Origin of the sequence: Kitasatospora sp. NPDC059795, from assembly GCF_042732175.1 — a bacterium.
In the GTDB taxonomy this organism is placed as follows: domain Bacteria; phylum Actinomycetota; class Actinomycetes; order Streptomycetales; family Streptomycetaceae; genus Kitasatospora.
Genome location: NZ_JBHWID010000008.1, coordinates 54,537 through 107,723 on the forward strand (window position 1 = coordinate 54,537; position 53,187 = coordinate 107,723).

At 72.0% G+C, this 53,187-nt stretch carries 38 protein-coding genes; 16 read left to right on the plus strand and 22 right to left on the minus strand.

The annotated features are described in order from the left end of the window. Nucleotides 1-136: 136 nt before the first annotated feature. A complete protein-coding gene (locus ACFV4P_RS17950) occupies nt 137-1,042 on the plus strand; it encodes a transketolase family protein (protein ID WP_380472594.1) in 906 nt (301 codons plus the stop codon). A 46-nt stretch (nt 1,043-1,088) separates the two neighbouring features. Here ACFV4P_RS17950 and treZ read toward each other — a convergent pair whose 3' ends face one another. The 3 genes from treZ to glgX all read right to left on the minus strand — a co-directional run bounded on the left by treZ (nt 1,089) and on the right by glgX (nt 7,411). After that, entirely contained in the window at nt 1,089-2,825 is a 1,737-nt protein-coding gene (treZ, locus tag ACFV4P_RS17955) for a malto-oligosyltrehalose trehalohydrolase (protein ID WP_380472147.1), read from the minus strand. After that, on the minus strand, nt 2,825-5,215 hold the full coding sequence (gene treY / locus ACFV4P_RS17960) for a malto-oligosyltrehalose synthase (protein WP_380472148.1): 2,391 nt from the start codon (nt 5,213-5,215) through the stop codon (nt 2,825-2,827). The genes treZ and treY overlap by 1 nt, the downstream gene beginning before the upstream one ends. Nucleotides 5,216-5,287: 72 nt before the next feature. Next, nucleotides 5,288-7,411, minus strand: coding sequence for a glycogen debranching protein GlgX (glgX, locus tag ACFV4P_RS17965; protein WP_380472150.1), 2,124 nt, complete (start codon nt 7,409-7,411; stop codon nt 5,288-5,290). Nucleotides 7,412-7,850: 439 nt separating this feature from the next. Here glgX and ACFV4P_RS17970 point away from each other — a divergent pair, with 439 nt between their 5' ends. Then, nucleotides 7,851-9,104: an SAV2148 family HEPN domain-containing protein gene (locus tag ACFV4P_RS17970; RefSeq protein ID WP_380472152.1), complete on the plus strand. Its 1,254-nt coding sequence runs from the start codon at nt 7,851-7,853 to the stop codon at nt 9,102-9,104. 105 nt (nt 9,105-9,209) lie between these two features. After that, a complete protein-coding gene (locus ACFV4P_RS17975) occupies nt 9,210-9,917 on the plus strand; it encodes an exonuclease domain-containing protein (RefSeq protein WP_380472154.1) in 708 nt (235 codons plus the stop codon). Between the two features lie 16 nt (nt 9,918-9,933). On the opposite strand, the gene ACFV4P_RS17980 is transcribed toward ACFV4P_RS17975, so the two are convergent. The 4 genes from ACFV4P_RS17980 to ACFV4P_RS17995 form a co-directional block, all read right to left on the minus strand. Then, the gene (locus tag ACFV4P_RS17980) at nt 9,934-10,407 is read right to left on the minus strand and encodes a S1 RNA-binding domain-containing protein (protein WP_380472156.1); all 474 of its coding nucleotides are present in this window, start codon (nt 10,405-10,407) and stop codon (nt 9,934-9,936) included. A 158-nt stretch (nt 10,408-10,565) separates the two neighbouring features. Further along, nucleotides 10,566-11,540: a polysaccharide deacetylase family protein gene (locus ACFV4P_RS17985; protein WP_380472158.1), complete on the minus strand. Its 975-nt coding sequence runs from the start codon at nt 11,538-11,540 to the stop codon at nt 10,566-10,568. A gap of 130 nt (nt 11,541-11,670) precedes the next feature. Beyond that, nucleotides 11,671-12,558 (minus strand): phosphotransferase enzyme family protein, encoded by an 888-nt coding sequence (locus tag ACFV4P_RS17990; RefSeq protein WP_380472160.1) that lies wholly within the window; start codon nt 12,556-12,558, stop codon nt 11,671-11,673. Nucleotides 12,559-12,605: 47 nt separating this feature from the next. After that, entirely contained in the window at nt 12,606-14,813 is a 2,208-nt protein-coding gene (locus ACFV4P_RS17995) for an MMPL family transporter (RefSeq protein WP_380472596.1), read from the minus strand. A 507-nt stretch (nt 14,814-15,320) separates the two neighbouring features. Here ACFV4P_RS17995 and ACFV4P_RS18000 point away from each other — a divergent pair. From ACFV4P_RS18000 to ACFV4P_RS18010, 3 genes are all read left to right on the plus strand, one after another. Continuing rightward, nucleotides 15,321-17,483, plus strand: a complete 2,163-nt coding sequence (locus tag ACFV4P_RS18000; RefSeq protein WP_380472162.1) for an MMPL family transporter — start codon at nt 15,321-15,323, stop codon at nt 17,481-17,483. 309 nt (nt 17,484-17,792) lie between these two features. Beyond that, nucleotides 17,793-17,996: a cold-shock protein gene (locus ACFV4P_RS18005; RefSeq protein WP_043913331.1), complete on the plus strand. Its 204-nt coding sequence runs from the start codon at nt 17,793-17,795 to the stop codon at nt 17,994-17,996. Nucleotides 17,997-18,170: 174 nt separating this feature from the next. Further along, nucleotides 18,171-20,018 carry a DEAD/DEAH box helicase gene (locus tag ACFV4P_RS18010; RefSeq protein ID WP_380472164.1) on the plus strand — a complete coding sequence of 616 codons (1,848 nt, stop codon included), beginning with the start codon at nt 18,171-18,173 and terminating at the stop codon, nt 20,016-20,018. A gap of 164 nt (nt 20,019-20,182) precedes the next feature. Here the strand turns inward: ACFV4P_RS18010 and ACFV4P_RS18015 are convergent, their stop codons facing one another. Further along, the gene (locus tag ACFV4P_RS18015; RefSeq protein WP_380472166.1) at nt 20,183-20,626 is read right to left on the minus strand and encodes a MarR family winged helix-turn-helix transcriptional regulator; all 444 of its coding nucleotides are present in this window, start codon (nt 20,624-20,626) and stop codon (nt 20,183-20,185) included. A gap of 107 nt (nt 20,627-20,733) precedes the next feature. Here ACFV4P_RS18015 and ACFV4P_RS18020 point away from each other — a divergent pair, with 107 nt between their 5' ends. The 7 genes from ACFV4P_RS18020 (at nt 20,734) to ACFV4P_RS18050 (ending at nt 35,070) form a co-directional block, all read left to right on the plus strand. Further along, the gene (locus ACFV4P_RS18020) at nt 20,734-21,222 is read left to right on the plus strand and encodes a hypothetical protein (RefSeq protein ID WP_380472168.1); all 489 of its coding nucleotides are present in this window, start codon (nt 20,734-20,736) and stop codon (nt 21,220-21,222) included. A 137-nt stretch (nt 21,223-21,359) separates the two neighbouring features. Further along, complete coding sequence (locus tag ACFV4P_RS18025; RefSeq protein ID WP_073813543.1) at nt 21,360-21,674, plus strand: hypothetical protein; 315 nt, start codon at nt 21,360-21,362, stop codon at nt 21,672-21,674. Beyond that, nucleotides 21,671-22,606, plus strand: coding sequence for a WXG100 family type VII secretion target (locus tag ACFV4P_RS18030; RefSeq protein WP_380472170.1), 936 nt, complete (start codon nt 21,671-21,673; stop codon nt 22,604-22,606). Before ACFV4P_RS18025 ends, ACFV4P_RS18030 begins: the two co-directional genes overlap by 4 nt. Nucleotides 22,607-22,649: 43 nt before the next feature. Then, nucleotides 22,650-23,246: a hypothetical protein gene (locus ACFV4P_RS18035; protein ID WP_380472172.1), complete on the plus strand. Its 597-nt coding sequence runs from the start codon at nt 22,650-22,652 to the stop codon at nt 23,244-23,246. Nucleotides 23,247-23,733: 487 nt separating this feature from the next. Then, the gene (locus ACFV4P_RS18040; protein ID WP_380472173.1) at nt 23,734-28,029 is read left to right on the plus strand and encodes a LamG domain-containing protein; all 4,296 of its coding nucleotides are present in this window, start codon (nt 23,734-23,736) and stop codon (nt 28,027-28,029) included. A 112-nt stretch (nt 28,030-28,141) separates the two neighbouring features. Next, nucleotides 28,142-34,657, plus strand: coding sequence for an RHS repeat-associated core domain-containing protein (locus ACFV4P_RS18045; RefSeq protein ID WP_380472175.1), 6,516 nt, complete (start codon nt 28,142-28,144; stop codon nt 34,655-34,657). A 35-nt stretch (nt 34,658-34,692) separates the two neighbouring features. Then, nucleotides 34,693-35,070 (plus strand): hypothetical protein, encoded by a 378-nt coding sequence (locus ACFV4P_RS18050; RefSeq protein ID WP_380472177.1) that lies wholly within the window; start codon nt 34,693-34,695, stop codon nt 35,068-35,070. Between the two features lie 85 nt (nt 35,071-35,155). On the opposite strand, the gene ACFV4P_RS18055 is transcribed toward ACFV4P_RS18050, so the two are convergent. From ACFV4P_RS18055 to ACFV4P_RS18105, 11 genes are all read right to left on the minus strand, one after another. Next, nucleotides 35,156-36,454, minus strand: coding sequence for a CbiX/SirB N-terminal domain-containing protein (locus tag ACFV4P_RS18055; RefSeq protein WP_380472179.1), 1,299 nt, complete (start codon nt 36,452-36,454; stop codon nt 35,156-35,158). Nucleotides 36,455-36,459: 5 nt separating this feature from the next. Then, on the minus strand, nt 36,460-37,377 hold the full coding sequence (locus ACFV4P_RS18060; RefSeq protein ID WP_380472181.1) for an ABC transporter permease: 918 nt from the start codon (nt 37,375-37,377) through the stop codon (nt 36,460-36,462). Further along, nucleotides 37,364-38,167 carry an ABC transporter ATP-binding protein gene (locus ACFV4P_RS18065; protein WP_380472183.1) on the minus strand — a complete coding sequence of 268 codons (804 nt, stop codon included), beginning with the start codon at nt 38,165-38,167 and terminating at the stop codon, nt 37,364-37,366. The genes ACFV4P_RS18060 and ACFV4P_RS18065 overlap by 14 nt, the downstream gene beginning before the upstream one ends. Nucleotides 38,168-38,318: 151 nt before the next feature. Next, nucleotides 38,319-39,464 carry an aliphatic sulfonate ABC transporter substrate-binding protein gene (locus tag ACFV4P_RS18070; RefSeq protein WP_380472184.1) on the minus strand — a complete coding sequence of 382 codons (1,146 nt, stop codon included), beginning with the start codon at nt 39,462-39,464 and terminating at the stop codon, nt 38,319-38,321. A 231-nt stretch (nt 39,465-39,695) separates the two neighbouring features. After that, entirely contained in the window at nt 39,696-41,009 is a 1,314-nt protein-coding gene (locus ACFV4P_RS18075) for a sulfate adenylyltransferase subunit 1 (RefSeq protein WP_380472186.1), read from the minus strand. Between the two features lie 2 nt (nt 41,010-41,011). Further along, nucleotides 41,012-41,950: a sulfate adenylyltransferase subunit CysD gene (gene cysD / locus ACFV4P_RS18080; protein WP_380472188.1), complete on the minus strand. Its 939-nt coding sequence runs from the start codon at nt 41,948-41,950 to the stop codon at nt 41,012-41,014. Beyond that, nucleotides 41,947-42,513, minus strand: coding sequence for an adenylyl-sulfate kinase (gene cysC, locus ACFV4P_RS18085; protein ID WP_380472190.1), 567 nt, complete (start codon nt 42,511-42,513; stop codon nt 41,947-41,949). The genes cysD and cysC overlap by 4 nt, the downstream gene beginning before the upstream one ends. A gap of 41 nt (nt 42,514-42,554) precedes the next feature. After that, entirely contained in the window at nt 42,555-43,253 is a 699-nt protein-coding gene (locus ACFV4P_RS18090) for a phosphoadenylyl-sulfate reductase (protein ID WP_380472192.1), read from the minus strand. Further along, complete coding sequence (locus tag ACFV4P_RS18095) at nt 43,237-43,413, minus strand: hypothetical protein (protein WP_143200300.1); 177 nt, start codon at nt 43,411-43,413, stop codon at nt 43,237-43,239. The genes ACFV4P_RS18090 and ACFV4P_RS18095 overlap by 17 nt, the downstream gene beginning before the upstream one ends. After that, nucleotides 43,410-45,134, minus strand: a complete 1,725-nt coding sequence (locus tag ACFV4P_RS18100) for a nitrite/sulfite reductase (protein ID WP_380472194.1) — start codon at nt 45,132-45,134, stop codon at nt 43,410-43,412. The genes ACFV4P_RS18095 and ACFV4P_RS18100 overlap by 4 nt, the downstream gene beginning before the upstream one ends. A 188-nt stretch (nt 45,135-45,322) precedes the next feature. Further along, on the minus strand, nt 45,323-45,406 hold the full coding sequence (locus ACFV4P_RS18105) for a putative leader peptide (RefSeq protein ID WP_318264789.1): 84 nt from the start codon (nt 45,404-45,406) through the stop codon (nt 45,323-45,325). Nucleotides 45,407-45,763: 357 nt separating this feature from the next. On the opposite strand from ACFV4P_RS18105, the gene ACFV4P_RS18110 reads away from it, so the two are divergent. Beyond that, entirely contained in the window at nt 45,764-46,840 is a 1,077-nt protein-coding gene (locus tag ACFV4P_RS18110; protein WP_380472196.1) for a YihY/virulence factor BrkB family protein, read from the plus strand. A 375-nt stretch (nt 46,841-47,215) separates the two neighbouring features. Next, on the plus strand, nt 47,216-48,298 hold the full coding sequence (gene rsgA, locus ACFV4P_RS18115) for a ribosome small subunit-dependent GTPase A (RefSeq protein ID WP_380472198.1): 1,083 nt from the start codon (nt 47,216-47,218) through the stop codon (nt 48,296-48,298). A 56-nt stretch (nt 48,299-48,354) separates the two neighbouring features. Here the strand turns inward: rsgA and ACFV4P_RS18120 are convergent, their stop codons facing one another. From ACFV4P_RS18120 to ACFV4P_RS18130, 3 genes are all read right to left on the minus strand, one after another. Beyond that, nucleotides 48,355-48,870, minus strand: a complete 516-nt coding sequence (locus ACFV4P_RS18120) for a methylated-DNA--[protein]-cysteine S-methyltransferase (protein ID WP_380472200.1) — start codon at nt 48,868-48,870, stop codon at nt 48,355-48,357. Continuing rightward, nucleotides 48,867-50,402 (minus strand): DNA-3-methyladenine glycosylase 2 family protein, encoded by a 1,536-nt coding sequence (locus ACFV4P_RS18125; RefSeq protein WP_380472202.1) that lies wholly within the window; start codon nt 50,400-50,402, stop codon nt 48,867-48,869. The genes ACFV4P_RS18120 and ACFV4P_RS18125 overlap by 4 nt, the downstream gene beginning before the upstream one ends. Before the next feature lie 168 nt (nt 50,403-50,570). Continuing rightward, on the minus strand, nt 50,571-51,068 hold the full coding sequence (locus ACFV4P_RS18130; RefSeq protein ID WP_073813505.1) for a MarR family winged helix-turn-helix transcriptional regulator: 498 nt from the start codon (nt 51,066-51,068) through the stop codon (nt 50,571-50,573). Nucleotides 51,069-51,212: 144 nt separating this feature from the next. Here ACFV4P_RS18130 and ACFV4P_RS18135 point away from each other — a divergent pair, with 144 nt between their 5' ends. Further along, nucleotides 51,213-53,012 (plus strand): MFS transporter, encoded by a 1,800-nt coding sequence (locus tag ACFV4P_RS18135; RefSeq protein ID WP_380472204.1) that lies wholly within the window; start codon nt 51,213-51,215, stop codon nt 53,010-53,012. Nucleotides 53,013-53,187: the final 175 nt, after the last annotated feature.

Here is a 53,187-nt window from a genome sequence, read left to right on the forward strand (position 1 = left end):
CGAGAACCGTCAGCCCGAGAACCGTCAGCCCGAGAACCGTCAGCCCGAGAACCGTCAGCCCGAGAACCGTCAGCCCGAGAACCGTCAGCCCGAGAACCGTCAGCCCGAGACCGGGCCGGAGCGGAGACAGCACGCCATGACCACCCCGGAGTTCACGATGCGCGACCAGTTCGCGCTGACCACCGCCGAACTGCTCGACCAGGACCCGCGCACCGCCCTGGTGCTCGCCGACATCGGCGCCGCCCAGTTCCCCGACGCGGCCGCCGCCCACCCCGACCGGGTGGTGAACGTCGGCATCCGCGAGCAGCTGCTGATCGGCGTCACCGGCGGACTGGCGCTGACCGGGATGCGGCCGATCGCGCACACCTTCGCCAGCTTCCTGATCGAGCGGCCCTTCGAACAGGTGAAGCTCGACCTGAACCACCAGGGCGTGGGCGCGGTCCTGGTCAGCGCGGCCGGATCGTACGACTGGCCGGCCGGCGGACGCACCCACATGGCGCCCGGCGACGTCACCCTGCTGGACACCCTGCCCGACTGGAACGTGCACGTCCCCGGCCACCCCGCCGAGGCCGACCTGCTGCTGCGCCACGCCGTCGCGGCCGGCGACAGCCTGCAGTACGTGCGGCTGTCCGCCCAGCAGAACCGCGAGGCCCGGCCGATCGCCCCCGGCCGGTTCCTGACCGTCCGCGAGGGCGCCGGCGGCGTGGTGCTGGCGGTCGGCCCGATGCTGGACGCGGTGCTGGAGGCCACCGAGACGCTGGACGTGACGGTGATGTACGCGACCACCGTGCGCCCGTTCGACGCGGCGGGCCTGCGGGCGGCGGTCGGCGGCCGGGCCGACGTGGTGGTCGTCGAGCCGTACCTGGCCGGCACCTCGGAGCGCGAGGTGCACCGCGCACTGGAGCAACTGCCGCACCGCGTCCTCGGGTTGGGCGTTCCGGTGGCCGAGCACCGACACTACGGGTCGATGCCCGAACACCTGGCGGCGTACGGCCTGGACGCGACCGGCCTGCACGCCCGGATCGCGGCCTTCCTGTGGTGAATCGGCCTGTGGTGACTCGGCCTGTGGTGACGCTGCCGCCGGCGGCTCAGGCCGTGGTGCGCAGCACCGCCACCGAGTCCGGCCCGAGCAGCACCGTGCCGTTCACGCCGGCCTGCACCTCGCCGAACGAGGCCTCCAGCGCGGCGAGTTCGCCCTCCAGCGGGACGGCGACGGGCCTCTCGCCGCCGATCCTGGCCAGCACCCGGTAGCGGCCCCGGTGGACGGCCAGCCAGCCCGCCGCCGCGTCGTGCCGCACCCGCACCGCCGCCAGGTCGCCCGCCGCCAGTTCGGGCGCGGCGTGCCGCAGCCGGATCAGCTCCCGGTACCAGCCGAGCAGTTCGGCGTGCGGTGTGCGGTCGGGCTCGGACCAGTCCAGGGTGGAGGCGCGTACCGTGGCCGGGTCCTGCGGGTCGGGGACGTCCTCGGCGCGCCAGCCGTGCTCGCCGAACTCCCGGCGGCGGCCCTGCCGGACGGCCTCGGCGAGCTGCGGGTCGGTGTGGTCGGTGAAGTACTGCCAGGGCGTCGACGCCCCCCACTCCTCTCCCATGAACAGCATCGGCGTGAACGGCGAGGTCAGCACCAGCGCGGCCGCCGCGGCGAGCCGGCCCGGCGGGAGCGCGGCCGACAGGCGGTCGCCGGTGGCCCGGTTGCCGATCTGGTCGTGCGTCTGCGCGTAGCCCAGCAGCCGGTGCCCGTACGCCGTCGGGAACGGGCGGCCGTGCGAGCGGCCCCGGAACGAGGACCAGGCCCCGTCGTGGAAGAACCCGCCGGTGAGGGTCTTGCCGAGGGCCGCCCACGGGTCGGCCGCGAAGTCCGCGTAGTAGCCCTGCCCCTCGCCGGTCAGCAGCGTGTGCAGGGCGTGGTGGAAGTCGTCGCTCCACTGCGCGGTCAGCCCGAGCCCGCCGGCCGGCCGGGGCGCGGTGGTGCGCGGATCGTTCAGGTCCGACTCGCCGACCAGGAACAGCGGACGGCCGGTCGCCTCCGCCAACTCGTCGACGGCCGCGGCGAGTTCCTCCAGGAACGGCAGCGCCCGGTCGTCCGCCAGGGTGTGCACCGCGTCCAGCCGCAGCCCGTCGATCCGGTAGTCGCGCAGCCAGGCCAGCGCGCTGCCGATCAGGTACGCCCGGACCTCGTCGGAGCCCGGCGCGTCCAGGTTCACCGCCGCGCCCCACGGCGTGTGGTGCCGGTCGGTGAAGTACGGGCCGAACCGGGGCAGGTAGTTGCCGGACGGGCCCAGGTGGTTGTGCACCACGTCGAGGATCACGCCGAGTCCGCGCCGGTGCGCCGCGTCCACGAAGCGCTTCAGCCCGTCCGGGCCGCCGTACGGCTCGTGCACCGCCCACGGCGCCACCCCGTCGTAGCCCCAGCCGTGCCGGCCGGGGAACGGGCAGACGGGCATCAACTCGACGAAGTCGACGCCGAGTTCGACCAGGTGGTCGAGGCGGGCGGCGGCCGCGTCGAAGGTGCCGTCGGCGGTGAAGGTGCCCACGTGCAGCTCGTACACCACCGCGCCCGGCAGCGGGCGGCCCCGCCACGCCGTCTCCGTCCAGGCGAACGCGGCGTGGTCGACGGGGCGGGACAGCCCGTCCGGGCCGAACGGCTGCCGCGGCGAGCGCGGATCGGGCAGCGCCGGGCCGCCGTTCAGCCGGAAGCCGTAGTCGCCGTCGGGGCCGTCCCCGTGCCACCAGCCCGGGTGCGCCGGGTCGCGTTCCAGCAGGTACGGGATCGCCCCGACCTCCACCTCGACGACCTTGGCCTCCGGCGCCCACACTCGGTACCGCATCAGTCCCCCTCCACCAGCAACGCCACCGGCAACTGCTGGAAAAGATACGACAGTTCGACCGGTCCGCCGGTGAAACGGCGGCCCGTCGGCCGGTCCGTCCAGCGGCCCGACGGAAGCTCCAGCAGGGTGCCGCGCCAGCCGCCCGCCCGGTGCAGCCCGTACGGCAGGCGGGTCGCCGCGCCCACCACCCGCCCGCCGCGGGCGAACGCCACCAGGTGCTCGGCCGCCGGGCCCGCAGCGGCCAGCGGGCGGTACGCGCCCAGCGGGCCGGAGCGGCGCAGGTGCAGGGCGGTGGCGGTCAGGTGCAGCTTCTCCCGGGCCAGGTCGCCGGGTCGCGGCGAGGCCGCGTCGGTCAGGCGCACCGCCAGCGCGTCCAGGCCGACCGGCGCCCGGTTGTCCGGGTCGACCAGCGTGTACAGCGGCTCCTCGCCGCCCTGGAACACGTCCGGCACGCCCGGCGCCAGCAGGTGCAGCAGCGCCGCCGACAGCGAGTTCACCCGGGCGAACGGCTCCAGCATGCCGACGAACCCGGCGATCCGCGGGCACAGCCCCGGGTTGGCCAGCGCGTCCCGCACGTACTGGGCGAGCCGCTGCTCGAACGCCTCGTCGGGGGCCTTCCACGAGGTGCGGCGCTTCGCCTCCCGGACCGACTTCAGCACCACGCCCAGCAGCCGTTCCTCGGACAGCGGCCAGGCCGCCAGCAGGGTCTGCCACAGCAGCCACGCCGACGCCCGGTCCGGGCACGGGCCGGCCGCCACCGTCCACGCCGCGCACTCCGCCGCCCACGCCTCCGGCAGTTCCGCCAGCACCGCGAGCCGGGCCCGGGCGTCCGCGCTGCGCTTGGTGTCGTGCGTGGACAGCGCCGTCATCGCCTGCGGCCGGTGCTGCTCCCGGTGTTCGCACCAGCGGTGGAAGTCCGCCGGGGTGACGCCGGGGTGCTCGGGACGGCCGCCGACCTCGTTCAGCGACAGCAGCGCGTTGAAGCGGTAGAACGCGGTGTCCTCCACGCCCTTGGCGGCCACCGCGGAGGCGGTCTGCCCGAAGCGGTGGCAGAACTCGTCCTTCGCGGCCGAACGGCCCAGCTCGCCGAGCGCGAGCCGGCGCACCAGGCGCACGGTGTCGGACGCGCCCCCGGGCGGGGCGAGCGCCTCGGCGGCCTCGGCGGGCGCGGGCTCGCCGGGCACCACGTACGGCCGGTACACCGGGTACTCGGTCAGCAGGGCCTCCAGTGCGTGGCGCACCGCCAGCGGCGAGTGGTCGGCCAGTTCCGGCCCGTCCGCGCAGATCCGCCCGACCAGGCGCACCAGCCGGTCGGTCTCCGCCGACAGCGCCCCGTCCGGAGCGACCATCTCGGCCCGGCCGATCAGCGCCGTCGTCGCCGCGTCCGCCCGGTCGCCGACGTCGCGCCGGTAGGCGGCCGCCAGCCGTTCCGCGCCCAGGTGGTCGGTCAGCACGCCGTCGATGCGGCGCAGCGCGTCGTAGCCGGTGGTGCCCGCGCACGGCCAGTCGGCGGGCAGCCGCTCCTCGCCGGTGAGGATCTTCTCCACCACCGTGTACGCGCCGCCGGTCGCCTCGGCGAGGCGCCGCAGGTAGCCGCGCGGGTCGGCCAGCCCGTCCGGGTGGTCGATCCGGAAGCCGTCCAGGACGCCCTCGCGGTGCAGTCGCAGCAGCACCGCGTGCGTCGCCTCGAACACCTCGGGGACTTCCATCCGCACCGCGATCAGCTCGTTGACGGTGAAGAACCGCCGGTAGTTGATCTGCTCGTCGGCGAGCTGCCACCAGGCGAGGCGGTACCACTGGCGGTCCAGCAGCTCCGGCAGCGGCAGCTGCGCGGTGCCGGGGCGCAGCGGGAACTCGTGCTCGTAGTAGCGCAGCACCTCGCCGTCGACCGTGAGCCGGTCGAGTTCCGCGCCCAGCCGGTCGCCGAGCAGCGGCAGCAGCAGCCGGCCGCGCTCCGGGGCGTCCACCGGGCCGGGCTGGGACGTCCAGTCGATGTCGAACCAGGCGGCGAACGGGTCGTCGGGGCCGTTCGCCAGCACCTGCCACAGCGGCCGGTTCAGCTGCTCCGGCACGGGCAGCGCCATGTGGTTGGGCACCACGTCGGCGATCAGGCCGAGGCCGTGCCGGTGGCAGGCCCCGGCCAGCTCGCGCAGCGCCCGTTCGCCGCCCAGCTGCTCGGCGACCCGGCCGTGGTCGACCGTGTCGTAGCCGTGCGTGGAGCCCGGCACCGCCTCCAGCAGCGGCGACAGGTGGAGGTGGGAGACCCCGAGGGCCGCCAGGTACGGCACGGCCCGGCGGGCGTCGTGCAGGGTGAACTCCGGCTGCAGCTGGAGTCGGTAGGTGGCCGTCGGGAAGCGGGCCGTCGAAGGTCGCGCGGCGACTGACGTCATGGCCCGATCCCTACCCGGCCGGTCCGAGGCGTACCGTGCATTGCCCCGAACGGGTGGTTTCGGCCGGGTTCGCTACGCCGGTCGTTGCAGCACCATCAGCGAGCGGTCCAGCAGCCGCAGGGTGTCGCCGGCCTTGGCGCGGGGGCCGGTCCCGGGGGCGGGGAGGGCCGGCAGCGAGGTGTCGACGACGACCTGCCAGGCCTCGCCGTGGCCGGCCGGGACGGTGAAGGCGATCGGCTCCGCATGGGCGTTGAACATCAGCAGGAACGAATCGTCGACGATCTTGCCGCCGCGCCGGTCCGGTTCGGAGATGGCGTTGCCGTTCAGGAACACCGTCAGCGACTTCGCGTACGAGGTCGACCAGTCCTGCTCGGTCATCTCCTCGCCGCCGGGGGTGAACCAGGCGATGTCGGTGAGGGCGTCGTGGGTGCCGGAGACCGGGCGGCCGTGGAAGAACCGGCGGCGGCGGAAGACCGGGTGGTCGCGGCGCAGCCAGATCATGCCCTGGGTGAACTCCAGCAGCCGGCTGTCGGCCTGCTCGCCGTCCCGGGTCGGCCAGGCCACCCAGGTCAGGTCGGAGTCCTGGCAGTAGGCGTTGTTGTTGCCGCGCTGGGTGCGGCCCAGTTCGTCGCCGTGCGAGAGCATCGGCACGCCCTGCGAGAGCATCAGGGTGGCGATGAAGTTGCGCTGCTGGCGGGCCCGGAGTTCGAGCACCCCGGGGTCGGTGCTGTCGCCCTCCGCGCCGCAGTTCCACGAGCGGTTGAAGGACTCGCCGTCCCGGTTGTCCTCCCGGTTGGCCTCGTTGTGCTTGTCGTTGTACGACACCAGGTCGCGCAGCGTGAAACCGTCGTGGCAGGTGACGAAGTTGATCGAGGCGATCGGGCGGCGGCCGTCGTCCTGGTACAGGTCGGAGGAGCCGGTCAGCCGGGAGCCGAACTCGGCGATGGTGGCGGGCTCGCCGCGCCAGAAGTCACGGACGGTGTCCCGGTACAGGCCGTTCCACTCCGTCCACAGCGGCGGGAAGTTGCCGACCTGGTAGCCGCCCTCGCCGAGGTCCCACGGTTCGGCGATCAGCTTGGCCTGCGAGACCACCGGGTCCTGCTGGACCAGGTCGAAGAACGAGGACAGCCGGTCCACCTCGTGGAACTGCCGGGCCAGCGTCGCCGCCAGGTCGAAGCGGAACCCGTCCACGTGCATCTCGGTGACCCAGTACCGCAGCGAATCCATGATCATCTGAAGGACGTGCGGCGAACGCATCAGCAGCGAGTTGCCGGTGCCGGTGGTGTCCTCGTAGAAACGCTGGTCCTTCGCCAACCGGTAGTACGAGGCGTTGTCCAGGCCGCGGAACGACAGCGTCGGCCCGAGGTGGCTGCCCTCCGCGGTGTGGTTGTAGACCACGTCGAGGATCACCTCGATGCCCGCCGCGTGCAGCGCCTTCACCATCGACTTGAACTCCTGCACCTGGTGCCCGCGGTCGCCCGTCGAGGAGTACGAGGAGTGCGGGGCGAAGTAGCCGATCGTGTTGTAGCCCCAGTAGTTGGACAGCCCGAGGTCGCGCAGCCGGTGGTCGCGGACGAACTGGTGCACCGGCATCAGCTCGATCGCGGTGACGCCCAGCTTCGCCAGGTGCTCGATCACCGCCGGGTGCGCCAGGCCCGCGTACGTGCCGCGGATCTCCTCCGGGATGCCCGGGTGCAGCCTGGTCAGGCCCTTCACGTGCGCCTCGTACACGACCGTGCGGTGGTAGTCGGTGCGCGGCGGCCGGTCGGTGCCCCAGTCGAAGTACGGGTTGATCACCACCGAGTGCATGGTGTGCGGCGCCGAGTCCAGGTCGTTGCGGCGCTCCGGCGCCCCGAAGTGGTAGCCGTACACCGACTCGTCCCAGTCGATGTGGCCGCCCATCGCCTTCGCGTACGGGTCCAGCAGCAGCTTCGACGCGTTGTGCCGCAGCCCCAGCCCCGGCTGGAACGGGCCGTGCACCCGGAACCCGTACCGCTGGCCCGGCTGGACGCCCGGCAGGTATGCGTGCCGCACGAAGGCGTCCGTCTCGCGCAGCTCCACCGCCGTCTCCGCACCGTCCTCGCCGATCAGGCAGAGCTCGATCCGGTCCGCGCTCTCCGAGAACACCGCGAAGTTGGTGCCCGCGCCGTCGTAGGTGGCGCCGAGCGGGTAGGGCTGCCCCGGCCAGACCTGCATGTGTCCTCGACTTCCCTGTGCCAGACGCCGATCGGCGCCCCGCGGGCGGTCACCCGGCGGAGCGCCCGAGCAGGTGCCGGGCATCGGCGACGCGGTGCCCGGCACAGTCCGCATCCTCCTCGCCGGGCGGGCCGACACCGTGCCCATCCGCCTCCATTCGCCCGTTGTTCGCCCGTACGGGTGTCCTGGATGCCGGGCCGGACGGCTTGCCGCGACCGGTCCGTGACGGACCGTCGGCCGGTGCGGGGGGAGCTGTTCGGCCGGTGCGGCGGGAGCTGTCAAGAGGGCTGTGTCACGGCCACGGGGGGCGATACCCTTGATCGTCCGGACCGCGAGAACCCCGGGCCCGCGCGGCCGACGATCGGGGGCCGCGACGGTGGAGCGAAACCGGCGGACACTCCGTCAGCCGGCCGGCGGCGGACGAGAGGTGAGGTGGCGGATGGCGTTCCCCGCCGACGGCGACGGACACGACCCGCGGGCCGGCAGCAGCGAGGCCCCGACGCTGGTCGTCCGCACCGGCGGCGGACGCGGCCCGCTGCCCCCGCAGGGCGGCCCCGCCGAGGGCATGCCCCCCGCCTGGGCCGGCCACCAGTGGGACGACGCCTACCGCAGGGTCCGCCTGGCCGGCCGCGCCTACGTCTGGCTCAACCTCGTCGAACAGCGCACCCGCGCCCTCGTCCACGAAGTGCTGCGCCCCGTCTACGCGCCCGCGCACGGCGAGGAGTGGGTCACCGCCGCCGCCGGACCGGCCGGCGAGGAGTGGGTGCACCGGGCCGCCGCCGTCCGCGAGGTCTCCCGCCGCAAGGGCTACCTGCTCGACCCCGTCGACGACGACCCGCTGGTCTTCCTCACCCTGCCGCAACTGCGCGAACTGATGGTCCAGCACTGGCCGCTGTTCGAACCCCACCTGGTCGACCGGCGCGAGATCGAACTCGCCCTCGACGAGCTGGAGGTCGCCCGGCACGTGGTCTCCCGCAACCGGGCGCTGTCGCAGACCGTCCTCGACCAGACCGAACGGGCCGCCGCCCGGCTGCTCGCGCTGCTCGACGGCGCGCACGGCGGCGTCCCCGCCGACGTGGTCGAGGAACTCGTCGCCGGCCGCTACGCCGACGTGGTCGCCGTCCACCCCGACCGGGTCCGCCTCCAGCGCGACCTGCCCGTCGAGGACCTCCTCGACGGCGCCCGCCGCCTCGACGCCGTCGGCATCGGCCTCGGCATGCTCTGCCAGAACTACACCGGCAAACGACTCGTGCGCCTCGCCACCGAAGGCTGCCGGGTCCGGCTGCTGTTCCTCAACCCCGCGAGCAGCGCCGTCCGCCGACGTGAACGCGAACTCGGCCTCGGGCGCGGCGAGTTGGGGCGCTCGGTGGAGATGAACATCATGCACGTGCGACGGGTGAGGGCCCGGCTGCGCGACCCCGGCTCGTTCGAGATCCGGGTGTTCGACGAACTGCCCCGGTTCACCGCCTACCTGGTCGAGGGCCCGCGCACCACCGGCGCCGGCGGCCGGCGGCGCTCCACCGACCTCGGCGTGATCCAGCCCTACCTGCGCAAGGCCCGCGGCATCGAATCACCCGCCCTCGTCCTGCGCGGCGGCGCCGGACAGGAGGCCGGCGGCACCGAACCCGGGCTGCTGGAGGTCTACCGCGAGGAGTTCGAAGACCTCTGGGGGGACTCCCGCGCAGTGTCCTGACCAGGGCACATGCCCGCGGAACACCGGACGCGCCGTCGGCACTGTCACAGCCGCGCGCGATGATGGTCCGCGTCCTGGCAGTGCCGACGGAAGGAGACACACCCCATGACCTGGTGGAAGGGGCCGCTCACCGGTTTCGACCTGGAGACCACCGGCACCGACCCGGAGGAGTCCCGGATCGTCACCGCCGCCGTGGTCGACACCCTCGGAGGCCGCGTCGAGCGGGTCACCAACTGGCTGCTCGACCCCGGCGTCCCGATACCCGCCGAGGCCACCGCCATCCACGGCATCACCGACACCGAGGCCCGCACCCACGGCCGACCCGCCGCCGAGGCGATCGAGGAGATCGCCCGGGCCCTGCACCAGCGGCTCGCCGCCGGCCGGCCCGTGGTCGCCTTCAACGCGCCCTACGACCTGTCGCTGCTCGACGCCGAACTGCGCCGCCACGGCCGCCCCACCCTCGCCGACCGCCTCGGCGGCCCGGTCACCCCCGTGGTGGACGCCATGGTCGTCGACCGCGCCCTCGACAAGTACCGCAAGGGCTCCCGCACCCTCCAGCGGGTCTGCGAGGTCTACGGGGTCGAACTCCACGACGCCCACGAGGCCGGCAGCGACGCCCTCGCCGCCGTCCGGGTCGCCGTCGCCCTCGGCCACCGCTACCCCGACCAGGCCGGCGACCTGCCGCTCGACGAACTCCACCGGCGGCAGATCGACTGGTACCGCACCTGGGCCACCGACCTCCAGGCCTGGCTGCGCCGCAAGGACCCGGCCGCCACCGTCGACCCGCGCTGGCCGCTCAAGGCGGCCTCCTGAGGGCGGCGGCCGACGATCAGCGGCAGGAGAGCACGAACCGCTGCCGGGCCAGGTCGACTTCGAGGATCCGCACGGTCAGCCCGTCGCCGACCTGAACGGCCCCGCCGGCCGACTCGGCGGCGGGCACCAGCCCCTGGAGGCCGTCGGGCCGGTCCTCGATCCGGACGAGCAGGCCGAACGGGAGCACCCTCGTGACCACCCCGTCGACCGACTCACCGACACGGGTGGCCAGTTGCTCCAACGGGTTGTCCTGTAGCGCCCTCGGCGAGAGGTAGAGCTCCTCGCGGACCAGGTCGGTGCCGAGCACGGCGGCGGTGATCTCCTGGCCCACGCGGACGAGGTCCTCGGGGGTTCCGATCCACCGCCAGGACAGCTCCGGTTGGCGGATTCGCGCGGTGAACCCATCGACGTCCACGAACACGACGGTGTCGGCGATCTCGATGACCGCGCCGGTGACGGCCTGACCGGGGCGCAGGGACTTCAGGAACATCCAGGTCTCGTCGCACGGCGACCAGTCATTGCACCCGGGACCAGAACTCCTCGTCGGCGGGCCGCTGTTTGCCCGGCTCGTCCGAGGACTCCGAGTACGGCGACTGTGCCGAAGAGGCGTCCCGACGGGTCGTCGGGACGCCTCGGCAGGATGGGCTGTCAGGACTGGGGGAAGTCGAAAGTGTAGCCCTGCGCCACCAGCCATGGCAGGAGCTGCTTCAGGGCTGCCACGGTCTGGGCGCGGTCGCCGCCGCCGTCGTGCATCAGCACCACGCCGCCCGGGCGCAGGTTCTGCTGCACGGTGGTGACGATCGACTGCACGCCCGGGCGCGACCAGTCGCGCGGGTCGACCGACCAGCCGAGGGACTTCATGCCCTGGTCGGCGCCGATCTTCTCGTTCTCGGCGGTGAAGTCGCCGCCCGGCGCGCGCCACCAGGTGATCTGCGCGTCGCCGCCGGCGGCGTTCAGGATCTCCGCCTTGGCGTCGGCGATCTCCGCCACCTGCTGCTGGTGCGACTGGGTGTGCATCGGCTGCGGGTGGTCGACGGTGTGGTCGCACAGGCGGTGACCCTCGGCGACGATCCGCTTGACCGCCGCCGGGTTCGCCTTCGCGTTGTCGCCGATCTCGCAGAACGTCGCCTTCGCGTCGTACTTCGCCAGCAGGTCCAGCACCTGGCCGGTGGCCGGGCCCGGGCCGTCGTCGAAGGTCAGCGCCACCGTCCTGCCGCCCGAGGCGGTGTGCGACAGCACGTGCGTGGCCGGGGCGTGGCTCTGCTGCCCGCCGGCCGGCTTCGAAGCGGTGCCGGGGGCGGACGGGGTGGCCGGGGCGGTGCCCGGTGCGGACGGGGTGGCCGTCCGGCTCGGCGTGGTCGGGTCCTGGCTCGGCGTGGCGAACGGGGACGAGGGGCCCTCGCTCGGCGTCGGCCGGGCCGCCACCGAGGAGGTCCCGCTTCCGCCCGTGGTCGCGCTCGTGCTCGTGCTTGCGCTCGGCGACGCCGCCGAGTGCTGCGCGGCGTCCCCCGCCGCGAGGGGGGTGCCGTGGGCGCCGCAGGCCACCAGCACGGCCGGGGCGAGCAGTGCGGTGGCACCGATGAGAAGAGAACGACGACGGGCGGATATGCGGGACTTCACCATGGAACGACTCCTGACGTCGTACCTGTCGCCTGCACGGCGGGGCGTCTGATCGGATACGACGCCAGGTACGACCGAGGTGGTTCCGTTCTTGTGTGCGCTGCGCCACAGGGCGGGCACCGAACGGAAGCGGTCAGAACGCGAACCAGCGTACTGCCGCCTCGCCGTCACGCAGCGAGTCCACCCGGCGACGGAACTCGGCCCGGGCGGACGGGTTTCCGGCCGACTGCTGCGCCACCCAGGCCGCGCTGGCGGTCTCCCGCGCGCCGCGCAGCACCGCGAAGCCCGGCCACTCGCGGACGTCCCAGCCGTAGGCCGAGTTGAACGCGGCGACCTCCTCGGCCGGTACGCCGTAACGGTCCTGACTGAGCGCCAGCACCACGAGGTCGTGCTCGCGGAAGTCCGAGGCCATGTACTCGAGGTCGAGCAGCACCGGGCCGGCGGGGGCGATGTGCACGTTGCGCGGCAGCGCGTCGCCGTGGATCGGACCGATCGGGAGGAAAGGGGTCAATTCGGAAATAGCGGTGACAAAGCTCTCCTTCCGGTCACGGAGGAAGGCCACGTCCGCCGGATCGATGTGACCCTCCGCGGTCGCCAGCCAACTGTCCACCGGCGCGAGGAGATCGCGCCGGCCGAGCGCCACCGGCGGGGCCGGCTCGGCCGGCAGGGCGTGCAGGGCGCGCAGCAGCGGGGCGAGGTCGGCGGGCCGGGCCGGGCGGACGGCGGGCTCCAGCCGGTGCCACAGCGTGACGGGGTGCTCCTGGGCCAGGTGCACCGCAGGGTCGGCGGGGCGGACCACCGGCACGCCCGCGCCGTCCAGCCAGTCGGCCAGCGCGAGCTCGCGGGCGGCGCGGTCGGCCGAGCCGGGGGTGCGGCCGACCTTGGCGACCAGGCCGAGCGCGGGGAGGTCGAAGACGGCGTTCTGGCCGAGCGAAATGAGCGCGGCCCCGGCCGGGTCGATACCGGCCGGGGCGCAAGCCTGCTGCAGGAGGGCCTGGGCCCCCGATTCGTCGAAGATCACCTGCTCATTGTCGGCGAACCGGGGTCCGCGGGGAGGGAGGGGGGCGGTCAGCCGACCAGTTCGTGCTCGTCGTGGCGCCGGTGGGATCCGGTGCCGGCCGGGGCCGGGGAGGGCGCCTCGCCCTCCAGCTGCGGCAGCCAGTGCAGCCAGCGCGGCAGGTACCAGTTCTTGTCGCCGAGCAGGGACATCGCGGCGGGCAGCAGCACGGCGCGGATCACCGTGGCGTCGATCAGGACGGCGACCGCCAGGCCCATGCCCATCTGCTTCATGGACTGCATGGACAGCGTGCCGAAGACCGCGAACACCCCGACCATGATCACGGCGGCGCTGGTGACCACGCCGGCGGTGGTGCGGATGCCGTGGGCGACGGCCGCGCCGGTCGGCAGGCCCCGGTCGTGCGCCTCCTTGATCCGGGAGACCACGAACACGTGGTAGTCCATCGAGAGGCCGAAGAGGATCACGAACAGGAACAGCGGGACCCAGCTCTCCACCGCGCCGACGCCGGCGGTGCCGATCAGCGAGGCGCCGATGCCGTGCTGGAAGACCAGCGACAGCACGCCGTAGGCGGCGCCGACCGAGAGCAGGTTGAGCAGCACCGCGGTGACGGCGATGGACAGCGAGCGGAACGAGCAGAGCATCAGCAGGAAGGCGAAGGCGACCACGAACCCGAAGACCGGGAGCATCGAGTCCGACATCTGCTTGTTGAAGTCGACCGAGCCGGCGGTGGCGCCGGTGACGGGGGCCTCGGTGCCGGGAACCTTGCCGACCGTGGCGGGCACGACCTGCTCGCGCAGCACCTTCAGCGCCTCGGCGGAGGTGGTGTCGTTGCCGCTGCCGTAGAGCGGGATGTCGACCGTGGCGACGTTCTGTTCGGCGTGCATCGTCAGGCCGGTGGGGCCGTGCATCTTTCCGGTGGCGAGGGCCTTGGACTGGAGGTCGGCGAGGGCCTGCGTCATCTCGGGGGAGGAGATGTCCTTCGCCCTGACCACCACGGTGGCGGGGGAGGGGGAGCCGGGGAAGGCGTCCTGGATCCGCTGCGAGGTGGCCACCAGGGCGTTGCCCTTGGGCAGTTGCTGCTCGAACGTCAGGTTGGCGGTGTGCATCGTCAGCGACGGCGCGGCGATCGCCAGCAGGGCGGCGGTGGCCAGGCCGGCGGCGGCCAGCGGGTGGCGCAGCACCGGGGTGAGGATCGTGTTCCAGACCCGGCTGCCCTCGTTGCCGCCCCGGCGCAGCCGGTGCAGGAACGGGACCCTGCCCTTCTCCACCCGGTCTCCGAGCAGCGACAGCAGGGCGGGCAGCACCGTCAGCGAGCCGAGCACGGCGGTGACCACGACCAGGATGGTGGCGAAGGACATCGCCTTGAAGTCGGCTATGCCGGTGAGGAACATGCCGGCCATGGCGACCACCACGGTGATGCCGGAGACCAGCACGGCGCGGCCGCTGGTGGCGGCGGCGATCCGCAGCGCCGTCTCGGCGTCGTGCCCGGCGGCGCGCTCCTCGCGCTCCCGGCGCAGGTAGAACAGGCAGTAGTCGACGCCGACGGCGAGGCCGACCAGCAGCATCACCGAGGCGGCGTCGTTGCTGGTGTGCAGCAGGCCGGAGGAGAGCGCGACCAGGCCGGAGGCGGCGACGAAGGCGGTGATCGCCAGCACCACCGGGAGGACCGCGGCCACCAGCGCGCCGAAGGCGATCAGCAGGATGCCGAGGGCGAGCGGCACCGCCGTCCACTCGGCGCGGGCGAAGTCATTGGTGAACTGGTCGTTGAACCACTTGCCGGCGCTGGCCTCGCCGTACTCCTCGACCACGAACTCGGGGTGCTGCTTCTGCACGCCCGTCACCGCGTCCATCACCGCGGGCACGTTGGCGACGGCCGTGTCGCGGTCCTCCCCGACAACCGTGAACTGGAGCAGCGCCGAGTGCTTGTCCGCCGAGACCGCGCCCGTCTCGTACGGGCTGTGCAGGTCGCCGACCTTGCCGGTGGCCTTTACGGCCGCGGCGACCTGGTCGACGGCGGCCTTGAACGAGGCGTCGTCGGCCGTCACCGTGCGGCTCTGCACCAGGACGGTCTCGCCGGCCGGGGACTTGATGCCCGCGTCGTCCAGGATCTTGGCGGCCTGCGCGACCTGACCCGGCATCGACTCGGACTCGGTGACCTTGGTGGAGCCGTGCACGCCGCCGAGGTAGGCGGCGAGGACGACGAAGAGCAGCCAGCCGAAGACCGCGGTCTTTCTGTGGCGGGCGCTCCAGGCGCCCATCGTGGCGGCGATTCCATGCTTCACGGTAGGTGTCCCCCAGGGGTTTCGGGCGGGTGCGGACCGCCCCGGTCAGTGGGCCCCCGGGCTGCTTCCGGCGGCAGAACAGACGCTATGAGCTGGGGATCTGACGAACCATCCGGCTAGTCACCGACTTTTCCCTGGCCCTGCCCCCAGGGGGGAGTAGGGGGTTATCCCCACCCTCGGGGGAGGGTTCTCCTCCTTGAGGGCAGCCGGGCGTCCACCCTGAGGGGGAGCTGTCTCCACCCCGAGCACGAGGTGGGAAGGGGTGCCGACGGGCGACGATGGATCGGGGCCGGCTCCGTGGCCGCCCCTAGGGGGCGCGCACGAAACCCACTTGCCGGGCGGCAAGTCAGGTCCCGTAGGATGCCCGCTAACACTTACCTGCCGACCGGCTAGGCCCTGCCGAGGGTTTCGCGTGCCGGTCCAGCCGTTGCCCGGTCCCCGTCCCCCGGCTGCGGTGAACCATGCCCAGGAGGCATTTCGAGCATGTTCCACCGACTTGGACACTTCGTCGTCAAGCGGGCGTGGTGGGTGATCATCGCCTGGGTGATCGGCTCCATCGCGCTGGTCGCGGGCGCCCCGAAGCTGAGCGCCTCGACCGACGAGTCAGAGTTCCTGCCGAAGCACTACGAGTCCATCCGGGCCGCAGTGGTCCAACAGGACAAGTTCCCGGCCGAGTTCACCCCCGGCGCGATCCTGATGTTCGAGCGCACCGACGGCGCCGCGCTGACCGACGCCGACAAGGCCGACATCGCCAAGATCACCCAGGGTCTGACCGACAAGCACATACCCCTGGTCGAGCAGGTCATCCCCCCGATGGAGGGGAAGACCATCTCGCAGGACGGTCACTACGCGATGGGCATGGTCTCCATCGACAAGACCAAGATGCAGACCGACGAGTACCCGCTGGCCGCCAAGGACCTGCGTGACGAGGGCAAGGAGCTCGCCAAGGGCACCGCGCTGAAGTTCCAGGTCGGCGGCCAGGCCGCGATGGCGCAGGACCAGAAGGAGTCGTCCAGCGCCACCGACGCGATCACCATGCTCGCCACCATCGTGCTGATCGTGGTCATCGTCGGCGTGATCTTCCGCGGCATCCTGGTCGGCTGGCTGCCGGTGCTGCTGTCGCTGTTCCCGATGATCGCGGCCAGCGGCCTGATCGCCTTCGTCACCGACATCTTCGACCTGAAGTCCTCGCCGATCGCCTCGGCGATCGACATCGTGGTGATCCTCGGCGTCGGCACCGACTACTTCCTGTTCCTGATGTTCCGCTACCGCGAGCGCCTGCGGGCCGGCGACGACCGCAAGGCCGCCGTGGCCAACGGCGTCGCCCGGGTCGGCGAGGCGATCGCCTCGGCGGCCGGCGCGGTCACCGTCGCCTTCGCGGTGCTGCTGCTCTCCGAGCTCGGCATGTTCACCTCGCTCGGCCCGGCGCTGGCCATCTCGGTCATCGTCACCGCGCTGGCCTCGCTCACCCTGACCCCGGCGCTGCTCTCCGTCATCCCGGCGAAGGCCACCTTCTGGCCCGGCCGCAAGTGGATGCAGGAGCCCACGGGCGCCCGCTTCCACAAGCTCGGCAAGGTCGTCGGCCGTCGCCCCGGCATCATCGCGCTGGTCTCCGGCGGTCTGCTGGTGGTCCTCTCGCTGGCCGGCCTCGGCTACAGCGGCACCTTCGACATGGCCAAGAGCATGATGCCGAAGGACAAGGAGTCCATGGTCGTCATGGAGGCCCTGACCAAGGGCTTCTCGGCCGGCGCCGCCGACCCCACGCACGTCTTCGTCACCGGCAAGGACGGCGCCAAGCTCGACGCCGCCCAGCTGGACGGCTTCGGCGCCAAGCTCGGCCAGGTCCCCGGCGTCGCCACCGTCCAGGCCGAGCACAAGCTCAGCGAGGACGGCACCACCGCCGACTTCGTCGTGATGCTCAAGGACTCCGCGGCCAGCAACGCGGCGATCGACACCGTCACCGAGCTGCGCACCGCCGCCCACGCGGACGCGCCCGCCGGCACCGAGGCGCTGGTCGGCGGCACCTCGTCGGTGTACAAGGACATCAACCTGGCGATGACCCACGACTACAAGCTGGTCTTCCCGGTGGCAGGTCTGCTGATCCTGCTGATCCTGGGCCTCCAGCTGCGCAGCGTGGTCGCGCCCTGGTACCTGATGGCCTCGGTCGGCCTCGGCTTCGCCGCGACCCTGGGCGCCACCACGCTGGCCTTCCTCAAGATCGGCTCCGAGCCCGGCCTGATGTTCATGCTGCCGATCTTCATCTACCTGTTCGTGGTGGCGATCGGCACCGACTACAACATCCTGATCATCGCCCGACTCCGCGAGGAGGCCCGCGAGGGCCGCAACCCGCGCGAGGCGGCCAGCGAGGCGGTCCGGCACGCCGGACCGACCGTCGCCGCGGCCGGCTTCATCCTGGCGGCGTCCTTCGCGACCTTCATGCTGGCGGGCAACGTGCTCTTCGCCGAGCTCGGCTTCGCGCTGGCCATCGGCATCGTGCTGGCGGCCTTCGTGATGGCGATGTTCTTCACCCCGGCGATCACCGCGCTGCTCGGCAAGAAGGCCTGGTGGCCCGGTCACGGCGCGATGCCCGACCACGGCCCCGAGGCCGTCGCCGCCCGCGAGCCGCAGCCCGCCGGCCAGGCCTGAACGGCCACGCACGGGTAGCTCCGGACAGCCCTGAGTGAAGGGGCATGCGGTCCAACCGGACCGCATGCCCCTTCGCCGTCCCGTCGAAACACGGTGTGACCAGCGGAACTTTTGCCGCCGTCGACGAAGGGGACCGTGCTATTGTCGAAGCAGTTGCAGTATTGGTTCCCATGAACGTGTGTGTGCGCCTGCTGGTTCCAACCACAGGCGCATTTGTTTTGTCCGGTGTTTAGTCTCCGGATGGGGATCGCGGCTACGTGGGGTGCACGAGGTGTGTGCCCCAACGCCCCAGTGAAAGTGGAGACGGTTATGGCTACCGGCACCGTGAAGTGGTTCAACAGCGAAAAGGGCTACGGCTTCATCGAGCAGGACGGCGGCGGCGCTGACGTCTTCGCTCACTACTCGAACATCCAGTCCCAGGGCTTCCGTGAGCTCGTCGAGGGCCAGAAGGTCGAGTTCGACGTGACCCAGGGCCAGAAGGGCCCGCAGGCGGAGAACATCCGCACCATCTGAGTCCCGGCTCACGCCGACTCTTAGATGTTGTGGGCGAGGGCCCGTACCTCCACAGGTACGGGCCCTCGTCCATGCCGCCCGACGGCCGGGGCGGCCCTTCCTCCCGGACGGCCGACATCCTGCCGACGCGCCGACGCGCGCCGGCCGACGGCCCTCCAGGAAGAGGAAACACGCATGTCAGAGCAGTCCCGTCCGCAGTCCGCACGGTCCGCACAGTCCGCTTCGCGCGGTGAGTCGCGCGGTGAGTCGCGTGGTGACCAGCCCCGCGCGCGGAAGCCGCGCACCGGCGCGTCCCGTGGCGGTGCGCCGCGCGGTGGTTCCGAGGCCCGCGGTGGTTCCGAGGCCCGCGGTGGTTCGTCCCGCGGTGGTTCGTCCCGCGGTGGTTCGTCCCGCGGTGGTTCGTCCCGCGACGGCGAGCAGGCCCGTGCCGAGCGTTCGCGTCGGCCGCGTCGTGGCGCCGTGACGACGGCCGCGCCCGCCGAGGACTTCACGCCCGTGCAGGGCACCCCGTCCCGCCCGCCGGCGGCGAGCTTCGCCGAGCTGAACCTCCCGTCCGGGATGATGAAGGAACTCGGCGCGCAGGGCGTGACCGAGCCGTTCCCGATCCAGGCCGCCACCCTGCCGGACGCGCTGGCCGGACGCGACGTCCTCGGCCGCGGCCGTACGGGCTCCGGCAAGACCCTGGCGTTCGGCCTGCCGTTGCTGGTGCGCACCGCCGGCAAGCGCGCCACCGCCCGCCACCCGCTGGCCCTGGTGCTGGTGCCCACCCGTGAGCTCGCCCAGCAGGTCACCGAGGCGCTCGCCCCCTACGCCGGGGCGCTCGGCCTGCGGATCACCACCGTGGTCGGCGGCATGTCGATCACCCGCCAGTCCAACCAGGTCCGCCGCGGCACCGAGGTCCTGGTCGCCACCCCCGGCCGCCTGGACGACCTGATCCAGCGCGGCGACGTCCGCCTGGACGACGTCGCCATCACGGTCCTCGACGAGGCCGACCAGATGGCCGACATGGGCTTCCTGCCGCAGGTCGTCAAGCTCCTGGAGCAGGTCGCCGAGGGCGGGCAGCGGATGCTGTTCTCCGCCACCCTGGACCGCAACGTGGACCGGCTGGTCAACCGTTTCCTCAGCGACCCCGTCACCCATTCGGTGGACCCGTCGGCCGGTGCCGTCACCACCATGGACCACCACCTGCTCCAGCTCGACCCCGCCGACAAGGCCGAGACCACCGCCCGGATCGCCGCCCGCGAGGGCCGCGTGATCATGTTCGTGCACACCAAGCACGGTGCGGACCGCCTCGCCAAGCAGCTGCGCGCGCACGGCGTGGTCGCCGCCGCGCTGCACGGCGGCAAGTCGCAGCCGCAGCGCAACCGGGTCCTCGACCAGTTCCGCGACGGCCAGGTCACCGCGCTGATCGCCACCAACGTCGCCGCCCGCGGCATCCACATCGACGGCCTCGACCTGGTCGTCAACGTCGACCCGCCGATCGACCACAAGGACTACCTGCACCGCGGCGGGCGCACCGCGCGGGCCGGCGAGTCCGGCACCGTGGTCACCCTGGTGCTGCCCGAGCAGCGCCGCGAGGTCAACCGGCTGATGAGCGTCGCCGGCATCCGGCCCACCATCACCAAGGTCCGGCCCGAGGACGGCGAGCTGAAGCGCATCACCGGCGCGCGGATGCCGTCCGGCGTGGCTGTCGTGCTGCCGGTCCCGGCATCTGTCGCCGCTGCTGCTGCCGCCGCGGTCGCCGAGCCCGCCGCGGAGGGGCGCGGGCGTGGGCGGGGTGGTGCGAAGCCGGTGGACGGCGAGGCGCGTCGGCGTCCGGCGAAGCGGACCGGCGGGCTGCCGAAGGACGTCGACATGAGCGGCAACCCGCGACGCCCCCGGCCCAAGCAGCGTCCGGGCGGCGGGAGTTCGCAGATGGCGGCCGGGTTCATCGGGAAGTCGTCGGGGCGGGCGAAGCCGGGGTCCGGGACGAAGAGCGGCTCGAACTACGGGACGGGGCGGCAGCGGCGCAAGTCGGAGTAGGGCTGCGCGGGGCCGGGGCGCGGAGAAGGAGCGCACGCCAGCTGGGCCGCGATCACGTGCAGGTCACTGTCCTGCGTTGCGATCTTGCGGTTGGGAGCCTTCCGCTTCGCGCAGTTCCCCGCGCCCCCGGTGGTGCATCCCCTGGTTGTGCGGGCTCCTGTTGTTCAGCGGCCCATGTTCCGGACGGCGGCGACCAGGGGGGCCAGTTCGGGGCGGGTCTCGGCGGCGGTGAGGGCTTCGGCGAGGGCGGCGTCGTGGGTGGGGCGGGCCCGGTCGAGGAGGGCGAGGCCGGCGGGGGTGACGTTGGTGTAGATGCCGCGCCGGTCGGTGGGGCAGAGGTAGCGGGCGAGCAGGCCGCGGTCCTCCAGGCGGGTGACCAGGCGGGTGGTGGCGCTCTGGCTGAGGACCACCGAGTCGGCGAGCCGGTTCATCCGGAAGTGGCCGCCGTCGCCCTCGTGCTGCTCGCTCAGGACGTTCAGTACGGAGAACTCGCGGACGCTGAGCTCGTGTTCGGCCTGCAGAGCGCGTTCGATGTGGGCTTCGAGGCGGCCGTGCAGCGAGGTCAGGGCGCACCAGCCGTGCGCCAGGCCGGGGTCCGGGCGGGTCATGGGCCGTGCTCCCTTCGGGGTGGGGTCGTTCACTCCGTACAAGCCTAGTCGAAATCTGCAAATTCCCGCGCCTGCAAGTATCTGCATGCGGAGTGAGGAGGCGGTCGATGGAGCAGCACGTGCGCCTGGACGCGCAGGAAGCCGCGCTGGACGCCCTGCTGGCGGCGCTCGACGTGACGGTCGAGGCGTCGGGGGACGAGCGGGTGGCCCGGTTGGAGGCGCGGGCGTCGGGATTCGCGCAGTACCACCGGATCGGCCACAAGCGGCAGGCCGCGTACCGGCGGCTGGCGGCGGACCGGGAGGCGGCGCACCGGCTGTACCCGCTGGTGCTGGACGCGCTGCTGGCCGACGACGACGCGTCCTCGCCGCGCTGGCTGGCGCAGGTGCTGGTGTCGGTGGGCGGCCGGCGGCGGTTGCAGGAGGAGTTGGCGGCGGCCGTGGCGGACGGCGACCCGTTGCGGCAGGTGTGTGCGGTGGGTGCGTGGCGGTGGGCGGAGGCCGTGGACGGGCCGCTCGCGGAACGGTTCCTGACGGCGCGTCGGGAGGCGGCCGAGCGCTGCACCGACCCGTGGGTGCGCGTCCGGCTGGCCGACTGAGCGTCAATTGGCGGGCCCGGGGTACCTCTTGCGGGCGAGGCCGTGTTAGCTTCTTTGCCAATTCATGGTCTGCGTATGGCGTCGTCTATGCCGTCGCCGAAGCGGTGGGCCTGGCAACGGGGAAGAGGTACGCCGACATGGCGGGGGAGTTCACGGTCGATCCGGACGCGTTGCGCCGGTTCGCCCGCACCAGCATCGAACGGGCCGAGCGGCTGCGGGCGATCCGCGCCGAACTCGGCGGGCACCAGCTGTCGCCGTCCGCCTTCGGGAAGCTCCCGGAGTCCGACGAGACCGGCCGCGACTACGTGGAGCGTTCCGAGGCGGCGATCGAGAACGCCGGGGCCGCCGCCGACACCATGGACCGGATCGGCGAGTACGCGGACGGCATGGCCGGCGCGTACGAGCGGGTCGACGAGAGCATCGAGCGCGGGATGCAGGCGATCGTCGGATGAGCGGGCCGATCGCGGGCGCAGTCGACGCCTACACGAAGATCAACGACTGGATGTCCCCGCTGGGCAACGTGATCGACGAGATCATGCGTCCCATCGTGGAACCGCTCGCCGAGCCGCTGGAGTTCGTCACCGGCGACCCGGAGGGCCTGGAGGCCGCCGCCGAGCTGTGGCGCAAGCAGGCCGAGCAGCTGCGCGAGGTGATCGCCGACCAGCGTCGTGACCGGGCCTCGCTGGCCGGTGAGTGGCAGGGCGAGGCGTCCGAGGCGTTCCAACGCGAACTCGCCGAGTACGAGCAGGCGTTGGAGGCCGAGGCGGAGGACATGGCGGGCACCGCCGAACTCCTCGACGAGGCCGCCGCCGAGGCCCGGATGGCGCAGGACCTGGTCGAGACGATCATCCGCGAGCTGATCGAATGGGCGATCATCACGCTCGCCGCGTCCATCGCCTTCAGCGTCATCACCGCCGGCATCTCGCTGGCCGCCGAAGCCGCCGCCGCTGCCGCCGAAGGCACCATCGCCAGCGTCCGAATAGCCAACCTGGTACGGAAGTTGGCCAGCGCGCTGAAGAAGATCGCCGACGCGATGAAGGCGCTCAAGGCCGTCTCCAAGCGGCCGCACCTCAACCCGAAGAAGCCCTGGACCTGGAACAAGCCGCTGGACGTCGAGGCGTACCTGGCCAAGACGGCGACCAAGACGATCGGCAAGGCCGGGCTGCACGGCATCGGCCTGACCGGCAACCCGGCCGGCGAGGCGCTCCAGCAGATCACCCAGAGCGGCGCCGGCATCCTCGCCGACGAGGCCGACGACCGGATCAGCGGCAACACCGGGCCCAGCACCGGTCTGCGGCAGAAGACCGGCATCGCCCAGCCCGCGAAGGAGCCCGAGCTCAGCCCCGAGGAGCGCCGCCGCCGCTTCGAGGACGCCTTCGGGTGAGCCGGCTCGCCGCCGTGTTGCCACTACAACGAGGAGAAGCACTGTGCTCGACCGGGACCGCCAGTTCGCCGCACCGTTCCTGGCCGCCGGCGAACAGCTGCTGGCCGCCGCGCCCGTCTCGCTGGCGCCCGGCATCCCCCGCCCGCCCGAGGAGCTGCTGACCCCGCGTCAACCGGGCGAGCTCGAACAGAAACTGGCCAAGCCGTTCAGCCTGCTGCGGCGCGCGTACGCGGTGGTCAACCCGGTGTCGGCGGCGGTCGGCGCCGTCGAGAACCGGATGATGGACGCCGTGCCGGACTCCGCCTGGCACGGCCAGGGCATGGGCGGCGACTGGCACTCCACCGCCGGCCGCCTCGTCGTCCGCCTCCACGAGGACGGCGCGAACGGCAGCGGCCTGCTCGCCCTCACCGACCGCCGCCTGTTCCTGCTCGCCGACCGCGCCAAGCTCTGGCAGCTCACCGAACAGCACGCCCTGCAGTTCGAACTCCCCCGCCACGAGATCGCCGCCGCCCACCGCAACGCCAAGGGCGTCACCCAACGCGGCCGCGTCGACCTCCACTTCCGCGACGGCTCCTGGGCGGGCGTCACGACGCCGCTGCCGTCGGCGGCGGACGAACTCGCGGCCGCGTTCTCCGGCTGACCGTAACTGTCGCGGACCCCGGCGCGTCCCTGCTGTGTGGGCAGCGGGTGCGCGCCGGCGAGGTCGGCGACGCGGGCGTTCCTGAGCCTGTGGGTGTTCGAAACTGATGAGCCGTCACATCTGCTTGAACATCGAGACGTTCGCATCCAACCAGCGGGCTTCCGATATCCCCGCGCGCATCAACAGTGCTTGAGCTCCACTGAGATGGCGATGCCGGGCCCGGCTTTCTCTTGCAGAACTGACGATACGTCAGAGACCGGGTTTTGATTGGATCGACGCCTTCCCTGATCAACCCTTTTGTGGTGGTTCATCCGCGCAAGAGTGTGATTGATAATTTATGTCTTTACCTGTCATTTTCGTTGCCTGGAACAGGTATTGACAGTTGTATGAGCCCACCTTGATGATCGTGGCTCACATGTGATGATCATTTTGAATCGTGGGATGTGACGTGCTGGAAAGATCCGTGGGGAGACGGAGGACGCGCGGGTTGACCGCAGCCGCTCTCGTTCTGGGAATCACGGTGGGGGCGTTCGGGATACCGGACGCCACCCCCGCGGCGGCGGCCGAGAACGCACCGACGCAGAGCCCTGCGACGCCGGCCGAGCCCGCCGATACGGCGGAGACGCTGGCGGTCGCCGAGGCGAAGCGGACCGGGAAGCCGGTGGAGGTCGAGGCGTTGCGGGGCGAGAGCTCCGACGTGGTGGCGCAGCCCGACGGGCGGCTGCTGTCGACGACGTACGTGCAGCCGAAGCGGACCCGCAAGGCGGGCCGTTGGGTGGACCTGGACCCGGCGCTCCAGGCGCTGAAGGGCGGAGCCCTCGCGCCGAAGGGTTCGACCGCGGACCTGGAGTTCTCGGGCGGCGGTGACCAGCCGCTGGTGCGGATGTCGACGGCCGGCAAGGAGCTGAAGCTCTCCTGGCCGAAGGCGCTGCCGAAGCCGGTGGTCGACGGGGCGGTCGCCGAGTACCGCTCGATCCTCCCCGACGTGGACCTGCGGCTGACCGCCACCACGACCGGCTTCACGCAGGTCTTCGTGGTGCACACCGCCGAGGCCGCGAAGAACCCCGAACTCGACGCGCTGCGGTTGGGGTTGAAGACCGACGGCCTGACCGTTCGACAGGAGGCGGACGGTTCGCTGAAGGCGGTGGACCCGTCCGGCGGCGGCACCGTGTTCGAGGCCCCGACACCGGTGATGTGGGACTCCGCCACGGTGGCGGCCCCGGCTGAGGCTGCGAAGTCGGCACGGGCCGCGGCTCCGGAAGCCGCCGATCCGGGAGTCCCGGTCGAGGGCGCGAAGATGACCCGGCTGAGGGTCGAACTGCCGAAGGACACCATGGTCCTGAGGCCGGACCGGGCGATGCTGGACGACCCGGCAACCGTCTTCCCGGTGATGATCGACCCGGCGTGGAACACTCCGCACGTCGCGGACTGGGCCGGTGTCTCGCGGACCTACCCGAACCAGACCTACTGGCACTTCACCTACGGCAGCTACGTGCACGACTGGGGCGTCGGCTACTGCGCCGGCGATTCGCGCTGCGCGCCGCAGGACGTGAAGCGCGCGTTCTTCCAGATCCCGAGCGGCTCGTTCGTCGGCAAGCAGATCCTGAAGGCCGAGTTCGGCACCTACGAGAGCCACTCGTACTCGTGCACCGCGGCCCCGGTGGAGCTGTGGAACACCGGCTACATCTCGAAGGGCCTGACCTGGAACGCGCAGAACGCGTCCGGGTTCTGGAGCCGCAACCTGCAGACCATCAACACGGCCAAGGGCTGGGGCAGCGACTGCCCGGGCGGCTGGCTGGAGTTCGGCGGCGACTCGGGCCCGGTCAAGAACCTGGTGCAGGACGCCGCGAACTGGGGCTGGCAGACCATCACGTTCGGCCTGAAAGCGCAGAACGAGGGCGACATCAACGCCTGGAAGCGCTTCACCGACGACGCCTACCTGCGGGTCTACTACAACCTGCGGCCGAACCAGATGCCGATGAGCGACATGACGATGTCGCCCGGCTCGGTGTGCCAGTTCAACGAGGTCGGCGTCAACCAGCTGCCGAGGGTCACGACCAAGGCCAGTGACCCGGACGGCGACGCGATCGGCGTGCAGTTCGCGGTCAACTGGGACGCCGGCGACGGCCTGCGCCGCCGCTGGTGGTCCACCGGCGCGGAGAACAACGCGCCGTCCGCGGACTTCAAGGGCTCCGGGTCGATCTTCTCCTACCAACTGCCCGACGCGTTCCCGCACAACACCCGGCTGAGCTGGGAGGCGCGGGCCTGGGACGGCGCGTCCTGGGGCCCGTGGTCCTCGGACGGCGACCCCACTGCCTGCTACTTCAACGTCGACACCGCCATCCCCGCGGGCCCGACCATCACCTCCGACTCCTACCCGGGCTCCAAGGACGCCACTGCCTCCCTGCCCTGGACCGACGGCGTCGGCCGCTACGGCTCCTTCACGCTGAAGGCGGCGAACACCACCATCACCAAGTACCAGTGGTCGCTGGACGGTTCGCCGTACACCGAGGTCCCCACCACCAGCGGTGCGGCCCAGACGGTCAAGGTGCTCCCGCAGACCCCCGGCCTGCACGTCCTGACGGCCCGCACCGTCAACGGGGCCAACACCGCCTCGCAGCCGGAGACCTACTACTTCAACGTCCTGGCCGGACAGGGACAGCGCGCCGGCTGGGCCATGGACGGCAACCTGAACGGCACCGGCGCGGAGATTCCCGCCACGCTCGGATCAGGTGCCACTCCGGGTGCCGCCGGGCACACCGGCAATGCCCTGGCGCTCAACGGTGACGCGGAGACCGGCTACGCGCAGACCGAGGCGGCGGTGCTCGACACCTCCCGGAGCTACTCCGTGTCGAGCTGGGTGCAGTTCAACGGAGCCACCACGAACCGGGTCGCAGTGAGCCAGAACGGCCCCGACTACTACGCGTTCGCCCTCGGCGCGTACTTCGTCAACAACGAGACCGAGAGCCGTTGGACGTTCAAGGTGCAGAGCGCCGCCGGTGACGCCGACAACACCACCCTCTCGGTGAGCGGCGGCGTCGCGCAGGTCGGCCAGTGGACCCACCTCACCGGCGTGTACGACGCCGCGGCGCGTTCGCTGCTGCTGTACGTCAACGGAACGCTGGCCGGCACGGCCACCGCCCCGTCCTCGCTGTGGGACGGCCACGGGCCGGTGCAGATCGGACGTGACCGCTGGAAGGGCCAGTGGTCCGCCGCGTGGCCCGGCTCGGTCGACGAAGTCAAGCTGTGGGACCGAGCGCTGACCGCGGCCCAGGCCGCGAAGGTCGCCGTCGATCAGAACCCCACCGGCACCCCGGCCAAGGCCGTCTGGCACCTCGACGAGAGCGGAACCACCACCGTCAAGGGCGCACCCGACACGGACGCCCTGACCGCCTACGGATCGGTGCAGACCGGCGTGTCCGGGATCGACGGGAAGGCCATCCACCTCGACGGCGCCACCGGCTACCTGCGCACCGCAAGGCCGCAGGTCGACGGCGCCCGGGACTTCTCGGTCTCGGCATGGGTGAGGCTGCCCGAGCTCGCCCCCAACGACACCACCGCGCGCATCGCCATCAGCCAGATCGGCCAGCACAACAGCGAGTTCTCGCTGTACTACTCGGCCGCCTGGAAGCGCTGGTCGTTCGGCCGCTACACGGAGGACACCTCGGCCGACACCCTGGTCCGCACCTGGCAGCCCGACTGCACGCCGAACACCATGGCCGGCAACGTGCCCTGCTTCGCCGGCAACACCGGCAAGTGGACGCACCTGCTGGGCGTCAACGACACCACCGCCAAGAAGCTGCGCTTCTACATCAACGGGTACCTGGTCGGCGAGTCCGACTACACCCAGACCTCGCCGTGGGCCAACCCCGGCCCGCTGCAGATCGGCGCCGTCAACCGCGAGGGCGCGAACGGCGAGTTCTTCGGCGGCGACATCGACGACGTCCGGATCTTCGACCGGGTGGTCACCACCCCCGAAGCCACCGCGATGACCAAGCAGCATCCGGAGCTGATCGGCCGCTGGAAGCTCAACTCCGCCACCGGCAGTCCGGCGGTCACACCCGGCGAGGTCGCCTCCGGCACCGTGGCCGGCCTGGGTGCGACCCTGGGCGGTGGCGCGTCCGTCAACACCGGCGGTGGCGTCCTGCTCACCCCCGGCACCCTGGCCCTCAACGGTACGACCGGCTACGCCGCGACCGCCAAGCCCGAGGTGTACACCAGCCAGAGCTTCACCCTGGCCGGTTGGGCGAACACCGCAGGCATCCCCACCCGGGACATGACGGTGCTCTCCCTGCCCGGCGCCACCAACAGCCCGGTCACGGTGCGCTGGCACTACCTGGGCCCGGACGCCAACGGGCAGCCCAGCGGCGAGTGGCAGGCCGAGGTCCGCACCGCCGACGCCGCGACCGGAGCGGTCCGCACCACGGTCGCCCACACCCCGCAGTACTCGGTGTGGGAGAACTGGGCCCATCTCGCCGTCAGCTACGACGCCTTCACCGGCCGGCTCGTGCTCTACGTCAACGGCCAGGCGGAGAACCAGACCTGCGCCGCCGGCACGACCGGCTGCGTCCCGCACGTCTCCTCCGCCGGGGCCTCCGCGCCCTACGAGGCGAAGGACGCCGGCGGCCTGCAGTTCGGCCGCAGCCGGTCGGTCGGCGCGTGGGGCGAGTACTTCTCCGGCGAACTCGACGACGTCTGGCTGTACCAGGGCGTCCTGAGCCCCGCCCAGATCATCAGGCTCGCCGACTACAACGCCGACCTGAGTACCGCCACCGGCGTCTGACCTCCTTTCCCCCCATCCCGGGCCGGGCGGCATCCTGCCGCCCGGCCCGGCCCTTCTGCCACCCGCCCGGCGTCCGCCCGGCGGGTCCGTTCCGAACAAGGAAGCTCATCAGATGAGTTCAGGAAGGTCCGTCGTGCGGCGGGCCCGGACCAGGGTGGCCGCGACCGTCGCGGCCACCCTGGTCGGGTCACTGCTGCCGACGTTGTCACTGGCCGCCGCGGCGGCCGCCGAGACCTACACGCCACCGTCGGCGGTCTCGCCCGAGAAGCCGGTCAAGACGTCCAACGCCAAGACCAAGGACCGCAAGGCCGACACCACCGTCAGCAAGCCGGACGGCAAGCACGGTGCGCTGCCCGGCAAGGGCAAGGCCACTGCCGACGTCCCCGGTGAGAAGGGGAAGGCGGCCAAGGCCGGAAAGCTGCCGGTCTCCGTCACCTCGTCGGGCACTGCCGCGAAGGCCCAGGTCGAGGTGCTCGGCCAGGACGCCGCCGCCAAGGCCGGGATCACCGGCCTGCTGTTCACCGTCGCCGGCGCGGACGAGCGCTCCGGTGTGGCCGTGGACTACTCGTCCTTCGCGCAGGCCGCGGGCTCCGGGTACGGCTCCCGGCTGAAGCTGGTGCGCCTGCCCGATTGTGCGCTGACCACTCCTCAGCTCGCCGAATGCCGCGTGCAGAGCCCGCTTCCCGGCGGTAACGACCTCGAAGCGCAGACGGTCAAGGCGGACGCGCTGACCGCCGCCCCGGACGGTTCGACCCGCATCCAGGCGATCGGCGGCCCGGTCGTCCTCGCCGCCACCACCGGCTCGGCCGGGCCGGGCGGCGACTACAAGGCCACCCCGCTCTCCTCGGCCTCGACGTGGTCGACCTCGCTGAACAGCGGATCGTTCACCTGGTCGTACGACATGCCGCTCACGGCGATGCCCGGCGAGCTCACGCCGAAGCTCGGCCTGTCCTACAACTCCGGTGTCATCGACGGCCGGACCTCCAACAGCAACAACCAGGCCTCCTGGGCCGGCGACGGCTTCGAGATGGCCCCGGGCTTCGTCGAACGCGCCTACAAGCCGTGTGCGGACGACGGCGCGCCGAAGACCGGGACCGTCAGCCCGGGTGACCTGTGCTGGGGCACCGACAACGCCACCATCAGCTTCGCGGGCCACGCCGGCGAGCTGATTCCCGTCTCTGCGGACGAGTGGCGGATCAAGGGGGACGACAACACCAAGATCGTCCGGGTCCGCGACACCGCCCGTGGCAACGGCGCCAAGGACGGCGAGTACTTCAAGGCCACCACGACCGACGGCACCAGCTACTACTTCGGCTACAACCGGCTTCCGAACTGGACGGCCGGCCAGCCGGAGACGAAGTCGGTGTACACGGTGCCGGTGTTCGGCAACGACGCCGGCGAGCCGTGCAACGCCTCGACGTTCGCCACTTCGTGGTGCCAGCAGGGATGGCGGTGGAACCTCGACCTGGTGGTCGACGCCCACGGCAACGACATCACCTACTGGTATACGCCGGAGACCAACAACTACGGCCGCAACCTGAAGGCCACCGACCGTACCCCGTACATCCGCGGTGGGCGCCTCGACCACATCGAGTACGGTCAGCAGAAGAACGACATCTACTCGGCGACCGTCAAGCCGATGGCCCGGGTGGAGTTCGGCACCGCCGAACGCTGCCTGGAGACCACCGCGGGCCGCTGCGACGCGGGTTCGATCGACGCCAACCGGCAGTACTGGTACGACACCCCGTGGGACCAGAACTGCAAGGACGGCACCGACTGCACCACCACGTACTCGCCGACGTTCTTCACCCGCAGCCGCCTGACCCAGGTCGTCGCCAAGACCCTCCAGGCCAACGGCAGCTACGCCGCCGTCGACACCTGGGACCTGACCCACAAGTGGGGCACCGCCGACTTCGACTACCAGCTCCTGCTGGACACGATCAAGCACACCGGCAACTCCGCCACCCCGGCCGTCACGCTGCCGAAGACCACCCTCGCCTACAAGCAGATGGTCAACCGGCTCGACAAGACCGGTGACGGCCGCGCTCCGTTCGTCAAGCAGCGCCTGGGCACGATCACCGACGAGATCGGCGGCCAGATCGACATCAACTACTCCGGCGAGGCCTGCACCTGGGCCGGTCTGCCCACCCCGCAGACCAACACCACCCGCTGCTTCCCGCAGATGTACAGGGCGTCCCAGGACGGCCCGGTCGTCACGGAGTGGTTCAACAAGTACGTCGTCGACGCGGTCATCGGCACCGACCGCACCGGCGGCGCACCCGACATGGTCACCCGTTACACCTACCTCGGCGACGCCGCCTGGCACTTCGACGACGAGGACGGCCTGACCAAGGAGAAGCTCAAGACCTGGTCCCAATGGCGCGGCTACGCCCACGTCCGGGTCGAGACCGGCGGCAACGCCGCCATGTCCACCCAGGCCGACCACTGGTACCTGCGCGGCATGGACGGCGACCGCGACAACCCGTCCGACAAGAACAGCAAGCGCGCCGTCACCGTGAACGACGGCGAGGGCACCACCCTCACCGACGACAATGCGTGGGCCGGCTTCGAGTACCGCACCGAGCAGTACGACAAGCCCGGCGGCGTGATCCTCGGAAAGACCGTCAGCACGCCGTGGAAGAAGGAGACCGCGAAGCGGGTCCGTGACTGGGGCACCACCACCGCGAACCTGACCGCCACCGGCAGCACCCGCAGCTTCACGTCACTCGACAAGGGCGCGGGCAGCAACTGGCGCGAGAGCCGCATCAACACCGGCTACGACGACTACGGTCGGCCCATCACGGTGGAGAGCCTCGGCGACCTCTCGGTCACCGGTGACGAGAAGTGCACCCGCTCCACCTACCTGAACAACACCTCGGCGTGGATTCTCGGCTCCGTCTCCCGGGTCGAGACGGTCGCAGCGGCCTGTGCGGCGACCGTCGACCGCGACACCAAGGCCGACGGCACGTCGGCAGTGCTGTCGGACGTGCGCTACCGGTTCGACGGCCAGGGCTACGGCACCGCCCCGACCAAGGGCGACATCACCCTGACGGAGACCCTCAAGACCCGGACCGGCAACAGTGCCACCTACCTGGACACCGCTGCCACCTACGACGGGTACGGCCGAGTCCTGAGCACCACCGAGCTGGCATCCAGCACCGTCTACGACACCACCGGCGCGACCAGCCCGGTCACCACCGCCTCGCCGAACGCCCGGACCACCGCCACCGCCTTCACCCCTGGCACCGGCCGGCCCACCAAGACAGTGGTGACCTCTCCACCGGCCACGGTCGGAAACAGTGCCACCGCACAGACCACCACGGTCGACTACGAGCTGATGCGCGGCCAGGCGAAGGACAGCATCGACACCAACAACCGTCGTACGGAGATCCAGTACGACGCGCTCGGCCGCACGCTCCGGGTGTGGCTGCACGACCGGATCGGCCAGGGCAACCCGAACCAGGAGTACGTCTACACCGTCGGCGAGAACACGGCCGCTGCCGTCGCCACCAAGACGCTCAATGAAGACGGCTCGCAGCAGGCCACCTACACCGTCTACGACGGCTTCGCCCGCGTGCGCCAGATCCAGTCGCCCGGAGACAACGGCGGCCGGATCCTCAGCGACACCTTCTACAACGACCGCGGCCTGGCCGCACTTTCCTACGCCCCTTACTACGTCGAGGGCTTGCCCTCAAGTCAACTGCAGACTGTCGGTACGAACCCCAAGCTGACCGACGGCTTGGAGACGCAGACCGCGGTCACCTACGACGGTCTCGGACGTGCCGTCAAATCCACGGTCTCGGCGGGCAACGGCGTCGGCACCCCGCTGAACTCCACGCTCACCGAGTACAACGGCGACCGCGTCACCGTCACCCCGCCCACCGGCGGCACCCCCACCACCACCATCACCGACGTGGAGGGACGTACCACCGAACTGCGCCAGTACAAGGCCGCGACACCGACCGGCGCCTACGACGCCACCACCTACGGCTACGACAAGGCCGGCAACCTCACCAAGCAGACCGACTCGGCCGGAACCACGTGGACCTGGCTGTACAACCAGCTCGGTCAGCAGACGAAGGCCGTCGACCCCGACAGCGGAACGACCGTCAAGACCTACAACGACCGGGGCGAAGTCACCAGCACCACTGACGGACGCGGGAACACCATCGCCAACGTCTACGACAACCTCGGCCGCCCGACCGAGACCCGCAGCGGCTCGGCCACCGGGCCCCTGCTGACCTCGCAGGCCTGGGACCCGGTGAACAACAAGGGCCTGCTGGCCTCCAGCACCCGCTACAGCACCGTCGGCGGAACCACCTACCAGTACACGACCGCCTACTCCCTGTTCGACGCGCTCGCCCGCCCGACCCGCACGACAGTGACGATCCCGTCCGTCCCCGGGCAGGAAGCCCTCGCCGGCACCTACCTCAGCGGCACCATCTACCGCCTCGACGGCCAGGCCAGGAGCGCCGTTTACCCGGCGGCCGGCAATCTTCCCAGCGAATCACTCGTGTTCACCTACGACTCTCTGCACCGGCTCACCGGTGTCGGTGCGGCAGGCGGCTACGCCTACCAGACCGGCCAGAGCTACAGCCTCACCGGCAAGCCGATGCAGACGAAGCTCAACAGCACCGCCGGCAAGGAGATCGTGGTCACCAACTCCTATGAGTGGGGAACCCAGCGCCTGGCCTCCAGCCGCACCGACCAGTACGGCATCAGCACTCCGGCGCGGGCAGCCGCGTACACCTACGACCAGGTCGGCAACGTCACCTCCGTCACCGACAACTCCAGCTCCGGGACCGACCGGCAGTGCTTCCAGTACGACTACCTCCGGCGTCTGACCGAGGCGTACACCCCCAACACCGGCTCCTGCTCCGTCCCTGACGGCACCAAGCTCGGCGGCCCGGCTCCGTACTGGACCAGCTGGACCTACAACACCAACGGCACCCGGGCCACCGAGACCCGGCACGACACGAGCGGCAACACCGGACAGGACTCCACCACCGCCTACACCTACCCGGCCGCGACCGCGGCCCGCCCGCACAGCCTCACCTCGACCAGCACTGTCACCGGCGCCGCCGGCACACCCGTCGTGCAGAGCTACGACTACGACAACGCGGGCAACACCGTCGGACGACACCTCAAGCCGACCGCGGACCAGACCAGCGACCAAGTACTGACCTGGGACACCGAGAGCAGGCTCTCCCGGCTCGCCGACACGGTGAAGACCGCCGTCGGCACCACCACCACGACCACCGGCAAGACCACCGACTACCTCTACGACGCGGCCGGCAACCGCCTGATAGGCCACACCCTCGACACCGCCGACCCGGCGGCCGAGAGCTGGACGCTCTACCTCGGCAACACCGAGCTCAAGCTGGTGAAGGGCGCGGCCAAGGCTGCTGCCACCCGCTACTACCCGCTCGGCTCCGCCACCGCGATCCGCACCGACGACGACAAGGTCACCTTCCAGGTCAACGACCACCACGGCACCGCCGAGGTCAACATCGACGCCACCAGCGGTGCGATGACCCAACGCCGCTCCCTCCCCTTCGGGGCCACCCGCGGCACTGCCCCCACCACCTGGGCCGGCACCCGCGGCTTCGTCGGCGGCACCAACGACCCCACCGGCCTCACCCACCTCGGAGCCCGCGAGTACGACCCGGTGCAGGGACGATTCCTCAGCCCCGACCCGGTACTCCTCACCACCGATCCGCAGCAGTGGAACGGGTACGCGTACAGCAACAACGACCCGGTGGGCCGCAGCGACCCGAGCGGAATGGTCCGGGCCCCGATCGAGTACGACAGCACGCCCGCGCCCGAAGCCCACGGGCCCGAGGCCGGCGGAGGCGTCCGGAAGGAGTCGATGGGTTGCGGGTCGCTCTGCCACCCCGGCACCACGATGGCGATGGCCGCGACGTCAGGCCCCGAATGGCGAGGAGTCAAGCACGCCACCCGGGAGCTGGCCGGAGCGCTGCTGGTCAAGGCGAGCCGCGACGAGGAGGAATTCCGCCGAACCCACCGCGAGCAGTACATGGTCATGTGTGACAAGAACTGCCTGACTGCCGCCTCCGACCCGATCACCGCAGCCTTCTCCGACTTGTGGCTGCACCCGGAACGGCACATGACGATCACTCCACTGCCTTGCGACTGGCGGTGCCATGCCCGGATCGCCGCCAACTACCTCGGCAACGTCAGTACCGTCCTTGGAGTCTTGGCGTTGGTGACCGCGCCCATTCCCTATGCGGATGCGCTATCGCCGTTTCTCGCCGGGGCCTCCCTCGCGACAGCCGCGCTAGCGGCCGGACTTGACCTCGTCGGGGGCGACCAGCAGGGAGCCGCAGTGAACGGCGTAGTGGTCGGAATGTCGGTGCTGACCGGCGGTGTCGGCGGCTGGGCCGAACGCGGCGCGGCGAAACTCGGTGTCGGCTTCCTTGCCCGAGGTATGGAAGGCGAGGTCCTCAAGAGCGGGGTCGAGACCGCGCGACTGTCACCCGGCTACAATCCGACTTGGGGCAACAAAGGTCTGAACTTTACTGCCGGAGCTGGACCAACGTTGGCCAACATCCTCGGCTGGAACGGGCATCCGGGCGAGGACCAAGGCCCCTCCAACCTCTTCAAGTGACTATGAGACTGATCGATTCACCTCCAATACCGCTCGTGCTGCTCCTGCTCGCGGTCGGCTACCTCTTGAACACCGCCGTGGTGCTGCACGTCTACGGGCTGCGGAAGAATCGGCGGATGGCGCTCATCTGCGTTGCGGCGATGATCCCGCTGGGCGTGCTGTTCGGTGCCATCCGGAGCACGGCGATGCCGACCGCGCTACTGCTGATGGCGGACGGGATGCTGGCTCTCCCGCTGGCGTTCTGGATGATTCGGAAGGACATCGCGGAGGGCGAGCGGTCCGGACGCCCGGCACCTGGGCCGCAGGACCGGAGCCCTGAGGCCACGCGCCGCGCGCGCCGGGCCGCGTTCGCAGTGTCCGGCTTGGTCGCAGTACTGGTGGCGCTGGACTACCTGCCGATCCTGCCGTCCTGAGACTGCTGGACGGACGCTGTTCGGGCCTCCGCCACTCCCTGCAACGGGGAGGGGCGGAGGCCCGAGTGTTTGGGCGTCGAAGGTGTCAGGCGGTGCGGGCGTTCGGTGCGGTGGCGGCTGCGGCCTCGGTGTGGCGGGTGAGGACGAGGTGGGCGAGTTCCGGGGCTGCGCCGAGGACCGGGGCGAGGTGGTCGGCGGTGGCGGATGCGGTGGCGATGCGGTCCGGGAGGAGGCCCGGGGCGAGGAGGTACGGGGCGACGGCGGTGGTGTGGACGGTGGGGTTGGTGTGGAGGGTGGTGAGGGCGTCCGTGACGGTGGGGGTGGTGGCCGAGGCGTAGGCGGTGGTGACGGCGGCCCAGCCGCGGGTGCGTTGCCAAGTGGCGGCCACGGCGCGGGTGGTGGCGTTGGCGGCCGGGTCTGAGGAGCCGGCGGCGGCCAGGACGATGCCGGTGCGGGTGCGGACGGCCGGGTCGGTGACGTCGAGTCCGGTCTCGGCGAGGCGGCGGTCGAGGGCGTCGAGGAGGAGAGGGGACGGGCCCAGGACGTCGGCGACGGGGATGGTGGAGCCGGCGGCGCGGAGGGCGGCCGGGATGTCGTGCTTGGCGTGGAAGGCGCGGTTGAGGAGGAGGGGGACCGCGATCGCGTCGGTGAGGCGGGGGGCGACCTGCGCGATGCGGGGGGCGCAGTGGTCCAAGTAGGCGGTGGTGACGGGGAGTTCGGGGCGCAGAGCGCGGATCGCGTCGGCGAGGGCCTCGACGGTGGCGGCGTGGCGGGGGTCGCGGGAGCCGTGGGCCAGGAGGAGGAGGGGGCGCAGGGGTTCGGTGCGCGCCGGGTGCGGACGGCCGGTGGCCGGGCGCGGCTCGTTGCCTTCCGATGTGCGTGCGACCTTGCCTCGCCGGCGGGCCGAGGCGGAGTGGGTCGATTGGCGCGGTGGTTGCTCACCTGCCCGGAGCGGGCGGTGGGTGGGGGTGAGCGCGGTGTCCGGCTGCGGCTCGTTGCCTTCCGCCGCGCGCAGTTCCCCGCGCCCCTGAGGGGGTGCGGGGTTGGGGTGAGGCAGGTCGCTTCGCTCCTGGCGGGGCACGGGGTTACGGGGCGTCAGGTCGCTGCGCTCCTGACGGGGCGCGAGGCTGCCGCCCGGCGTCAGGTCGTCGCCCGACTGACGGGGCGCGGGGTTGGGGTGAAGCAGGTCGCTTCGCTCCTGAGGGGGCGCGAGGCTGCCGCCCGGCGTCAGGTCGTCGCCCGACTGACGGGACGCGGGAGTGCCGGTCGGGTCGCTGCGCTCGCGGCGGTGTGCGCGGGTGCCGCCCCGCTCCCGGTCGCTCTGCTCGTGGCGGTGCGCAGCCGCCGGGGTGGGGGGCTGGTGGGGGGAGGGGCGGAGAGCCATCGGTGTCAGCGGGTGGTGACGAGGAGGCCGCGGCTGCGGAGGACTCGGCGTTCGAGGGGGGAGAAGAAGAGGAGGTCGATGGCGACGCCGACGGTGAGGATGAGGAGGATGCCGAGGAGGACGCCGGACATGTTGGTGAACTCGCGCTGGTTCTCCAGGTAGCGGCCGAGGCCGAGGCCCAGGTCGGGGGAGGAGGCGATGAGTTCGGCGGCCATCAGGGAGCGCCAGGAGAAGGCCCAGCCCTGCTTGAGGCCGGACAGGTAGCCGGGGAGTGCGGCGGGGAGCAGGATGTGGCGGGCGCCGCGGAGGCCGGTGGCGCCGAGGGTCTGGCCGGCGCGGAGGAAGAGCGGGGGGACCTGGTCGACGCCGGAGATGAGGCCGTTGGCGATGGAGGGGACGGCACCGAGGAGGATGACGGCGTACATCGCGGAGTTGTTGATGCCGAGCCAGATGACGGCGGCGGGGACCCAGGCGACCGAGGGCAGCGACTGGAGGCCGGAGAGGACGGGTCCGAGCGCGGCGCGGACCGGCTTGACCTGGGCGACCAGGAGGCCGATGGGGGTGCCGATCAGGACGGAGAGCAGGAAGCCGGACAGGCCGCGCCAGACGCTGGTCCAGATGATGGAGAACAGCGTTCCGGCGTACCAGAGTTCGGTGAGGGAGTGCCAGACGTTGGCGGGGCTGGGGAGCTTGTCGGGGGTGGTGAGGCGGAAGGTGTAGGCGAGCTGCCAGACGACCAGGACCAGGGCGACGCCGAGGAGCGGCGGGAGGACCGAGCGGCGCAGGACGGTGGTGAGCGGCGGGCGCTGCGCGTCGACGGTTTCGAGCGCGTCCAGGCCGGCCCCGACGCCCGCGGAGTCGTCCGTGGAGCGGCCTGCAGAGTCGTCCGAGGACGAGGCGGGGAGGGTGTCAGTGCTGGACATGGCGGCGGATCTCCCCACGCAGTTCTTCGGTGATCTCGATGGACAGATCCGCGACGCCGGCGGATTCGATGCGGCGCGGCTGCGGCAGGTCGATGCGCCATTCGCGGGCGATCCGGCCGGGGCGGGAGGAGAGCAGGACGACGCGCTGGGCGAGGCGGACGGCTTCGCGGACGTTGTGGGTGACGAACAGGACGGCGAGCTGCTTCTCGGCCCAGATGCGGGTGATCTCGTTGTGCAGGACGTCCCGGGTGATGGCGTCGAGGGCGGCGAACGGCTCGTCCATCAACAGGACTTGGGAGCCCTGGGCGAGGGAGCGGGCGAGCGCGACGCGCTGGCGCATGCCGCCGGAGAGTTCGTGGACCCGCTTCTTGTAGGAGCCGCCGAGGCGGACGAGGTCGAGCAGGCGCTCGGCCTCGGTCTGCCGGTCGGCCTTCGCCACGCCCGCGAGGCGCAGGGCGAGTTCGATGTTCTTGCCGGCGGTGAGCCAGGGGAAGAGCGCGTGGTCCTGGAACATCAGGGCGGGGCGGCCGCCGGGGACGTCGATGGTGCCGGAGGTCGGCCGGTCGAGGCCGGCGACCAGGTTGAGCAGGGTGGACTTTCCGCAGCCGGAGGCGCCGAGCAGGGTGACGAACTCGCCGGGGGCGACGGTCAGGTTGATGTCGTCCAGGACCGGGGCGGCGGTACCGGGACGGCCGAAGGTCTTGTGCACGTGCGAGAGCCGGACGGCGAAGTCGCCGTCCGGGTGGCCCGCGCCGGGGGCGTCGGGCGTGGTGGTCAGTGCCGTGGTCACGGGCACCTCCTGCGGGTGTGGTCCGGGCAGGGCAGGGAGTGGGCGCGGTGTCCGGGGTCCGCCCCGCGCCCGCCCGTGGTGTGGGCATCGAATGGGCGGGCGCGGGGCGGACCCCGGGGCCTGGAGGCAGCCAGAAGGCTTGCGGGAGGGCCTACTTGGTGCCGAGGCCGGCGTCGGCGACGGCGGGCTTTCCGGCTGCGGCGAGCACCTTGTTGAGCAGGGTCAGGTCGTAGATCCCGGCCAGGTTGGGCTTCTTGAGCAGCCCGGCGGTGACGGCGTGGTCGGCCTCGGCCTGCAGGGTGTTCGCCAGCGGGTCGTCGATGAAGTCGATGTCCTGCCAGGCCGGGTCGAGGATCGCGGCGTCGAGCGCGTTGCCGGCGTCGGCCTTGATCTGCTCGTTGGCGACGCCCTTGGCCTGGTCGGGGTTGGCCTTGATCCAGGCGTTGGTCTTCACCGAGCCGCGCAGGACGGCCTCGACCACGTCGGGGTGTTCGGTGAGGAACTTCTGCGACACGATGATGTTGGTGATGACGAACTTCTTGTCCGGCCAGACGTCCTTCTCGTTGAGCAGGACCTTCGCGCCGAGGGTGACCAGCTTGGAGGCGGTCGGCTCGGGCACCCACGCGCCGTCGATGGAGCCGGACTTGTAGGCGTCGGGGGTGACCTTGTTGTCGCTGCGGATCACCTTGACGTCGCCGTCGCCGCTGTTCGCGTCGACCTTCAGGCCCTTCTCCGCCAGGTAGTTGAGCAGCGCGACGTCCTGGGTGTTGCCGATCTGCGGGGTGGCGAGCCGCTTGCCCTTGAGGTCGTCCAGCGAGCTGATCTTCGCGGGGTTGACCACCAGCTTGACGCCGCCGGAGGCCGAACCGCCCACGATCTTCAGGGACTTGCCGCCGGTCTGGGTGTAGCCGTTGATCGCGGGGGAGGGGCCGATCCAGCCGATGTCGATGGAGCCGGCGTTCAGCGCCTCGATCTCGGCGGGGCCGGCGTTGAAGACCTGGGTCTTGATCTTGGTGCCGCCGAGCTCCTGCTGGAGGATGCCCTGCTTGAGGCCGACCAGCGCGGTGCCGTGGGTGAGGTTGGCGAAGTAGCCGATCTTCACGGTGTCGGCGGAGAGCTTCGCGCCGGACGCGGCGGGGGCGGGCGAGGAGGTCTTGTCCTCGCTCTTGGAGCCGTACGAGCAGGCGGAGAGCAGGCCGGCCGCGGTCAGGACGGCGACGGCGGCGACGGCGGTCCGTCTGATCCGGCCGGCGGCGGGGCGGGCGTGGGTATGGGTGGGCAGGGCGCTGGGTGCCATGACGAGGTGTCCCGTTCGTGGTGAAGGAAGAAGGAAGGTGACGGTGCCTGACGGGGCCGGGCCGCCCGGCCGTGCCTGCTGTGGACAGGTTCGGCGGGTCGGGCCCGGTGACAGGGGCTCAGCGCCCCTGTCCGCCCCCACATCGCGTCAGGCCGCCCTGGCCGCTGCCGAGGACGCCGCTGCCGATGCGGCCGCCTTCCTTGTCCATGCCCGAGAACGCCTCGCTGGGCATCAGACCCAGTCCTCCTCAGTGGAAGCGTCGATGGTGCTGACGGTGGTGTCGAACGCTTCGCCCGCCATGCCGGCGGTGAGCGTGGTGCCGTCGGCCGGGTCGATCAGGATGAACGAGCCGGTGCGGCGGTTGTCGCGGTACGGGTCGAGGGCCAGCGGCTCGGCGGTGCGCAGCACCAGGTGGCCGATGTCGTTGACGTTCAATCCCTCGGGGGCGGGCCGCTGTTCGAGTGTGTCGATGTCGATCCGGTAGGAGATCTCCTTGACCAGCGCGCGCACCGTGCGGGTGGTGTGCTTGAGCAGCACCTTCGCGCCGACGTGCAGCGGACGCTCGTTCAGGTGGCAGACCGTCGCCTCGATGTCCTTGCCGGGCACGGCGGTCGAGCCGGACGCGATCAGGTCGCCGCGGGAGATGTCGATGTCGTCGGCGAGGCGGACCGTCACCGACTGCGGCGCCCAGGCGATGTCGGTCTCGACGCCGAGCGCGTCGATCGCCGCGACGGTGCTGGTGTGGCCCGAGGGCAGCACCGTCACCGGGTCGCCGACCCGCAGCACGCCGGAGGCCAACTGCCCGGCGTAGCCCCGGTAGTCGTGGTGCTCCTCGGACTGCGGTCGGATCACGTACTGCACCGGGAACCGGGCCGGCTCGACGCTCGGGTCGGAGCCGACCGGGACGGTCTCCAGGTGCTCCAGCAGCGTCGGGCCGCCGTACCAGTCCATGTGCCCGGACGGCTCGACCACGTTGTCGCCGGCCAGCGCCGAGATCGGCACCGCCACCACGTCCTTGACGCCCAGCGAGGCGGCGTACGCGGTGAACTCCTCGGCGATGGCCGCGAAGACCGGCTCCGCGTAGTCGACCAGGTCCATCTTGTTGACGGCCAGCACGACGTGCGGGACGCGCAGCAGCGCGGCGACGGCGGCGTGCCGGCGGGTCTGCTCGACCACGCCGTTGCGGGCGTCGACCAGCACCACGGCGAGTTCGGCGGTGGACGCGCCGGTCACCATGTTGCGGGTGTACTGCACGTGGCCGGGGGTGTCGGCGAGGATGAACCGGCGCCGGGCGGTGGCGAAGTAGCGGTACGCGACGTCGATCGTGATGCCCTGCTCGCGCTCGGCGCGCAGGCCGTCGGTGAGCAGCGCCAGGTCGGGCGCGTCCTGGCCGCGCCGGCGGGAGGCGTGTTCGACGGCCTCCAGCTGGTCGGCCAACACCGACTTGGAGTCGTGCAGCAGCCGGCCCACCAGGGTGGACTTGCCGTCGTCGACACTGCCGGCGGTGGCGAAGCGCAACAGCGAAGTGGCGGTTTCTGTGGTCATGCTTAGAAGTACCCCTCGCGCTTGCGGTCTTCCATGGCGGCCTCGGACAGCTTGTCGTCCGCCCGCGTCGCGCCGCGCTCGGTGAGGCGGCTGGCGGCGATCTCGGTGATCACGGCCTCGATGGTGTCGGCGTCGGAGTCGACCGCGCCGGTGCAGGACATGTCGCCGACGGTGCGGTAGCGCACCAGCCGGTTCTCGACCGTCTCGCTGTCCTTCGGGCCGCCCCACTCGCCGGCGGTCAGCCACATGCCGTCGCGCTTGAACACGTCGCGGCGGTGCGCGTAGTAGATCTCCGGGAGGGCGATGTCCTCCCGCTCGATGTACTGCCACACGTCCAGCTCGGTCCAGTTGGACAGCGGGAAGACCCGGACGTGCTCGCCGACCGCGTGCCGGCCGTTGTACAGCGACCACAGTTCGGGGCGCTGACGGCGCGGGTCCCAGGCGCCGAACTCGTCGCGCAGCGAGAACACCCGCTCCTTGGCGCGGGCCTTCTCCTCGTCGCGGCGGCCGCCGCCGAACACCGCGTCGAACTTGTTGCTCTCGATGGCGTCCAGCAGCGGCACGGTCTGCAGCGGGTTGCGGGTGCCGTCGGGGCGCTCGCGCAGCACGCCGCGGTCGATGAAGTCCTGGACGGACGCGACGTGCAGGCGCAGGTTGTGCTGCGCCGCCGTGCGGTCGCGGTACTCGATGACCTCGGGGAAGTTGTGCCCGGTGTCGACGTGCAGCAGCGCGAACGGCACCGGCGCGGGCGCGAACGCCTTCAGCGCCAGGTGCAGCATGACGATCGAGTCCTTGCCGCCGGAGAACAGGATCACCGGCCGCTCGAACTCGCCCGCGACCTCGCGGAAGATGTGCACCGACTCGGCCTCCAGGGCGTCCAGGTGCGACAGCGCGTACGGGCTGTCCGCGGCCTGGACCGGGCGCTGGGTGATGACGGTCATGCCAAGCCCCTCTCGGTCAGGAAGGCGTGCAGTTCACCGGCGGACTCGGCCACCGTCCGGCCCTGGGTCTGAAGACGCAGCTCCGGCTTCTCGGGCGCCTCGTACGGGTCGTCGACGCCGGTGAGGCCGGAGATCTCGCCGGCCGCCTGCTTGGCGTACAGGCCCTTGACGTCCCGCTCCGAGCAGAGCTCGACCGGGGTCGCGACGTGGATCTCCAGGAACTCGGTGCCGTGCGCGGCGTGCCGCTCGCGCACCGCGGCGCGGGAGTCCGCGAACGGGGCGATCACCGGGGCGAGCACCTTGACGCCGTTGGCGGCGAGCTTCTCGGCGACGAAGCCGATCCGGGTGACGTTGGTGTGCCGGTCCTCGCGGGAGAACCCGAGGCCCTTGGAGAGGAACTCGCGGATCTCGTCACCGTCCAGCACCTCGACCCGGTGGCCCTCGGCGCGCAGCCGCTCGGCCAACGCGAAGGCCAGCGTGGTCTTGCCGGCGCTGGGCAGGCCGGTCAGCCACACGGTGGCGCCGCGCTCACGGCCCGCTGCCGGGGTGTCGGCGGTGGTCACGGTGGTTACTCCTGACGGTCGGTGACGGTGGAACAGGTGGATCAGAGGTGGATGCCGCACTCGGTCTTGCCGGAGCCCGCCCAGCGGCCGGCCCGGCCCGCCTCGCCCTCGCCGGGCTTGGCGGTGCAGGACAGCGGCGAGCAGCCGACCGAGGTGTAGCCCTCCCACAGCAACGGGTTCAGCAGTACCCCGTTGGCCTGCACGTACGCGTCCACGTCGGCCTGCGTCCAGCGGGCGATCGGGGCGAGCTTCACCTTGCGGCGCTTGGCGTCCCAGGCCACCACCGGGGTGTTCGCCCGGGACGGCGACTCGTCGCGGCGCAGGCCCGTCGCCCAGGCGTCGTACCCGCCCAGGCCGCGGTTCAGCGGCTCGACCTTGCGCAGCGAGCAGCACAGGTCCGGGTCGCGGTCGTGCAACTGCGGCCCGTACGCGGCGTCCTGCTCGGCCACGGTGAGCTTCGGCGTCAGCGTGATCACGTTGACCGGCATGGTCGCGGCGACCGCGTCCCGGGTGCCGATGGTCTCCGGGAAGTGGTAGCCGGTGTCCAGGAACACCACGTCCACGCCCGGCAGCACGGTCGACGCCAGGTGCGCGACCACCGCGTCCTCCATCGAGGAGGTGACGCAGAACCGCCTGCCGAAGGTGTCGGCCGCCCACCGCAGGATCTCCTGCGCGGACGCCTCCTCCAGCTCCCGGCCCGCCTTCAGCGCGGCGGCCTCGTAGTCAGTCGCGGTCGTCATTTCCGGTCCCCCCGTCGGACGTCGGCAACAGGCCGAGGAACTTCAGCTGGAAGCCCCGGCGGCAGGCCCGGCACTCCCAGGCGCCGTGGCCGCTCTCGGACGGACGCAGGTCCTCGTCCCCGCAGTACGGGCAGTAGAACGGCGCCGCACGCTCGCTCACGACAGCTGCTCCTCGTTCGCCCGCAGCGCCCACTGCGCGAAGCGCTCGTCGTCCTGACGGTCCGCCTGGTAGCGGGTCAGCAGGCGCTCGACGTAGTCGGGGAGTTCGGCGCTGGTGACCTTCAGGCCGCGGATCTTGCGGCCGAACGCGGCGTTCTCAAGGCCGAGCGAGCCGCCCAGGTGGACCTGGAAGCCCTCGACCTGCTGCCCGTTCTCGTCGGTGACCAGCTGGCCCTTGAGTCCGATGTCGGCGGTCTGGATGCGCGCGCAGGCGTTCGGGCAGCCGTTGATGTTGATGCTCAGCGGCTCGTCGAACTCCGGGAGGCGGCGCTCCAGTTCCTCGATCAGGGTGCGGCCGCGGTCCTTGGTGTCGACGATCGCGAGCTTGCAGTACTCGATGCCGGTGCAGGCCAGCGTGCCGCGCCGGAACGTGGACGGGGTGACCCGCAGGTCGAGCGCCTCCAGGCCGGCGACCAGCGAGTCGATCCGGTCCTGCTCGACGTCCAGCACGATCAGCTTCTGTTCGACGGTGGTGGCCAACCGGCCCGAGCCGTGCTCGGCGGCCAGGTCGGCGATCTGCTGGATCAGCTTGCCGTTCAGCCGGCCGACCTTCGGCGCGAAGCCGACGTAGAACCGGCCGTCGTTCTGCGGGTGCACGCCCACGTGGTCGCGCCAGCGGCCGGACGGCTGCTCCGGGCCCGGACCGTCCGTCAACTCCCGCTTCAGGTACTCGTCCTGGAGGATCTGCCGGAACTTGGCCGGACCCCAGTCGGCGACCAGGAACTTCAACCGGGCCCGGTTGCGCAGGCGGCGGTAGCCGTAGTCACGGAAGATGCCGATCACGCCGGCCCACACGTCCGGGACGTCCTGCAGCGGCACCCAGGCGCCCAGGCGGACGCCCAGCTTCGGGTTGGTGGACAGGCCGCCGCCGACCCACAGGTCGAAGCCCGGGCCGTGCTCGGGGTGGACCACGCCGACGAACGCGATGTCGTTGATCTCGTGGACCACGTCCAGCAGCGGCGAACCGGAGATCGCGGTCTTGAACTTGCGCGGCAGGTTCGAGTACTCGGGGTTGCCGATGTACTTGCGGTTGATCTCGTCGATCGCCCAGCTGCCGTCGATGATCTCGTCGGCGGCGATGCCCGCCACCGGCGAGCCGATCACCACACGCGGGCAGTCGCCGCACGCCTCGGTGGTGGACAGGCCGACCGCTTCGAGCTTCTCCCAGATCGCCGGGACGTCCTCGATCCGCACCCAGTGGAACTGCACGTTCTGACGGTCCGTCACATCGGCGGTGCCGCGCGCGTACTGCTCCGACGCCTCGCCGATGGCGCGCAGTTGAGCGACGGTCAGCTGACCGCCGTCGATGCGCACCCGGAGCATGAAGTACTCGTCCTCCAGCTCGTGCGGTTCGAGGATCGCGGTGCGGCCGCCGTCGATGCCCTGGCGGCGCTGGGTGTACAGACCCCACCAGCGCATCCGGCCGCGCAGGTCCGCCGGGTCGATCGAGTGGAAGCCCGACTTGGAGTAGATCGTCTCAATGCGTGTCCGCACATTGAGACCGTCGTCGTCCTTCTTGAACTGCTCGTTGGCGTTCAGCGGGGTGTAGTGCCCCATCGCCCACTGGCCCTCGCCGCGGTGGCGGGTCGCCTTCCGGGCGGCGGGGCGAGGCGCGACGGCGGCGCCGGCCTGAGGCTCGTCCGGCTCGGGAGTGCGGGCCATGATGTCAGTCCTTTGAGCGGCTTGGCAGGTGCGGGGGTGCTGCGGATTCCCGGGCGCGACCGCTCCCACCTGCGAACTTCAGCAGGCGGCGGGAGGAGTGACGCTGGGCCGGGGAGGTGGAGCGCGCATCCGCGACGGCGGGGATGGGCGGGCAGGGCGCCGGTGCGGTGGCGGCGTGCGAGTGGGGCTCAGGTCACCGGACAGATGGCGCTGGACACGCGAAGGAGGTCGACGTGGAGTCGGCCAACTAGGGTGGTTCCGGCGCTAGACATGGCAAGAGATTCGCACGACGAGCGACTCGCGGTCCACTAACGTCCGAATCCTGGACCTCGTTGTTTCGCATGTCGGGACGGAAGGGCGAGTCGGGCCGCTCGGGGCCCTTCTTCCCTCCATCTCCTGTGCCGTGCCGTCCTGCTGTGCCCCGCGCCCGCCCTGCCGCCCGTCGCTTCCCGGCGGCGGCGCGTCGGTCCGCGAGTACGGGCCGATACCGTAGGGGCGTGCAAGCAGCAGGCAGTACTCCGCATTCCCCCGGAGCGCCCGGAGCGACCGCCGACCGGCCCCCCCGCCGTCGCGGCGGACGACGCCGCGCCGTCAAGCGAACCACCTGGTACCGCACCCTGTGGGCGCTGGTGAAGGACACCACCAACACCTGCGTCGAGTACCGGGTCACCGGACTCGCGGCGGAGGCGGCGTTCTTCACCCTCCTCTCCATCCCGCCGCTGCTGCTCTGCCTGGCCGGCACCCTCGGCTACCTCGACGACATCATCGGCGCCGGAACCATCGTCAGGCTGAAGGCGGACATCGTCTCAGCAGCTGGGACGGTCCTCTCACCGAGCTCCGTCGACCAGATCGTCAAACCGCTGCTCGACGGCGTCTTCGACAACGCCCGCCCCGACCTGATCTCGATCGGCTTCCTGCTCTCGCTCTGGTCCGGCTCCCGGGCGCTGTACATCTTCATCGACACCATCACCGTGATGTACGGCCTCGACGGCAAACGCGGACTGGTCAAGACCCGGCTGATGTCGCTCGGCCTCTACCTCGGCGCGCTGGTGATCGGCTCGCTGGTGCTGCCGCTGCTGGTGGTCGGGCCCGGGCTGCTGATCAACACCTTCCAGAGCTGGGCCGGAGTGATCAACTCGCTCTACTGGCCCGCCGCGATCCTGCTGCTGATCGTCTTCCTCACCACCCTCTACCACGTGGCCGTCCCGGTCAGCACGCCCTGGCGCGAGGACATCCCCGGCGCGCTGGTCGCCCTGCTGGTGCTGGTGGTGTGCAGCGTCGCCCTCCGCCTCTACCTGGTCAGCTCCGTCGAGGGCCCCTCCGTCTACGGCTCGCTCGCCGCGCCCGTCGCCGTGCTGCTGTGGATCTTCGTGGTGGCCCTCGCCGTACTGATCGGCGCCGCCATGAACGCCGCGATCGACCGCCGCTGGCCCGCCGTCGAGACCGCCGACGCCCGCGCCGAGGTCGAACGCCTCACCGAGGACGCCGCCGTCCAGCGCGGTCGTGAGGCCGCCGCCCGCCGCGCCGCCGAACGAGCAGATCGGACGCGGCAGTTCGGCCTCGCCGAAGGCCACGACGAAGACCTCTTCGACGAGGACGACGACCTGGACGCCCCCAGCGAATACCCCGAACGCTGGGCCGGCTTCCTCCCCCACGACGACGTCCGCCACCGCCTCGGCGGCACCCGCCGCAAACCACCGGCCTGAGCCCGGACAACGGCCCCCGCCGACGGCACTGCTGCCGAGGGCGGGGGCCTTTTCGTTTTCCCGGCGGCAACTTCCCCGAGGTCGAAGGGAGTTGGTGATCGGCGGCGAGGTGGCGGAAATTCGGTGGCGGCCGGGGCGGGTGGGGACTAGCGTGGCCCGTACCGATCGAGGGCGCCCCGTGCGGGGTGCGCGAGGCGCGTCGCAGAAGAGGAGGTGAGGACCGTGAGGCCTGTCCTTGCAGGTGTCGTTTCCCGCGTTCAGAAGTCCACCGAGTCCTGTACTTCCTCCAGGTCCGCGGCCGACCTCGATCCGGTGTCGCCCATACGCTGACACCAGGTCGGCCGGGGGCCACCCGTTCCCCGAAGGGTTCACCCCGTGCTTTCCGCGACCACTGCTGCCCACCCGCTCTCCGGCCTCGGCTGGGACGAGGACCGGGCCGCCGCCTTCCACCCGCTCGCCGAGGCGGGCCTGCTCCCCGGGCGGATCACCCGCATCGACCGGGGCCGCTGTGATGTGCTGTTCGTCGATCCCGAGACCGGCGAGCCGAGCACGCTGCGCGCCGACACCAGGCCGGTCACCGGCGCCGACACCGTCCACAACCCGTGCACGGGCGACTGGGTGGCCGTCGACCCGGCCGCCCGACCCCTGCCCGCCCTCACGTCCGTGCTGTCCCGCACCACCGCGATCATCCGCAAGGGCGCCCACAAGCGCTCCGAAGGTCAGGTGCTGGCCGCCAACATCGACACCGTCCTGATCGCCGTCTCACTCGCCGCGGAACCCGACCTGGGCCGGATCGAGCGCCTGCTCGCCCTGGCCTGGGAGTCCGGGGCCGAACCGCTGATCGTCCTCACCAAGTCCGACCTGGTGCACGACGGCGAATTCGTCCGGGCGGACGTGGAGGCGGTCGCACCCGGGGTCACCGTGCTGACGGTCAGCGCCGAGACCGGCGACGGCATGGACGCCCTGCGCGCCCTCGCCACCGGCTCCTGCGCCCTGATCGGCCAGTCCGGCGCGGGCAAGTCCACACTCACCAACGCCCTGGCCGGCGTCCACACCATGGCGGTCCAGCAGGTCCGCAGCGTGGACGAGAAGGGCCGCCACACCACCACCACCCGCGAACTCGTCCCGCTCCCCGGCGGCGGCGCCGTCATCGACACCCCCGGTCTGCGCGGCGTCGGCCTGTTCGGAGGCGAGGGCATCGACCTCGCGTTCGCCGACATCGACGAGATCTCCGCCGGCTGCCGCTACGACGACTGCTCCCACCGCACCGAACCCGCCTGCGCGGTCCGCGCCGCCCTCGCCGACGGCACCCTCCCCGAGCGCCGCTGGGAGTCCTACCTCAGCCTCCAGCGCGAGAACGCCTGGATCGCCTCCCGCACCGACGCCCGCCTCCGCGCCGAACGCGCCCGCCACCACAAGTCCCGCACCAAGGCGGCCCGCAGCACCTTCCGGCCCTGAGACAGGGCCGCGCACCCCGGCACCGGTCCTGCCCGCAGGACCGGTGCCGGGGTGTTTCAGAACAACTGCCCCGCGTCCTCGCCGTTCTCGTGGGCGAGGAGCCAGCGCTTGGCGTCGATGCCGGCGGCGAAGCCGGTGAGGCTGCCGTTGGCGCCCATGACGCGGTGGCAGGGGCGGACGACCAGGAGGGGGTTGGCTCCGACGGCGCCGCCGACGGCGCGGACGGCGCGGGGGGACTGGCCTGCGGCGTCGGCGAGTTGGCCGTAGGTGACGGTGGTGCCGTAGGGGATGTCGTCGAGGGTGTCCCAGATGCGGTGGCGGAACTCGGTGCCGACGGGCGCGAGCGGCAGGTCGAAGGTGGTGCGTTCGCCGACGAAGTACGCGGTGAGCTGCTCGACGGCGGGGGCGAGCGCCTCCGGATCGGGCTGCCAGTCGGCGGCGGGTTCGGCGAGCGCGCCCTTCTGGCCCGGGGCGGTGACGGCGGTCAGGGCGAAGCCGCGCTCGTCGTCGAGGGTGCCGCTGAGCAGCAGGGTGCCGAGCGGGCTGTCCATGGTGGTGAAGACGGTGGTCATGCCGGTTCCTTGCGGGTGCGGAGGGCGGTGTGGTGGGCGGTGTGGTGGGCGGAGGCCGCCGACCACAGGTGGTGCAGGGCGTAGGAGCGCCAGGGCGCCCAGGCGGCGGAGCGCTCGGCGGCGGTGCGCGCCTCGCCGCTCTCGCCGAGGGCGCGCAGGCCGTCGCGCACGCCGATGTCGGTGGGGAGGAAGACGTCCGGGTCGGCGAGGGCGCGCATCCGGAGGTAGCCGACCGTCCACGGGCCGATGCCGGGCAGGGCGAGCAGGTCGGCGGCGGCCTGCTCGCGGTCCACGCCCGGGTCCAGCCGGACGGTGCCGTCGGCGAGCGCGGCGCACAGGCCGAGCAGCGCGCGGCGGCGGGCCTGCGGCATCGCCAGGTGCTCGGGGTCGGCGGCCGCGAGGGCCGCGGCGGTCGGGAACAGCAGGCGCAGGCCGCCGTCCGCGGCGGGCAGCGGGGCGCCGTACGTCTCGGCCAGCCGGCCGGCCAGGGTGCGGGCGGCGGCGACGCTGATCTGCTGGCCGAGGACGGCGCGGACGGCGAGTTCGTGCGGGTCGACGTGGCCGGGGGAGCGCAGTCCGGGCCGGGCGGCGGCCAGCGGGGCGAGCAGCGGGTCGGTGGCGAGTCGGGCGTCGACCGCGTCCGGGTCGGCGTCCAGGTCGAACAGGGCGCGCAGCCGGTGCACGGCCGTGGTGAGGTCGCGCAGGTCGCTCAGCGTCAGCCGGCAGTCCAGCCAGCCGCGGGTCGACGGGTCGCCGGGCGCGAGGCCGTCGACCTCGGCGATGCCGTGCCCGTACGGCAGCGCCAGGGTGCGCCGGTAGGTGCGGCTGCCGGGGCGCGGCCCGGGGACGACCTCCTCGACGCCCGGGACGGCCCGCAGCGCGAGGAAGTCCAGCAGGTGCTCGGTGTCGAGGGCGCCCCGGTAGGCGAGCCGCAGTGCGAGCGGGCCGGCCGCGACGGGCTGGCGGCGGTGGCCGCCGTGCTCGGTGCGCAGCGTGCTGGGGGTGCGGTCGTAGACCTCGCGGATGGTGTCGTTGAACTGCCGCACCGAGGCGAAGCCGGCCGCGAACGCCACGTCGGTGACCGGGAGTTCGGTGGTCTGCAGGAGCAGCCGGGCGGTCTGGGCGCGCTGCGCGCGGGCCAGCGCGAGCGGGCCGGCGCCGAGTTCGGCGGTCAGCTGCCGCTGGAGCTGCCGGGCGCTGTAGCCCAGCCGGTCGGCGAGCCCCGCGACACCCTCGCGGTCCACCACGCCGTCCCCGATCAGCCGGACGGCCCGGCCGACCAGGTCGGCACGGTGGTTCCACTCGGGCGAGCCCGGCACCGAGTCGGGCCGGCAGCGCCGGCAGGCCCGGTACCCGGCGCCCTGGGCGGCGGCCGCGGTCGGGTAGAACGAGCAGTTGGTGCGCTTCGGGGTGGTGGCCGGGCAGCTCGGACGGCAGTAGATGCCGGTGGTGCGGACGGCCGTGAAGAACACCCCGTCGAAGCGGGCGTCCCGGCTGTGCACGGCTCGGTATCTGGTCTCGTCGTCGATCACGCCATCCAGTCTGCGCCATCACCGGGGCCCCGACTGGCGGGAATCGGACATCACCGTGGGAGTGCCGTGCGAGTGCGGTCCCGGCGGTTCGGCGGTGGCGGCGGTGGCGGCGGTTTCAGTGGCTTCTGCGGCTTCTGCGGCTTCTGCGGCTCTGCGGCTTTTGCGGTCTCAGCGGGCCGGGTCGGTGCCGGTGAGGGAGTGGGCGAGGCGGTCGAGGCCGGGGAGTGCGTGCATGACGGCGGCGCGGTCGGTGGGGGTGAGGGCGGCGAGAGCGGCGGCGAGGCGGCGTTCGTGGGCGCTCTGCCAGTCGCGGAGCTGCTGGTGGCCGGCCTCGGTGAGGGCGATCCGGGCGGTGCGGCGGTCGCCCGGGTCGGGCTGACGGTCGACGAGTCCGGCGTCGAGGAGCTTGGAGATCAGGCCGCTGACGGTGTTGGGCGCGAGGCGCTGGCGGGCCGCGAGTTCGCCGACCCGCATGGGGGCGACGGCGAGGGTCTGGAGCAGTTCGACCTGGGCCATCGGCAGCGCCTCCCACGGGAACTCGGACCGGATCGAGCTGCGCAGCGCGCGGCGCAGCCGGGTGATCACGTCGGTGAGCTGCTGGGCCCCGGCGAGTGCGTCGGTGTCCGGCGCGAGGGGGCCGGGCGCGGGTTGGGGCTGCGAAGACATGGCGGACAGCGTAGCGCCAGGTGCTGTCGGCGCCGTCCGGCGTCTGTCCGTTGACCAGCGAAAACCGTTGCCGGGCGCAACCGGATGTCTCGGGTTCGGAAACACTCCTTGAGCGATTATGTCGGTGGCAGATATATTCGAACCATGGCCGAACCCGCCGTAGCCCCGAGGCTGCTCGACACCCTGCAAGGCACCCGGCGAGGCACCCTTCAGGACGTCCTGCAGCGCGCCGAACGCCCGCGTCCGCGCGCCGTCGCCCGCTGGCCGCACGCGCACTGGCTGGCCGTCGGCACGGTCTGCGTCGGCGCGTTCCTCGGCCAGCTGACCGCGAGCGTCACCTCGCTGGTCTTCCCCGCGCTGGAACACCGGTTCGACGCGGGCTTCGCCGCCGTCGAGTGGGTGTCGCTGTCCTACCTGCTGGTGCTGGTCGCGCTGCTCGCCCCGGTCGGGCGGCTGTCCGACCTGGTCGGCCGCAAAACCATGTACCTGGGCGGTTTCGCGGTGTTCGCGGCCGCCTCGCTCGGCGCCGGACTGGCGGGCAGCCTCGCCGTCCTGGTCGCCTGCCGCGCCGTGCAGGCCGTCGGCGGCGCGATGATGCAGGCCAACAGCGTCGCGCTGGTCGCCCGCGGCGTACCCGAACGGGCGATGCGCACCGCGCTCGGCATCCAGGCCGCGGCCCAGGCCCTCGGCCTCGCGCTCGGCCCGACCCTCGGCGGCCTGCTGGTCACCCACGCCTCCTGGCGCTGGGCGTTCTGGGTCAACGTCCCGATCGGCGTGCTCGGCATCCTGGCCGGCTGGTTCCTGCTCCCGCGCACCTTCCCCGACGGCCGCAAGGCTCGCCCGGAGGGGAACGGCGGACGCGTCGACCTGGCCGGCGGGCGGAGCGGTGCCGGGCGGGTCGACGGCGGACGACGTGGTGCCGGGCGGGCCGGTGGCGGGTGGGCTGATGGTGGGCGGAGTGCCAGGTGGGCCAGAGACGGGCGGGCCGGTGGCGGGCAGAGCTGCTGCGGGCGGGTCAACGGTGAGCGGGGCGATGGTGGGCGGAGCGCCGGGCGGCTTGATGACGGGTGGGCCGGCGACGGGCGGGCCAGTGGCAGACGGGTCGGTGGCAGACGGGCCGGTGCCGGGCGGGTCGATGGTGGGCGGGTTGACAGCGGGCGGGCAGGCAGGCGGAGCGGTGCCGGGCGGAGCGGTGGTGGGCGCTTCGATGTGGCGGGGCTGCTGCTGCTCGGCACGGCGTCCACCGCGTTGCTGCTGGCGCTGTCCGCCGCCTCCGGACTGCCGTTGCCCGGCTGGGCGGTGGCTGCGTTGGCGCTGCTGGCGGTCGTCGCGGCGGCCGGGCTGGTCCGGCAGGAGCGGCGTGCGGATCGGCCGATCGTTCCGCCCGGGCTGGTGAACACCCCCGGCATCCGGGCCGGGCTGGTGGTGGCGCTGATCGGCTACCTGTTGCTGTTCTGTCCGCTGGTGCTGGAACCCGTGGTGCTGGCCGGACGCGGAGTGCCCGCCGCCACCGCCGGACTGGTGATCACCGCGCTGCCCGCAGCGTTCGCGCTGGCCGCCACCGTCGGCGGCGTGCTGCTGCCGCGCGGCTGGGGCGACGCGGTCCGCTGCCGCGCCGGCGCGCTGCTGGCCGCCGCCGGGCTGCTGGCGCTCGCGCTGCTGCCCGGGTCCGGCCCCGGCGTGGTGGTGCCGCTGCTGGTGGCCGGATACGGCCTCGGTCTGCTGCTGCCTGCCAACAATGCGCTGGTGATGCGAGCGATACCGGCACAGAGCTCGGCCGTCGGCGGGGGCCTGGTCAACATGGTGCGCAGCCTCGGCACCGCGCTCGGCACCGCCCTGCCGGTGCTCGCAGTCCACCTCGCCGGCCCGGCGGTCGGCGGCCGGGTGGTCCTGCTGCTGCTCGCCGCAGTCGCCCTGCCGGCGGCCCGGCTGTCTGCCGCCTGACCGCCTCCTCTGCCGCCCTGCCCCGGCGTTGCCGCAGTGCGTGCGGTCGGTCGGCTGCGGTGGTGCTCGTAGTCCACCTTGCCGGCCCGGCGGTCGGCGGCCGGGTGGTCCTGCTGCTGCTCGCCGCAGTCGCCGTGCCAGTGGCCTGGCTGTGTGTCAGCTCCGTACCTGCCTC

Bases quoted from the DNA above. Each gene is read 5' to 3' on its own strand.
- ACFV4P_RS17950 (WP_380472594.1), top strand. From the start codon at position 137: ATGACCACCCCGGAGTTCACGATGCGCGACCAGTTCGCGCTGACCACC.
- treZ (WP_380472147.1), bottom strand. From the start codon at position 2,825: ATGCGGTACCGAGTGTGGGCGCCGGAGGCCAAGGTCGTCGAGGTGGAG.
- treY (WP_380472148.1), bottom strand. From the start codon at position 5,215: ATGACGTCAGTCGCCGCGCGACCTTCGACGGCCCGCTTCCCGACGGCC.
- glgX (WP_380472150.1), bottom strand. From the start codon at position 7,411: ATGCAGGTCTGGCCGGGGCAGCCCTACCCGCTCGGCGCCACCTACGAC.
- ACFV4P_RS17970 (WP_380472152.1), top strand. From the start codon at position 7,851: ATGGCGTTCCCCGCCGACGGCGACGGACACGACCCGCGGGCCGGCAGC.
- ACFV4P_RS17975 (WP_380472154.1), top strand. From the start codon at position 9,210: ATGACCTGGTGGAAGGGGCCGCTCACCGGTTTCGACCTGGAGACCACC.
- ACFV4P_RS17980 (WP_380472156.1), bottom strand. From the start codon at position 10,407: ATGTTCCTGAAGTCCCTGCGCCCCGGTCAGGCCGTCACCGGCGCGGTC.
- ACFV4P_RS17985 (WP_380472158.1), bottom strand. From the start codon at position 11,540: ATGGTGAAGTCCCGCATATCCGCCCGTCGTCGTTCTCTTCTCATCGGT.
- ACFV4P_RS17995 (WP_380472596.1), bottom strand. From the start codon at position 14,813: ATGGGCGCCTGGAGCGCCCGCCACAGAAAGACCGCGGTCTTCGGCTGG.
- ACFV4P_RS18000 (WP_380472162.1), top strand. From the start codon at position 15,321: ATGTTCCACCGACTTGGACACTTCGTCGTCAAGCGGGCGTGGTGGGTG.
- ACFV4P_RS18005 (WP_043913331.1), top strand. From the start codon at position 17,793: ATGGCTACCGGCACCGTGAAGTGGTTCAACAGCGAAAAGGGCTACGGC.
- ACFV4P_RS18010 (WP_380472164.1), top strand. From the start codon at position 18,171: ATGTCAGAGCAGTCCCGTCCGCAGTCCGCACGGTCCGCACAGTCCGCT.
- ACFV4P_RS18015 (WP_380472166.1), bottom strand. From the start codon at position 20,626: ATGACCCGCCCGGACCCCGGCCTGGCGCACGGCTGGTGCGCCCTGACC.
- ACFV4P_RS18020 (WP_380472168.1), top strand. From the start codon at position 20,734: ATGGAGCAGCACGTGCGCCTGGACGCGCAGGAAGCCGCGCTGGACGCC.
- ACFV4P_RS18025 (WP_073813543.1), top strand. From the start codon at position 21,360: ATGGCGGGGGAGTTCACGGTCGATCCGGACGCGTTGCGCCGGTTCGCC.
- ACFV4P_RS18030 (WP_380472170.1), top strand. From the start codon at position 21,671: ATGAGCGGGCCGATCGCGGGCGCAGTCGACGCCTACACGAAGATCAAC.
- ACFV4P_RS18045 (WP_380472175.1), top strand. From the start codon at position 28,142: ATGAGTTCAGGAAGGTCCGTCGTGCGGCGGGCCCGGACCAGGGTGGCC.
- ACFV4P_RS18055 (WP_380472179.1), bottom strand. From the start codon at position 36,454: ATGGCTCTCCGCCCCTCCCCCCACCAGCCCCCCACCCCGGCGGCTGCG.
- ACFV4P_RS18060 (WP_380472181.1), bottom strand. From the start codon at position 37,377: ATGTCCAGCACTGACACCCTCCCCGCCTCGTCCTCGGACGACTCTGCA.
- ACFV4P_RS18070 (WP_380472184.1), bottom strand. From the start codon at position 39,464: ATGGCACCCAGCGCCCTGCCCACCCATACCCACGCCCGCCCCGCCGCC.
- ACFV4P_RS18075 (WP_380472186.1), bottom strand. From the start codon at position 41,009: ATGACCACAGAAACCGCCACTTCGCTGTTGCGCTTCGCCACCGCCGGC.
- cysD (WP_380472188.1), bottom strand. From the start codon at position 41,950: ATGACCGTCATCACCCAGCGCCCGGTCCAGGCCGCGGACAGCCCGTAC.
- ACFV4P_RS18090 (WP_380472192.1), bottom strand. From the start codon at position 43,253: ATGACGACCGCGACTGACTACGAGGCCGCCGCGCTGAAGGCGGGCCGG.
- ACFV4P_RS18100 (WP_380472194.1), bottom strand. From the start codon at position 45,134: ATGGCCCGCACTCCCGAGCCGGACGAGCCTCAGGCCGGCGCCGCCGTC.
- ACFV4P_RS18105 (WP_318264789.1), bottom strand. From the start codon at position 45,406: ATGTCTAGCGCCGGAACCACCCTAGTTGGCCGACTCCACGTCGACCTC.
- ACFV4P_RS18120 (WP_380472200.1), bottom strand. From the start codon at position 48,870: ATGACCACCGTCTTCACCACCATGGACAGCCCGCTCGGCACCCTGCTG.
- ACFV4P_RS18130 (WP_073813505.1), bottom strand. From the start codon at position 51,068: ATGTCTTCGCAGCCCCAACCCGCGCCCGGCCCCCTCGCGCCGGACACC.
- ACFV4P_RS18135 (WP_380472204.1), top strand. From the start codon at position 51,213: ATGGCCGAACCCGCCGTAGCCCCGAGGCTGCTCGACACCCTGCAAGGC.